Genomic DNA, 56930 nt, shown 5'->3' on the forward strand with positions numbered 1-56930 from the left:
TAGGTGTGATTGAAACTCGGGGGCTGACATCCGCCATACAAGCCGCAGATGCAGCATGTAAAGCCGCTAGTGTAGAAATTATAGGTTATCGGAAAATAGGTTCTGGGTTGGTATCAGTTTGTTTTCAAGGTGAAATTAGTGCAGTTCGCACTGCGGTTGATCATGGCATTGACGTGATAGCGAATAGCCAACTGCTTGTCGGCTCATTAGTGATTGCTCGCCCAGAAGAAAGTGTGACGGCTAAATTGTTAACGGTGAAAAGTAAAAAGGGTGAATTAGAAAAAAGCATTGAAAAGACAGAAAAAGGACAAAGTTCATCAGAAAGTGAAACGGTTGAAGCAAAACCTCAACATACTGCGCCTGAAGTAAAAGAGGATACCAGTGTAAAAGAGACCAAAAATGACCTACGCAAAGGTAAAAAATCATGATTAATGAGCAGTTGATGGGCAAAATTTTATCCCGTCTTTCAACCAATAGCTTTGCTCAAGGAATACAACCGAACATTGCAATTCCTGTCGGTATTTCAAATCGTCATGTTCACCTGTCACAGCAAGATGTTGAAGCGTTGTTTGGTCAAGGATATCAACTGACACCATTCAAAGATTTAAAGCAGCCAGGGCAATTTGCAGCCAAGGAATGTGTCATGGTGGTTGGGCCAAAAGGGTCGATAAGCAAAGTGAGAGTCTTAGGGCCTGTTCGCCCAAAAACGCAACTTGAAGTGTCCAAAGCGGATTGTTTTGCACTGGGTATTAAAGCGCCAGTGAGAGAGTCAGGAGATTTAACGGGCTCAGGTAACGCTTTATTGATCGGCCCTGCTGGGCACGTCAACCTTGAGTCGCAAGTTATTTGTGCTCAGCGTCATATTCATATGAGTGTGATGGATGCGAGGTCACTCAATGTGGTGAATGGGCAAAAGGTAAATATCCGTACTGAGGGTGAGCGTAGCTTAGTATTTGATGAGGTTATCGTGAGAGTGGATGAGCGGTTTTCTCTTGAATTTCATATTGATACAGATGAAGCGAATGCTGCGGGTTTACGTAATAACGATAGCGTATTTATTGCGGGTTAAGGAACGGTGGCAAAATGAACGAAAAACTGATCGAGCAAATTGTGCAACAAGTTTTACGTCAGTTAAAACGACAAGTTTTGGTTGTGTTATCACCGGTTGAGGGCTATCAGCAAGCTATTTACCAAAGGTTAGCGCAGCTAGATTCTGTTTGTTTTTCCTTTTATGCCACCGCATCAATGCTTCAGTCTTCGAATATGGAGAAATGGGCTGAGCTAGGACATGTTATAGACAAAAATACGTTATCAATAAATAAGTTAAGCCGCTATAGCTGCCTATTTTTACCTTTTATTGATGCAAAAGTTGTCGGTGAAATTGCCAGTGGTTTATTTGTTAGTGAGGAAAGTGAATTAACTTTACACGCACTATCACAAAATATTCCTATATTGGCATTGAAATACCATTGCTGCCCAGAAAGTGAATTAAGCCATATCTTAGGTTTAAATAAAAATGAAAATTATAATCATCTTATTAAAGAAAATATCAGTAAAGCAATTAACTTAGGTATTCAGTTTTTTCCATTAAATGAAATTGAAAAAAAGTTACTAACTCATGATATTTCTAAATATTTAAAACCTGAAATAACTAATGAAACTCCAAGTCGCTATATTACTTTAAAAGAAGTAATGAATAACCCTAGGGGGTATTGCGCGAATGAAAATAAATTAACAGATTCTGCAATTGATTATTTAAAATCATTGAAATAATAAAATAAATTTAGCGTATTAAAAATCATCTTAATTTTCTATTTATTGTAGGAGTATTATCTATGTCCCCTAAAGCAAAATCATGGCTTTGGATGTTGGCGGTTATTATTTCTGAAACCTCAGCAACATCAACGCTAAAAATGTTTGATAATAGTGAAGGAATGACAAAATCGTTATTATTGGCATTAATCGTCGTACTGTATGTTATTTGTTATTATTCACTTTCTCGCGCTGTTAAATATATTCCGGTGGGTTTAGCTTATGCAACATGGTCAGGAACAGGGATATTAATGGTTTCTACTCTTGGCATGTTATTTTATGGTCAGCATCCAGATACTGCCGCAATGATAGGCATGGCTGTAATAGCAAGTGGTATTGTAATTATGAATCTATTTTCCAAAATGGGTTCTGATGAAGAAGCCGAAGAGCCTAAAGCTGAAGCTTCATTATTATCAGCAAAAAATAAAGCAGCTCACTAATTTAAATTTAAGGGGAATATTATGTTTACTGGATTTTTATGGTTAGCGCTTTCTATTGGCTCAGAAATAACAGGCACATCCATGATTAAAAAGACCAACAGCTTTAGTAAGTTGGGGCCTTCAGTATTAGTCATTATTGCATATTGCTTATGCTATTTTGCATTGACTCGCGCAATGGGGTATATCCCTGTCGGAGTCGCTTACTCATTATGGTGTGGGTTTGGGATTGTCGGTGTAACGTTAGTTTCTATGGTGTTATATAAACAAAAGCCTGATTTTCCTGCTGTCTTTGCGATGGGGTTAATTATCTCTGGCGGGATAATTATGAATACATTCTCCACTATGTAATTAATACATTAGTTTAATTGCTACTCTCAGAACTTTATTATTATTTTGCTCATTACGTTGCCTTCATTTTAGTGTGAGGGCTTTTTTTTAAGTAACCGAAGCTATTGATGCTTCTACAACATAAAATGATTGCCTAGCGATAAAAAGCTAAATCCGTTCTATGTTACTTTACAGAAGATAAGTGAATTAATTCAGGAATAGATTTATGCAAATTATTGAGTGGGATGATTTTACTCGGGTAGAAATGCGAGTCGGTACGATTATTCGTGCCGAAGTGAATAGTAAAGCTAAAAAGCCAGCTTACGTAATGGACGTGGATTTAGGCGAGTTGGGAATTAAACGTTCCAGCGCACAAATTACCGTCAACTATACACCAGAAGATTTGATTGGTAAGCAGGTGCTATGTGTTTGTAATTTTGAGGTGAAACGGATAGCAGGGATCAAATCCGAGGTATTAATCACGGGTGCACCGGATGAAACAGGGGCGATTGTTCTTGCAGAATTTAACCTGCCTCTACCGAATGGTGCGCTTTTAGCATAATGCTCGTCATTCTTTGTATTATCGTGTTGTTGGCTTCGCTCACTCGCCCTAGTCACATACTTTTGTATGCCCCTAGGGGCTCGTTTGCTTGCGGCCTAGCGTAGTCGGCGCCATCGCTGCCATTTATCAGTAAAAAGGTTATACTACTATCATCTGTATCAGTAGGAGTGTGATCTTTTGCTATTGCCTGAACTTCATTTTCGCCAATATTCAGACGAAGTCATTTCTCATCAACATGATGGGCAGTGGCAAGTCGTTTTGTCGTTATCTGGGCAAATGGAAATCAATATGCATCGCCAACATTTTTTACTTAATGCAGGCAATGGAGTAGTGATCCCGCCAAGTGTTAATCACGCTTTTAGTGGGCAAGTCGGCAATCAAAATTATGTATTAGAAATGCCCGCCACAGCTCAGTGGGCATTGAGTGAGAAAATGACGCAGTTCACTTTGACTCCTGCCGCTGTCGGTCTTTTGAATTGGTTGCAAAGTTTCCCGCAAGCACCTGAACATAATTTTACGGTTGCCCGCTTATTATTGGCTCAACTAAAGCCTGAAAATAAATGGATTGATGAAGTTTCTCAGTGGGTTGAACTACGCTTACATCACCCTATTAGCTGTGAAGATATGGCGACAGCTTTTTGTATGTCGATAAGTACGCTCCAACGCAAAATAAAGGCTGAAACACAATTAACGGCGATGCAGTTTTTATTACATAAACGGATGGAAGCTGTGGGGAGCTTATTGCTAACAAATATTCCGATAGAACAAATCGCATTAACAGTCGGCTATGATTCACATTCCGCATTTAGTCATGCATTTCGTAAATTTTATGGTAAAACGCCGAATGAATATCGTATACAGAAATTTCACTTACGGTAGGTTACGACTCAGCGGCTTAGGTTAACTATTTAGAAATCGAATTATCACAATACGATGATAAAAATTAGCTACTTTTAAGCCGCCATTTTATTTTTCTGCCGCTATACCATGCGTATCCCTTCGAATGGGTTCCAACCATCTAGCCCTTTAGTTTCTTTAATATAGTAAGCATAGTTAGCAACCATCGCCCACATCACTGAAATACCTACCGATAACCCAGTATAAGCACCATTAGGGATAGTTCCACCTACCATAAAATCAATAATATTTAAGACAAGGCCTATCGCTATAGAAATACCAAGCATCACCAGACCTTTCTTCCAAAGCCCTAATATTAGGAAGTAAATAATACCGAAGAAAAAAGCAAAAAAATTCATGTTAATTAAAAGGCGCTCGCCAAAGGACGCTGCTTTTAATGCAGTTTTAAATTCAGGTGTACTCGGTGAGCCATACTTTTCAAAAAAGTCGAAACGTTTTTGCCATTTATTAGAGTATTGTTTTTGTTCCATTTCCCATTCCTTGTTGATATATAATATAAAATAGGGATTGATAATACTTATATGTTTATATAAAAACAGTGGGAAATAGTCTTAATATGACTATTGCAGAGCTTTCTTAATACAGTATGCAGAAGCTATAAATAGAAAAGATATTAAGAAGATAAAAGGCTAGTGGCTATTTACTAATCTATTTACGTAAAGTTACTTTGTTTCTGAATTATTGGTTATTTTCTCAGAAATAGAGTTTGAGTAATTACCATGCAAGAAGTCAGTATTTACATTGGCTTGTCTAAGTTTTAATTCAAGTAAAGCAAATTGTTTGCTAATGCTTGAATAATTGGGGTCGTCGGTTGAAAGACTTTGCAACATATTACTTAATGTCAGAGCATCTTTTCTTTGCTGTAATTCTGGGGGTAAATACCCCGAATTTTTCAAGAGCCGATACCCAGCCTTAAGCTCTGGTGGAACCAAACTATCATCTTCAAGCTGCAACGGCTGACCTTCTCCCTTTAAACTCGATAGTTCACCTTTGTTTAACGCTTCTTGAATATGGCGTTCAGCCCAAAGATCGATAACTGACATAATAGTGACCCCGAAAATTGATTTTATACCATTATAGCCTTTCATATTCGCTGAATGAAGGCTGGTATATTATGCTTCATTAGCGTTGTTATTACGAATAATCAATAAGGTTTTATCGAGTATTGATAAATGGAGGTTTAACTATTTATATAAAATAAAACTGCTAAAAATTGATATATATTTAGTGATAAATGATGAAAAATGGTTATTAATAATGTGTAAATTGTTATGTTGAGCACATTTATAGAAATTAATTTACGAGGCTTTCTTTGGTTCTATATCTCTAGTTTAATTAAATTAATAGTTTTAATGGCTGATTAAGTGATTGCACTCCTGATTTTTATGAATCTTATGTCTAATTTGTATAAATTTTGTTGATTTGCAATTATCTATTTGTAAATAGCAAAAAAGAAAAACATTGTGTAATGTCCGTTTTTCTTGTTTATAAGGAGAAAATATGGAACAAAAAAAGCAAGAGGGAAGCCGTTTTTTGCGAACGGTAGAGTGGTTAGGTAATGCTTTACCACATCCCGTTATTTTATTTATTATTTTGATTGCCATTTTATTAGTTTCTTCAGCAATTGGTCAGTACTTTGGTGTCAGTGTGGTTGATCCTCGTCCAGAAGGCGCAAAAGGGCGCGCGGAAGATGGTATTATTCACATTGTGAGTCTATTGGATGCCGAAGGGATCCGAAAAATTATTGCCAATGTTGTCACAAACTTTACAGGGTTTGCACCATTAGGGACGGTGCTTGTCGCACTATTAGGGGTTGGGATTGCAGAACGGGCAGGCTTACTATCTGCCGCTATGCGCTTAGTTGTGACCAAAGCTCCACGAAAATTAACCACTATGGCGATTGTGTTTGCCGGGATCATGTCAAACACCGCTGCAGAGTTGGGCTATGTGGTTCTTATTCCACTGGCTGCCATTATTTTCCATTCATTAGGTCGTCACCCTTTAGCGGGTCTTGCTGCTGCATTTGCTGGGGTTTCAGGCGGCTATTCAGCAAACTTATTATTGGGTACAGTTGACCCGTTACTTTCTGGTATCACTCAGCAGGCTGCACAAATCATTGACCCAACGTATATCGTGGGTGCAGAAGCAAACTGGTACTTTATGTTTGCCAGTACGTTTTTAATTACTATTTTAGGTTATTTGATCACTGAAAAAATTGTTGAGCCGCAACTCGGTCCCTATACCGGTGGTGCGGTTGATGAGGATGAAAATAGCCTCTATGCTTCGGCAAATGTCACCCCACTAGAGAAAAAAGCATTATTTTGGGCCTCTGTGACTTTTTGGGGATTGGCGGCGATTCTGGCGTTAATGGTAGTACCAGAAAACGGAATATTACGTAACCAAGATACTGGGTTAGTTAGTAACTCTCCTTTCTTGAAAGGAATTGTGGTCTTTATCTTTGTTTTTTTCGCGGTTCCAGGGATTGTGTACGGCTATATTGCCAAAACCATGCGCTCAGATAAGGATATTGTTGACGCAATGGCAGGGGCAATGAGTACACTTGGTTTATACCTTGTTATTATTTTCTTTGCAGCACAATTCGTCGCTTTCTTTGGCTGGACAAACATTGGGCAAGTTATTGCGGTTAAAGGTGCTAACTTCTTAAATAGTATCGACCTTCACGGTGGTGTTCTATTTATTGGCTTTATTCTTATCTGTGCATTTATTAACTTAATGATTGGCTCTGCATCCGCTCAATGGGCTGTTACTGCGCCTATCTTCGTACCGATGTTGATGTTGGCGGGTTATGCGCCAGAAACTATCCAAGCGGCATATCGTATTGGGGACTCAGTCACTAATATTATCACCCCAATGATGAGCTATTTTGGGTTGATTATGGCGATTGTCGTGAAATATAAAAAGGATGCAGGTATAGGGACATTGGTTTCAATGATGTTGCCATACTCTATTATCTTTTTTATCGGATGGTCAATATTCTTCATAGTCTGGGTATTTGTATTAGGTATTCCAGTCGGACCGGGCTCCCCAATTTATTTTACTCCGGGTAGTTAGTTTTTTTATTAGGTATAACCTGTCTTAAAGAGGGTTATACCTTTTTACTTTTAAGCGATAGGCTACAATACGCGTTTGGCTTAGCCAGTTCAGTCAGTTTATGGTGAGGAGGATGTGAATTTCAGCGTGTAGGTTTTTATTTAGGAATTAATCAAGCCCTTCCCATAAATAGTCTTTCAATTTTATCTTATCGTTCAAACCAAAAATAATACTTTCATCTATCAGTGCTTGTTTATGGCGCAGATAGCACTCGCCCTTAACGGATAATTTCCCCTGACCATTAATGATACGGTGGCAAGGTAAAGTACTGCCCGCCGGAATGGTTCGAATTGCTTGGCAAACTTGGCGTACATGGGCTGGGTAACCCGCCATTTTCGCCAGCGTTCCGTAAGTCACGACCCTACCTTTAGGGATGCTTCCTATGAGGCTATAAATGATGTCTCGAAAAGATGGTGCATTGTTCATGGTTATGGTCTCAATTACGATGAGTGTTTGTTAACCTAACTTATAAGATGATACTAGCCATTATTCTGTTCTAAACAGGTTTTAATGGCAAATATGACCCAAACTTAGGTAAAGCGTTGGATAAGTATTAAGGGCGGGATAGAAGCCCTAGAGAATGTGATTCTATAAAGAGACCTAATCTTAACAGGTAGTACACCCCCAATGATCACTGGGCTTTACTGTTTTCCTATGAATTTTGCTCAGCCTGGCCAAGATGTGGCGACTCGTTTATTTCGAGCTGAAGAGGTAAACCTGAAGCCAGAGCAAAGGTTCCCTAATACCAGTAACAGAGTTTATACAGGTGAAGTTAGAGCGCATGAGATTGCACGAATAGCTACCCTTAATTTATTAACATTACCCAGCCCATCAACAACTGCACTACAAAAGTTGCTTCCCAATTTTTTTGCTCAAACAGATATTCACGTTAATATGTCTGTCCGCCCTTACGGAGAGATATATAACATCCTAGACACTATCGATGAACACCCCTATTACGATTTATTGCGTGTGGATGTGGCTTGTTTCCCTTGGTTTGCAGAGCGAACACTTGTTCCTCTAAATGCCATCGGAGGTGGACTCACTGATTTGCAATCGAAATTCACTGAGCAAAAGCAGAGTCGATTTTGCTTAGTCAACAATATAGCCTATGCAATGCCATTTGATGCAAGTGTACAGCTCCTGTTTTATCGTAAAGACCTGTTTGAAGACCCTATTACAAAGCGGATGTATTTTGAATCGACAGGAAAAGAATTAAAAGTGCCTACCACTTTTGAAGACTACGATAGAATAAGCCGATTTTTTTACGCGCATAGAGAAGCCGGAAATGAACATAAACCCTATGGTTCATCTTCAACGACAGGGAGTGCTGGGATAATTTCATCAGAATACTTACTGCGGTATTATGCCGCGGGAGGCTGTTTGATTGATTCTAGTTCTACTCCTAGCCTATCTCCACCGATTGCAGAAAAAGTGTTAGCTGAGTACATCCATCAGCTTTCATTTTCTGACAGGATCAACAGTGAATGGTGGGGGAATCAATAGCGCGGTTTGAATCAGGCGATCTCGCGATGAATATTGCATACATGAATTTATTCAATGATGTAGCTCACAGCCCGATGTCCAATAGTATCGGATATGCCCAAGTGCCCGGCGGAAAGCCTCAAATAGGTGGTGGGGTTTTAGGTATGTCACGCTGTAGCGAAAAATCAGAGTTGGTGGAATGCTTCTATCGTTGGCTTTATTCTGACGTTATTCAGGATCATATTCTGATGCTCGGTGGGAATACCATTCAGCGCAATTTTATTTACATGCAGGAAATTAGGCAGCGTTATCCTTGGCTATCACTTTCGTATAATGAAATCAAAACAGGGGTCCGTGAATCCACTATGCCAGACGGTACAGCGTTTAACCTTCGTAAAGCTGAAAATATCATCGGTGGTGGGGTTATAAATGCATTAGATGGGCTGATGAGTATCCCTGAAACAATTCAGAAGATAAATCAAGGGCTAAAAGCACTATAAATAAAATAGCCCACAAACTATGTGAGCTATTTTATCGTTTTGTAGTGGTCAGCTAAAAATTAGTTTTTATAGTGAATATCGCTGACAATTCTTAGTTTTTCTGCGGCTTGTTCAGGTGTAAGGTCTCGTTGAGTTTGACGAACAGTATGTGAGGGAATTTTAAATGTTTATAAGGAAATTGCTTTTTTTGAGGGAACCACTGTAGAAGTGAAAGTGGTGCCCGGACTCGGAATCGAACCAAGGACACGGGGATTTTCAATCCCCTGCTCTACCGACTGAGCTATCCGGGCAACGGGGCGCATTAAACCGTATTAGGCCGTTTACGTCAATGAGTTTTTATAAAAAAAACATATTTTTCGACTGAGTGTTTTCTTTTTCAGCAAAAGATGTGTGTTTAATAAACGGTTGTTGGTTTTTTAACTTAAGGCGCCTTTTTTACGACATAAAGCAATGGCTAAAATGTCTTCGGATAAGTGCTGAGCAATTTCAACATCTTGAATATCTCGCTGAACTAACAAGCGGTTCAAGCAACCCTCTAGTACTAATTCCATTTGGTTGGCAACCAGCTCAGAGTCCTCTATATCAAGCTCATCTAACAAATCTTTGGTAAATTTAAAGGAATTCTCTTTTTGCAGACGGCTAAGTTGGTGAATAGGGTGCTCTGATTCAGGGTAATAATTACAAGCAGAGATGAACAAGCAGCCAGGGAAACGCCCTTCACGGACTTTCTCGGATAACTGCTGGTAACGGGCCATAAGCTTCTGCTGAGGGTTTAATGATTCATCTAGGAGTGTTTGGCGCTGCCACACTTCAATTTGCTGACCATGATAGCGTAGGCAATCATAAACAAGCGCTTCATCGTCGGGCCAAAATTGGCGTATAGTAGAGAAATCAGATTCAATTTCATGCAGTAAATTTTCTGTGGATGCAGATAAACCCTGGATTTCAAGTTGGTTTAAAGCATGACTTAGAATAGTGTCACGTTGGATAGGCATTGTTAACTCCATCACAGTAAAGTCTGATTTTCTCCCATCATAACAATGTTCAATTCTGAATTATAGCTGTTTGTTTTACCCCCAACCAATTGAGAAAAATAGATAATACAGCCTTAAGAATGTGAGTCGCCCACATGTTATGGCTAGGGCTTATGAGGGGGAATGATTTAGTCGATTAGAAGAGAGCAAATAAACTGAAAAAGTGGGCAACAGGAGGGGGAGAACCCCCCTGATATTGACTGATTGTTTTTAATTTATATTAAAACATTAGTTAATCAACTTAGCTTCTAGTGCAGCATCGATATAATAGAACTGAAAAATATTTTTCATAAAATCATCTATATCGTGTTTTCTTAGTTCAAGAGCTTGTAAAATATCCAAAAGACCTTGAATAGTAATGGAATTTTTGCCTCTTTCATAACGAGAAACTTGCTGTTGACTAATATTTAAGCGGGAAGCTAACTGCGCCCCCGTTAAGCCAACCGCTTTTCTGCGGTGCTTTAAATATGTTCCAATATAAATAGTCACATTAGTATTTTCATTTCGTTGAGCGTTTAACATTCCTCCTCCAAATAAATAGATACAAATAGTACACTATTTAATTATCAAAAATATTCTTTGTTATCGTCTATTACGATGATGGTTAATAAAAGGTAATCGTAATAAATTCCGCGGTCTATTTAACTAGGATTAATTAGTTATTACCAATATTTATGGCGAATTGGTTTTAATGATTCAATAGGTTATTTCTATATTCAATACACGGTATATGAGTGCGGGATATGGATTTATTGGTGTTTAGTTTTGTGATTTTTAATTTTCTTGGAGTTAACTTTTGATTTGTTTTTATTTTATCTTTATTTTTAGCGTTTAATTTTATAGCTAAATTAGCGTAAAAATGTCTTTTTTATTTATCATTTTATGTAATCAGTCATTGTTTGTTACACTTATATTGAGAGTATTAATATAAATGTAACGCCAGTAAAATTATTATAATTAGTTTTTATTTTAACGACTAAAATAAGAGGGTAATGCACTTTAAATATGTATATTGGTATTGTTTTTATACATATTAAATAAAAATAATAGATAACCTATAAGAGACCTATTATTTTTATAGTCACGTATGTAACTTTATTTTGATAAGAGAGAATAACATACTGTTGTGTATAGATATAAAAAACCCGCGCAAATCGCAACGGGTTTTAAGTGTATTTAATTATGATTAGTAAAACTACAGGATCATACCACCAAACAGGAAGCCGAATGAAACGGCTAATGCAACACCAATAGTGCCTGGGATGAAGAATGGGTGGTTAAAGACGAAACGGCCAATGCGTGTTGTCCCTGTGTCATCCATTTGTACCGCAGCAACCAGAGTTGGGTAAGTTGGTAGAATGAATAAACCAGATACCGCAGAGAATGACGCAATAGCGGTTAATGGGCTTACATTCAAGGCTAATGCCATTGGCATCAGTGCTTTTGCTGTTGCAGCTTGTGAATAAAGTAGTGCAGAGCAGAAGAAGAAAATTACCGCTAACATCCATGAATGTTCGTGGATTAAGTCACCTGCAGTTGCTTTGATCCAGTCAATGTTGTGCTGTACGAAAGTATCACCTAACCACGCCACACCTAAGATACAAATACATGCACTCATACCCGCTTTAAAGGTACTTGAATTCAAGATTGCATCGGTGTTTACACGGCATAGTACAGTAATTAATGTTGCCACTGTTAGCATGATAATTAAAATTGCGTTAGTGGTGTTCATTAATGGTGTTTCAACAATACCAAGGCTAGGGCTATTGATGATGGCATAACAAACAACGCCGATAACACCAAACAAGAATAACAAGACGGAAGATTTAGCACCCGCTTTGATTTCTTTTACTTGGCTTCCACGTAATTCGACTAATCCTTCTGCTAAACGTTTTTGATAAATAGGGTCATCAGACAACTTGGAATTAAATGTCCAAGAAATGATGAATGACATTAAAATGATAGCGAGGAAGGTGGCCGGTAATAAAATACTCAGCAGCGTGATATAACTTACAGTATTTCCTGCGCCAACCATTGCTGGGTTTTCCATGACTGATGCCATGTAAACCACTGCGGCTGAAATTGGTGATGCAGTGATACCAATCTGTGCCGCAACAACCGCGGTTGAAAGTGGACGACAGGGTTTAACACCTTGCTCTTTTGCGACTTCTGCAATAACAGGTAATGTCGCTAAAGAAATATTACCAGTTCCTGCAAAAAGGGTCAGAAAATAGGTGACGATTGGGGCAAGTATGGTGATGTATTTTGGGTTGCGGCGCAGTAATTTTTCTGTTTGGGCAACTAAGTAATCTAAACCCCCTGCAATTTGCATTGCTGAGATAGCGGCGATAACAGCCATGATGATTGAGATAACGTCAAATGGAATCGTACCCGGTTTCACGCCAATTGCAGCGAGTACCAGTACCCCAAGGCCACCGGCAAAGCCGATACCTATCCCACCTAAACGGGCCCCCAAAAAGATGGCCAGCAGAACAATAATAAATTCTACGGCTAACATAGTGTTTACTCCTCGACAAAATGAAAATTAAAATTATGAAACTGTTATGTTAATTTTTTGTGTGTGTATGAATCAAAAAAGGCACGCTTTCTGGTGAGAGGCGTGCCTTTATTTTTAAGTATTATTTATGATAAACATAAATTTTTAGTCATCAAAACGTTTTGCTTTATAAGCAGGGTGTTTTAAGTTCTCAACAGAGAAAATATCATCCAGCTCAGCTTCTGTTAGTAAACCACGTTCAAGAACAACTTCACGTACGCTCTTACCTGTTTCTGCGCAAATCTTACCGACGATATCACCATTATGGTGACCAATGAATGGGTTCAGGTAAGTGACGATACCGATGGAGTTAAATACAAACGCTTCACAGATCTCTTTGTTCACTGTAATGCCGCTAATGCATTTTTCTTGCAGATTACGACAGGCGTTGTTCATCAGGGAAATCGATTCGAACATAGCTTGACCGATTGCAGGTTCCATTACGTTTAATTGTAATTGACCTGCTTCTGCAGCCATAGTCACGCAAATATCATTACCGATGACTTTGAAACAAGCTTGGTTAACAACTTCAGGGATAACAGGGTTAACTTTTGCTGGCATGATAGAAGAACCAGCTTGTAACTCAGGTAAGTTGATTTCTTTAAGACCTGCACGAGGCCCAGAAGACAGTAGACGTAAGTCGTTACAAATCTTAGACAGTTTCATCGCCAGACGTTTTAGGCCTGCATGTACAGTGATATAAGCACCACAGTCTGAAGTTGCTTCGATTAAGTCTTCTGCTGGTACACAAGCTAAGCCTGTGACCTCTGCTAATTTTTTAACAGCTATTTCTGAATAGCCCGGTGCGGTATTCAGACCAGTACCGATAGCAGTTGCACCTAAGTTAACTTCGAGCAGTAATTCGATGCTACGTTTTAGATTTTTCTCTTCTTCTTTTAAAAGAGTCGCGAAAGCATGGAACTCTTGACCGACGGTCATTGGAACAGCATCCTGCAATTGGGTACGGCCCATTTTCAGAATGTCTTTATATTCTTCAGCTTTAGCTTCAAAGCCTTTTTTCAGGTATTCAACAGAATCAATTAATTTCAGTACAGAGTTATATACTGCGATACGGAACCCTGTAGGGTAAGCATCGTTAGTTGACTGGCTTTTATTAAGGTGATCATTCGGGTTTAAATAATCATATTCCCCTTTTTTATGGCCCATCAGTTCTAAACCGATATTTGCCAGAACTTCGTTGGTATTCATATTGAGTGATGTGCCCGCACCACCTTGGAATACGTCAACAGGGAACTGATCCATACATTTGCCTTCATTTAATACAACATCACAGGCTTTAATGATAGTATCCGCGATATTACGTGGGATAGTTTTCAGTTCTTTATTGGCTAAAGCTGCCGCTTTTTTGACCATAACCATGCCTCGAATAAATTCTGGGACATCGTTAATAGTGCGGTCGCTGATATAAAAGTTTTCAATCGCACGCAGAGTATGAACACCATAATAGGCATCAGCTGGAACTTCTTTTTTACCTAACAGGTCTTCTTCGATACGAGTATTGTTTGACATGAGAACCTTCTTAATTAGATTACAGTTTACTGTCCGTTTATGCGCTTGCAAAAAAAGTAATATATCGTAAAGCAAAATTCACAGGTGATTAATATTGTGAAATAAAACTTCACAAGCGATTAACACCAACTACTACGTTGTCAGCATTATGATCTACTGATTTATGGGTAGATGATAAGCTTTTAATCATGTACTGCCTTGAACCTAGATCACTATATAGTTTGATTTATGCAACAGATTTTACGTTGTGTGACATTCATCACAGATAAGTATCATTAATGAGAAAAATCTGTGAGTTGAAAAGCGTTATATCTGCCCCAATTATTATGGCTATACTAAAGAAAAAAGCGAATATTGATAGTTGTCTCTTAGATACAGTTCACAAAGGTTTTCCAAGGGGCGTAAAATAGTTGATAGCTTATTGAAATAAAGGAGAACTTGTGCGCTGGTTACCACTCATTCTGATAGGTATTCTCGTTTACATTGAATCTGTCATTTTTGTGCGAGTTGCGTCCGAAGTTGGCGTATTAATGACTTTGATTTTAGTTGTTCTAACTTCTTGTCTAGGTGTTTCACTCGTCAAGAACCAAGGCATGAAAAATGTACTGCAAATCCAACAAAAATTAGTGTCAGGTGAAAGTCCCGCAGCAGAAATGATCAAAAGTGTTGCGTTGGTTTTAGCTGGCTTTTTACTTATCGTTCCAGGCTTTTTTACTGACTTCATTGGTTTATTGTTGTTACTTCCGCCAATTCAAAAACTCATTGTAATGCGTTTAATTCCTCACATCCGTTTTTATCAACCGGGGAATGGTTTTGGCCAAACGGGGGGCGGGAAATACCAAAATGGAGACACTTTTGAGGGGGAATTCCAACGTAAACAAGATGACCCTTCTTTTACAATTGATAACTCAGATAAAACGGACTCATCTGATAAAGACGACCGCCCCAAGTCGTAAATCCATTCTTTTTGTAGGGAGATAAAAATGAAAAATTTTTTATCTCCCCCCTTGAAGTCCCTCTGTTTCGCCCCAATCTGCTCAAACATGGTACTAGTTTATTTGAGACATACTGGTATCGTCCTTTTACCTAGTGTGGACTTTATTTATAGGAGAACTATTAATGAAAATTCGTCCATTGCATGACCGTGTTATCGTTAAACGTAAAGAAGTTGAATCAAAATCTGCTGGCGGGATCGTTCTGACTGGTACTGCTGCAGCTAAATCAACTCGTGGTGAAGTACTTGCTGTAGGCAACGGTCGCATCCTAGAAAATGGTGAAATCAAAGCACTGGATGTGAAAGTTGGTGATATCGTGATTTTTAACGACGGTTATGGTGTGAAAGCTGAAAAAATCGACAATGAAGAAGTCCTGATCATGTCTGAAAGTGACATTCTGGCAATTGTTGAAGCGTAATTTTCACTTAAAACTTCTCAACTAACGAAAAGAATTTGAAGGAAAGAGATAATGGCAGCTAAAGACGTTAAATTTGGTAGTGATGCACGTACGAAAATGCTTCGTGGTGTGAATGTTCTGGCAGATGCAGTAAAAGTAACTTTAGGTCCTAAAGGCCGTAATGTAGTTTTAGATAAATCTTTCGGCTCACCAGTTATCACCAAAGATGGTGTTTCTGTAGCACGTGAAATCGAATTAGAAGATAAATTCGAAAACATGGGTGCACAGATGGTGAAAGAAGTTGCCTCTAAAGCTAACGATGCTGCGGGTGACGGTACAACTACAGCAACAGTTTTGGCTCAAGCTATCATCACTGAAGGTTTAAAAGCCGTTGCAGCGGGTATGAACCCAATGGATCTTAAACGTGGTATCGATAAAGCCGTTATTGCTGCAGTTGAAGAGCTGAAAACACTTTCTGTTCCATGTTCAGACTCTAAATCAATCGCACAGGTTGGTACTATTTCTGCAAACTCCGACGAAACCGTGGGTAAACTGATCGCAGAAGCAATGGATAAAGTCGGTAAAGAAGGCGTTATCACTGTTGAAGAAGGTACAGGCCTAGAAGATGAATTGGATGTGGTTGAAGGTATGCAGTTTGACCGCGGTTACCTGTCCCCTTATTTCATCAACAAACCAGAAACAGGTGCTGTTGAGTTAGAAAACCCATTTATTTTATTAGTTGATAAAAAAGTTTCTAACATCCGTGAATTACTGCCTGTATTAGAAGGCGTAGCTAAAGCTAGCAAACCACTGTTAATTATTGCAGAAGATGTTGAAGGCGAAGCGCTGGCAACACTAGTTGTCAACACGATGCGTGGTATTGTTAAAGTTGCGGCTGTTAAAGCTCCTGGCTTTGGTGATCGTCGTAAAGCAATGCTACAGGATATCGCTGTTCTGACTAACGGTACTGTTATCTCTGAAGAGATCGGTATGGAGCTAGAAAAAGCAACGTTAGAAGACTTAGGTCAAGCAAAACGCATTGTTATCAACAAAGATACTACAACCATTATTGATGGTGTTGGTGATGAAGCGACGATTTCAGCCCGTGTTGCTCAAATTCGTCAGCAAATCGAAGAGTCTTCTTCTGATTATGACCGTGAAAAATTACAAGAGCGTGTTGCTAAATTAGCAGGCGGTGTTGCTGTTATTAAAGTTGGTGCAGCAACTGAAGTTGAAATGAAAGAAAAACGTGCTCGCGTTGACGATGCTCTGCATGCAACTCGCGCAGCTGTTGAAGAAGGTGTTGTAGCTGGTGGTGGTACTGCACTGGTTCGTGTTGCTGCTAAACTGGAAGGTTTAAAAGGCGACAACGAAGATCAAACCGTGGGTATCCGTGTTGCTCTGCGCGCAATGGAATCACCTATGCGCCAAATCGTGACTAACGCAGGCGAAGAAGCCTCTGTTGTCGTGAATAAAGTTAAATCAGGCCAAGGCAACGAAGGTTATAACGCAGCGACTGATGCATACGGCGATATGATCGATATGGGTATCTTAGACCCAACTAAAGTAACGCGTTCTGCTCTGCAATTTGCAGCATCTATCGCAGGTTTAATGATCACGACAGAAGCGATGATCACTGAACTGCCAAAATCAGATGCACCTGACTTAGGTGCTGCTGGTATGGGCGGCATGGGTGGAATGGGCGGCATGATGTAAAAGACATCAAGCTTAGGTAACAGCTAACTTAGTTGGTTGTTACTAGCCGATATAAGACCGGCACCGTTAGTTTAACTAGCGGTGCCGGTTTTTTTATTGCTTCTTAAATGACGCTACAGTTATTAACTCAAAATGGGAGCAGCCATTAGGTGGATATAAATTAATGTTAAATGCCATTTATTTTTGCGTAAAGGTCCATCAAAAGGTTATATTTAGCGTAAGGCAAAATGGTTTGAAGAAATAAACAACAGGGCGGTTGTCTTGATTGTTTTGTGATAGACTCTATTTGGCTGGTGAACTGTGGTATTTACACGGTAATTTTGACGCAGTATGTTAATCACCTCCTAGATATTTCATGATATATTGCTATCAATATGGTATTGGGACTAAAACGATTTTCAAACCAGTTGCAAAAAAAACACAATGAAAAATGAGGGAAAACATGCGAATTAAAGTCTTGATTGGTGCTGCTGCATTACTGCTTTTAGCGGGTTGTTCTACAACAACTAATTTGACTGCGGCAGGCTCACAAGTTCGTTTTGTTGAGAATCAACCAGGAAGTGATTGCCAGCTTCTGGGGCAGGTTGCAGGGACACAAAGCAACTGGTTGAGCGGTGTGAATAATGAATCCAGCTCAATGCGCAGTGCTGCGAATGACTTGCGAAATAAAGCTGCTGCAATGGGTGGTAATGTTATTTTTGGCGCAACAAGTCCAAGTGAAACAGTATTATCTAGCTTTATTCCGCTAGATAGCAAAATGGTTGGCCAAGTATATAAATGTCCCTAATATGATTTCATAGCGCCCAAATTACAGTAATTTGGGCGTTTTGCTTTTTAAATCTGCCTTAAATTTAGGTCAAGCAATGTTTTGCTTGGCTCTCCGCCAATTTCCCGTGCCAATTTTGGTACGAGGTATCCGGATACCTGACTTAATAACTGCTGTATTAATTGTCGAGCTTCTAAATCACTGACTAAAAAGTGTGCTGCTCCTTGGACTTTATCCAATACATGTAAGTAATAAGGTAAAATCCCTGCGTCAAATAAGGCATTACTTAAATTAGCTAATGCGCTTACATTGTCATTAACTTGGCGTAATAATACGCTTTGATTCAGTAAGGTAACACCTGATGACTTTAGTTTAAACATGGCGGCAGTTAATGGTTTATCAATTTCATTTGCATGGTTAATATGTGTAACCATAATCACTTGAAGCCGCGAACGCGCAAGTCTGTTGCATAGTGTGTCGGTAATACGTTCTGGAATAACAACGGGTAAACGAGTATGAATTCTAAGGCGTTTTATATGTGGGATTGCCTCTAGTTGGCTAATTAACCAGTCGAGTTCATGGTCTTTTGCCATTAGTGGGTCACCACCTGAGAAGATGATTTCATTGAGTTCGGTGTGGTTTTTTATATAATCCACAGCCATCAACCAGTTATTTTTATTTCCTTTGTTATCTTCATAAGGAAAATGCCGGCGAAAACAGTAGCGACAGTTGACTGCGCAACCACCTTTTACCAGCAGTAATGCGCGGTTGTGGTATTTATGCAGCAAACTGGGAATTGCGTTATCTTGCTCTTCTAGCGGGTCTGTAGAAAAACCTGGATGTATATCAAACTCTGCTTTTGCCGTTAATACTTGCAATAACAGAGGGTCTAGTGGATCGCCTTTTTTCATCCGCGAGATAAACGGCATTGGCACACGCAAAGGAAATAATTTACGCGCTTCATTGCCTTCTTTCGAAAAAAGGTGGTTTTCTAAGTTAAGCATTTGCAGCAATTCATCTGGATTAGTGATTGCTTCAGCAAGTTGTTGTATCCAGACTTCTCTGGATGAGGTATTTTGAGTTACAATATCGACCATTTTTTGGCTATGCCATTTTTAGTTTATAAATTAGAGGATCACCATGGCTACTTATAGTACCAATGAATTCCGCTCAGGTCTTAAAATCATGTTAGATGGCGAGCCTTGTGTCGTTTTAGAAAGTGAATTCGTAAAACCAGGTAAAGGTCAAGCATTTGCACGTGTGCGTATCCGTAAACTGATTTCTAACAAGCTGTTGGAAAAAACATTTAAGTCTACTGACTCCGTTGAAGGTGCTGATGTCATGGATATGAACTTAACTTACCTATATACCGATGGTGAGTTCTGGCATTTCATGAACAACGAAACTTTCGAACAATTAGCAGCAGACGAAAAAACCGTTGGCGATAACGCCAAATGGTTAGTTGACCAAGCAGAGTGTATTTTAACTTTGTGGGACGGTCGTCCTATCGCGGTAACTCCACCTAACTTTGTTGAGTTAGAAATTACCGATACTGACCCAGGCTTGAAAGGTGATACTGCTGGTACAGGTGGTAAACCAGCGACACTGAGCACTGGCGCAGTTGTTAAGGTTCCGCTGTTTGTTCAGATCGGTGAAGTTATCCGTGTCGATACTCGCTCAGGCGAATACGTTTCACGCGTAAAATAATAGCGTATCCTATACGGAATCGCTAAAAATAAAAAGCCGTGGTCGATGTGAACTGACCCCGGCTTTTTTGTCTATTTTAAGTCGCTAACAGCACTTAAACCCACCTTTACCACCATAGCGTGCGTCTTGACGTTCTTTGAAAAACTCTTCATAGGTCATTGGCGTTTGATCAGGATGCGTTTTTTGCATGTGAGCAACATAGTTGTCATAGTCAGGGACGCCAACCATCATTTTTGCCGCTTGGCCGAGGTAGCGGGCTGCTTTTCCCAGTTCTCCAAACATAAATCCTCGTCATATTTTGTGTTGTAGCTTCAATTATTTTGGAGAAAGAGAGTGAATCTTGATAAATACTTAAAAACTAAATATTTAAAACAAAACTGCTCAACTCTCAATCTCCGGTGTATTAATGATGTCGTGTATTTGCCACGATTTCTTCATAGTTGGCTGGCATTGGCTCGTAGGGTACTTCATTCGCAGTTGGTTGGTCAGATTTTAAGGCCTTCAACGCAGTGCGGATGGAGAAAAGAGCTAGTAATACCACAACAATCATAAAGAAAATAGTTAAGCCAGCGTCTAAACGGTTATTGAAAATCAACTGCGTGAGTTGAGATTCGGTGTACTGAACTGGAATATTTCCACTATCAATCATTGCTTGGAATTTATTTGCAACAGCTAAGAAGCCAACACGAGCATCTTCACTAAAGGTTTTTTCCCAACCAGCTGTCATAGTACAAATCAATAACCAAGCTGTTGGTATCAATGCAACCCATGCGTATCGTTGACGCTTCATTTTGAACAGTACCACAGCACAGAGCATTAATGCCATACCTGCTAGCATTTGGTTTGCGATACCGAATAGTGGCCATAGTGTGTTAATCCCGCCCAGAGGGTCGACAACACCTTGATGCAGGAAATATCCCCATGCCAGTACGCATAGTGCGGTTGCTATTAAGTTTGCAGGCAGTGAGTCTGTTCGTTTTAGTGACGGTGACACCACCCCAAGCAAGTCTTGCAGCATAAAACGTGCGGCACGTGTTCCTGCATCAACTGCAGTTAAAATAAATAACGCCTCAAATAAAATAGCAAAGTGGTACCAGAAGGCGACATTCATCAACCCACCAAGTGCACCGTGTAAAATATAGGCCATTCCGACAGCAAGCGTCGGTGCTCCTCCTGCCCGTGAGATAATACTGCTCTCACCGACTTCATGAGCTATTGTATTTAACTGCTCAGGCGTAATTTGGAAACCCCAACTACTTACAACTTGAGCCGCAGAGGCAACAACATCTTGTGTACCGGCGGGGGCTAACATTGCCATTGGACTATTCATGGCAAAATACACACCTGGGTCAATCACACAAGCTGCGACTAGCGCCATGATGGCAACAAATGATTCCATTAACATACCGCCGTAACCGATAAAGCAGGCTTGGTTTTCATTTGCTAACATTTTCGGCGTTGTGCCTGAAGAAATCAGCGCATGGAAGCCAGAAACAGCACCACAGGCAATAGTGATAAATAAGAATGGGAACAAATCCCCTGCCCAAACGGGGCCTGTACCATCAATATATTTCGTTAGTGATGGCATTTGTAGATTAGGATTTAAAATCAAAATACCAATAGCAAGGCCAATAATAGTACCGATTTTTAAGAAGGTAGAAAGGTAGTCTCGTGGAGCAAGGAGTAACCAAACAGGAAGTACCGCAGCAACAAAGCCATACCCCACTAACATCCACGTTAATTGGACACCAGTATAATCAAAATAAGGTGCCCACGTTTCACTTTCAGCAACCCACCCTCCAGAAATGATGGCAAAGACAAGGAAAATTAACCCAATAATCGATACTTCGCCAATACGACCAGGACGGATATAACGAGTATAAATCCCCATGAAAATGGCTAATGGGATAGTGAAAGCAACAGTGTAAGTTCCCCATGGGCTATGGGTTAGCGCTTTAACGACAATCATGGCCAGTACCGCTAAGATAATCACCATGATCATAAAGCATGCAATTAATGCCAGCACACCTGCTGTATTACCCATTTCTTCCTTAACTAGCTCTCCAAGAGAGCGCCCATCTCGTCGCGTCGAAACAAATAACACCATAAAGTCTTGTACAGCCCCTGCCAGTACTACTCCTGCTAACAACCAGAGCATACCCGGTAAGTACCCCATTTGGGCAGCAAGAACCGGACCAACAAGAGGGCCTGCTCCAGCAATAGCGGCAAAATGGTGACCAAATAATACTTTTTTATCTGTTGGTACGTAGTCGAGCCCATCATTATGACGAATTGCAGGCGTCATACGTGTTGAATCGACTTGTAATACTTTTTTCGCAATAAATAGCCCGTAGTAGCGGTATGCAATGAGATAAATACATACTGCAGCAACAACAATCCACAGAGCATTGATCTGTTCACCGCGATTTAAGGCAATATAACCTAGTGAAAATGCACCAAGTAAAGCGAGTACAATCCAAATTAATTGTTTACCCATAGCCATCCCCATTTATTCAGTTAACAGCGCTTTGTTATCTATTTAAATGTTACTTAATTACTATTTATTTAAGTAGAACAAGGAAGATATAGCTAATTTAAGTTAAAGGAAAAGTAGCTAAAACGAGACACCTATTGGAAATTGTGAGAACAATTCTATAATTGCAGTGAGCTTCACTAATTTATCATTAGCGACTGGATTTTATCGGATTTTAAGCTAAAGACTTGCTATTTTTTTTAATTAAACCATAAGTTTTATTTAGTGTGGATTTTTGAACTAAATAATAGTCAGAAATAAAATGCTTTATGAGGGGGGATTTAATTACCGAAAGATAAAACTCTCGGTAATTAAATCGGCTACTTTAAGCATGCCTTAGGCTGAGAATAATTTTTTTACCAAAAAGCGTTATAATTAAGCCAAACATAATTAAAATAAGCCCGGCGATTTGTATGCCATTAATATGTTCATCAAGGAATAAAGCACTACTGCTTAAACCAAATACAGGAACGAGCAAAGAGAATGGCGCAACTCGCCACGCTTCATAGCGGCCAAGTAAGATCCCCCATAGCCCATAGCCAACAAAAGTAGATAAATAAGCAAGATATAAAATAACGCCAAATATGGACCAATTAAAACCAGTAAGTCCGTCTACGATGGCATCTTCCCCTTCTAAAACCCAAGAACTTATTAAGAATGGAATAATAGGGATTAGCGCGCTCCAACTTACTAAGGACAAGGCACTGCATTTTTCAGCCCCTTTATGTTGCATAATGATCCTATTAGTAATGTTACCGCAAGCCCAAGAAAGCCCCGCGATCAGTGTAAAGGCTAGCCCAAGTAGCGGTATATCATCTAATCCACCAGCGGTTGCCCCATTGGCTAATATGGTTAACCCTATTATGGCAATAAACATGCCGATGAAGTGAGTCGGTTGCAATGATTCTTTTAAAATTATTGCGCCAAGTAATAGGGTAAAGAAAGCTTGGGATTGCAATATGACAGAGGTTATACCCGCAGGCATACCCACTCTAATCGCGCAAAATAAGAAGGCAAATTGACCGAAGCTGATGGTAAGTCCATAGAGAAGTAATAATTTGAGCGGAATTTTGGGGCGCTTAAAAATAAAAATAGCAGGGAAGGCCACAAACATGAAGCGTAATGCACCTAATAATAACGGCGGAAGTGCGGTAACGCCGAGTTTAATGATAACGAAGTTAACACCCCAAATAACCACCACACAAAGGGCGAGTAAGATGTCTCTGAGACTCATGCTATTTTCTCGATTAACTTGCCAGATTAAACATCTACTTTACATGTGTATAATTTTGAGTGCGATGGTTATGATGCTTAATAATAAAAAACGGTATAAAAATGTTGAATTTTATGGTTGATTTGCGCTTATTTGTTATTTTTCGTGGCTTGAGTCAGCGCTAACGAAGGTTTATAATGTATTCACACATCACACGTATTCAGGACGACCTGAATAAACGTCATTCAAATATGGGGACGGCCCCGAGTAATTAACGGGAGTAACCCAAGTGGCTTGGATCATTCTTTTATTTGCAGGCTTATTAGAAGTAGTATGGGCTGTAGGGTTAAAATACACTCATGGTTTCACGCGTTTAACACCCAGTATTATTACCATTATTGCGATTATCGCCAGTATGGGGTTATTAGCTTACGCCATGCGTGACCTACCAGTAGGAACTGCCTATGCAATTTGGACGGGTATAGGTGCTGTTGGTACTGCAATTGTTGGGATTATTTTCCTGGGTGAATCAGCGAATATGTTCCGTTTATTAAGCCTAGCTTTGATTATTACGGGTTTAATTGGCTTAAAAGTGTCGAGTTAACTATTTAAAACAAGCGGGTAGTTTTCATCTTACCCGCTTTATTATTGTTATATATTGCTTGGGCATAAATAAAACTATCCCTTTTGTTTGCCGACATAACGGGATGGCCAAATTTCCTCTGCTGGTACCCCCAGAAACTCCGCAATAATTCTCTCCCCTTTAGGCCAGCGCCTTGAAAGTGCATTATTCAATGTGGATGAATTTAACCCTGCTGAACGTGATATTTGTGAAAGAGAAGACCCTTTTTTCTTTATTGCTGCAATAATATCAGCCGAGTGCCAATCTTGTTTCATATGATCTCCAATAGTTAATATATAAATATAATTTAAATTATTTTAATGAGCTTTAACTCAATAGAGATATAAAGATATAAAAATAACTCTTAATTTTAAATACCTTTAAATTTTGGTCTTTGAATATTTACTTTTATGTGTTAAAGATATTTATTCAACGTTTTTATTATCTTTATTTTTATTTAAATAACTACAAGGTGATTTTTATGGATATAGAAAACAGGAAGATAGAAAAAATAAGTGCTAGAGTAAAATTAGATCTTTACAACTATTTTGATTGGAATGATATTGATATCCATTATACGGTTATTAATGTTGATGAAAGGAATATATATACATTATCTAGTGATTATGAATGGCAATTAATTTATTGGCACCATGATATGGATTTATCATTAAAAGAACGGTTATTTTCTGGGGTTCAATATTGGTGTAATTATTCCGATGCATATCAGAAAATTTTAACCAAATTAGATAAAGGTAATAAAAAAATAGACATTTGTAATAGATACAATAACTTATTTGAGATATTTTCACTTAATGCGAATCATAAAGTCCCATATGAACATTTACTTACATTGTATCAATGGCGTTCAATAGTTTCTGAATATGCATATAAACAATGGTCTGAAAATAAAACGGTTGCATTACCATTACGCCAAAAAATTGAATTAGATGAACCTGAACCTATTATTTGTAGGGGGAAGGAAACTCCTAATTTTATACGTTTTGGTCAGTTATCATTTTCAAACAAAGAAGCATTAACCATCCGTTTGTTGCTTTCCCATCGAAATATAAAGGAAATTAGCCGTATTCAAGGCTGTTCGGAGGACGAAGAATATAGAAGGCTTAATAATATTAAGAAAAAATTAAATTGTGAAATGGTATCTCAAAAGGAATGTTTTTCGGTAATGAAAGAACACGGGATTACATTAGCAAGTTTAGAAAAATTAATGCCTATTAATTAATTTAACTATTTGTTTTATATAGGGATGTAAAATTATTTTATGAAATGGAAATTACGTTTTGGCGCTGTAGCAGGGCATACCTTAGAATTTTATGATGTTGCAATTTTTGCAGCGATTTCATCATATTTAAGTGCAGAATTAACTCGCCTAGGTTATCAGCAAGCAACGGAAATGGTGTGGGGGATTTTTGCTTTACGTTTTCTTATACGGCCATTAGGAGGGTATGTGATTGGCCGTTATGCAGATAAAGTCGGTAAAAAACCGGCAATGATTTTGGTAAGTACCCTTACAGGCAGCGCTACATTGTGTATGGCATTTCTGCCAATTGAATTCTTAGGGGCATATACGCCTTTAGTCATCTTATTTCTTCAAATGTTGTTATCTTTTAGTTATGCGGGTGAAAGCCCATCACTGTCTACCTATTTATATAAAGATTCTAAACCCCAAGAACGAGGTAGAATTTCGGCGTTGTTAACCGGAAGTGCGGTTGTTGGTGTTATTGGCTCGTTAGGGGTCGTGTTAATTCTCGAAAATATATTAGACCCTGAAACCATGCAAAGGGTGGGGTGGAGGATACCACTACTATTAGGTCTAGGTAATATACTGATCTGTTTTTGGTTTCGCTATCGTTTACCAGACCAACCCATTGAGTATGATGGGGGGAAAAAAATAGATTGGCTTAAGGCATTTAATATTTTACTGATTGTTATTCCTGGCTCGGTTATTTTTTATACCTTAAATTTTTCATCTTCATTTTTACTTAAGGAGTTAGAATTAGAAGAATTTAAAAGTATATATTCAATGATATCATCAACTTTATTATTAGTTTTAATGGCAATAATTGGTTGGTTAACCGATAAATACAGTTACTCTGAACAGGTGTTTAACTTAGGGGTAAAGCTAGCTGCCATATTATCAATTCCTATTTATTACCTAATGTCGACTAAGGTTTTATCATTAATACTTATCTCCCAATCGTCAATTATTATTGTTTCAGCGATGGTTTTATGCAATTGGAATTATGCGATGACAAAACCAGCCAATGGACAAGTTACCACTTTAAGCATGGGATATAACCTTTCATCGACGATCATAGGCGGGTTAACGCCATTAATTATCAATTACTTAGTTATCATTGATGTTTCCTTGGTTGGTGTTTTTGTTTCGTTGAGTTCATTAACTCTATTTGCTTCATTGTTATTGAGTAAAAAAAAATTGTTAGCTATTTAAATTTAAAGGGGGATGTATGAATATAGAAAATAAACACCTAGAGCTCTCTTGTTCGGGTTTTGGTGATAAGTTTTTAAAGTATTTCGATTGGAATGATTTAGATGTTACTTACAGTAGAGTGGATGTAAGAAATAACGAGGTAAAAGTTATTTCAAGTCACTATGAGTGGGTTTTAATATTTTGGGATGATGATCTAGATAAAAAAGTAAAGGAACGATTAACCCCCGGTATTCAATATTGGAATAATTACTCTTCCGCATTTCAAGAAACATTATCTAAAACTGATAAGAAAGAAATGAAAGTTGATTTTTGCACTCAATATGGTGGTATATATGAAATTACATCAATAAATTCAAGGAAAAAATTTTCATGTAATGAATTATTAGAACTCTATAAATTAAGGGCTGTTATTTCTGATTATTCCCAACATATCTGGAAAGATAATGAAAATATTATTTTACCGCTTAGGGCAGACATAAGCTTACCTCAACAAATTGAAGATAATAATAGGGATATTTTAGATGCTCACCATTATATGCGATTTGGTAATATTCGTTTTACTCGTAAAGAAATGACAACGATTCGTTTATTATTATCACATTGCCGAGTAAAGGAAATTAGTTATATTCAAGGTTGTTCAGAGGCGACAGAAAATAAACGTATTCAACGTATTAAAGAAAAATTAGGTTGCTCTTATACTTCACCTGGTGGTTTATTTCAGGCATTAAAAGAAAATGGTATTACCCTTGCGTGTTTGGAGTCTCTGGTGAGTTACCCTTAAATATATAGGATGTTTTTCTATAAGGGAATAAATTAATAGAAAAGGGATAAACAATGAAATGGAAATTCAGGTTTGGTGTGGTTGCTGGTAATGCTTTGGAATACTATGATATTGCAGTTTTTGCTGCAATATCTACTTATTTAAGTATGGAATTAACTAAACTAGGTTATTCCCAAGCGACAGAAATGGTATGGGGTATCTTTGCATTGCGTTTTATAATCCGCCCATTTGGGGGATATGTTATTGGCCGGTATGCTGATACAGTAGGGAAAAAATCCGCTTTGATATTAACAAGCCTGATAACAGGCACGGCAACATTAATGATGGCACTGTTACCCATTGAATTGTTAGGAAACTATACACCATTAGTAATATTAATTTTGCAATTAGCACTTTCTTTCAGTTTCGCTGGGGAATATCCTTCTTTAATCACTTATTTATTTAACGATTTAGATAGGAATATTCAATCCAGAGTTTCATCAATTATTGTTGGTAGTTCTTTATGTGGCGTAATAGCATCATTAGCTATCGTTTGGGTGTTAAAGAACACATTTTCTGAAGAAATGATGCAATCAATTGGCTGGAGAATCCCATTGTTAATTGGTTTAGTTAATATTTTAATTAGTTTTTGGTTTAGAGCTAAATTACCTGATTACAAAAATGAATTAAACAGAAAAATAGTGTTCAGTTGGCACCACATTTTTGGGGTTTTCTTATTTACTATCCCTGGAACTGTCACTTTTTACTCTCAAAATTTATCAACTTCATTAATTATTGAACAATTAAAGATAGATGAGATAAAAAATTTTTATGAAATATTCTCATCCGGTCTATTGTTAATTTTTATACTGATATGTGGTTGGTTAACCGATAAATATAGTTCAGCTAAATCTGTTTTTAATATGGGAGTTACTGGGATGGTATTGCTTTCAGTACCACTCTATTTTTCCTTGCAGCTAGATAATTTACTTCTAGTCTTTTTCGCTCAGGTCGTTATGTCCACATATTCAGCGATGATATTGTGTAATTTATCAGCCGTAGTGATGGATAAATCTAATGGGCAGACAACAATACTAGGCGTTGGGTATAATAGCGCTTCTGCCTCTATCGGGGGGGTAACTCCTCTAGTTGTCGGTTATTTAGGTCACTTTAACTTAGGTTATGTAGGGCTATTTATTGCGGTTTGTGGGCTTTCATATTTTATTACGGTTTGGCTTCCAAAGCCTAAGCTGATTTAGGCTTTATTATTTTTGCTAGTCCCTCTATGGGGGCTAGCAATATTAATTTACAGACTAGAGTATCCAAGCTCTTCTAGCTCCTACTGTCGTACTTTTATGGTGTTCAGTGTGACTAAGGCACAGGGCATCAATACCTGCACTAGTTCGTGAATACCATGCACCTCCACGCATTAGGGCTCGCTTACCGTAGTTGCGTAGATAAATTTGGTCATCTGTTAGTTTCGCTAGCATAGATCGTAAACTGACCGTCGGTCAATATAATTAATAATCATTTGCATTTAAATGATGAGGTGTAATGAGCCTATAAAAAAGGGAGTTAAGTAATAGTTTGATATCTAAATAAAAATAGATAATGTAAGAGAAGGAAAAATATGAGAAATGCAGCGAGGTATCACTGCATGGATGGCTAAATTATTTTAGAAGTTGGCTAAAGCGCTGGTAGAGGATTTGGCCTAAATTATGTTGATTGTATTCGGTGCTAGTCGATAAATTATCAACCGCAGCATGCATCGAATGGTAAATCATTGTCGACATCAATTCTTTAGGCAACTCTGGCCATGCTTTGTTTTGTTCGCCAAAAGCTAAAATAGTTTTAATCTGCTCAACGGCACGGGTTTCATGATCATTGCTGCGGCCGTGGTATTCGTCATGAAATAACATGTCGTGAATATTTTGTTTTTCGACATAGTATTTGACGCTATTTTCGCACCATGCTTTTAATTTTTCACAGGCGCTTGTTTGGCTATCTAAAGCCGTTTGAATATGGCCTAAATACCAGTCCATATAGCGTGTGCGCAGGGCTTCCATGATATCATTTTTAGATTGAAAATAATGATAAAAGGTCCCTTTTGCTACATCAGCTGATAAAACAATTTCGCTGACGGTGGTACTCACAAACCCTTTAGAAAGAAACAGTTTTTCCGCTGCATTCATTAGGTCATCTAGCCTTTCTTCCGCAGGTTTTGTTCTTGGTTTTTTAGGGGGTAATGTCATAGGGTTTGTCTCTTAATATCTTGTGCTAAAAGCAAATCTGATAGGGGTATCATAGCACTTAATATTGATATGCTAAAACTTAGCTCGCTGATAGCTTCGCTATTTTAACTATCTTTTTGGTGCTTCTATAAAAAGATAAAATAAATACAATCAATAAAACATACATTATCGCACCAATCATCCATATCCAGCCATCCCAACTTGCCAGTGTTTGACCAAAAATAAAGCTAAATAATAATGGGCCGATCACCCCCGTCGTATTGGTTAAGCTGACTAGAACGCCTTGTAGCTTACCTTGGTTAGTTTGATTGACTTGAGCTGACATTAACCCCTGTAAGGCTGGTAGCGCAATACTGCCGCCGGCGAGTAAGATTAATGTAGGGTAAATCATCCAACCCTTTGTCAATAATGACAAAATAATGAATGCTGCTCCATCAACAACAAAGCCCACAATAATCGTCACTTTTTCATTGAATTTCTTGGCGATTGCGCCCGCTACAAATGCTTGGAACAAGGCATGCATGATGCCTAACCCCGCTAAAGATAGGCCGACCTCCATACTGCCCCATTGAAAACGATGTTCCGTAAATAACACCCATGTCGTTGCTGGAATTTGCCCTATCATTTGAGTCATAAAAAAGATAAATAACAATAGTATGACTGGCTTGATCACTTGCAGGAAAGGTCGCGAATTTTCTGCTGTTTCTGTGGTGTTTTTTTCAGTATTTTTGATTTTATTATCTTTAAATATCAACATAATAACTAAAAAAGAGAGCGCATTTAAAATGGCAGCAATAATAAAAGGAAGATGAGCTGAGAATTGCCCTGTAAAGCCGCCAATTGCAGGGCCAGCGATTAACCCGATACCAAAAGCCGCCCCTAAGCGTCCAAACCACTTAGTACGCTCTTGTGAAGCAGTATTGTCAGCAATAACAGAAGCGGCGACCGCACCTGTTGCGCCAGTCACTCCAGAAATTAATCGCCCAACGTATAGCATCCAAAGTGAGCTAGATAATGCAAGCAAAGTGTAATCCACAGCAGCGCCTGCAAGGGATAGTAGTAATATTGGTCGGCGCCCGAATTTATCAGACCATTTGCCAAGTAGAGGAGCAAAAAAAACCTGCATGATGGCATACAGTGCCAGCAGGATACCGTAATGATTTGCTAAATTTTCAGCCGACACGTATTCACGTAACAATGTAGGCAATACAGGCATGATCAAGCCGATCCCCATAGCATCTAGGGCGGTGATTGTTAAAGCGGTGATCGCAAATTTATTCATCGTTTTTTCTCTATCATTGATAGAGTTGGAATATATCCCTATCAGTGATAGAGTGTCAATAGAAAAAAAGAGAGGGCAGTATGGCGCGATTAGATAAAGAAACCATCATCACAGTGGCATTAGAGTTGCTAAATGAAGTGGGAATGGAAGGGCTGACAACGCGAAAACTAGCTCAAAAACTGGGCGTAGAGCAGCCTACACTATATTGGCATGTGAAGAACAAGCGCACATTGTTGGATGCATTATCTGTTGAAATGCTAAAGCGCAATCATCGCCATTCATTACCCGCAGTTGGGGAAACGTGGCAACAATTTTTACGTAATAATGCATTGAGCTTTCGTGATGCATTATTAAGTTACCGTGATGGCGCAAAAGTGCATTTAGGGACTCGCCCGAGTTCAGACCAATATGACACAGTAGAAATGCAGTTGCAGTTTATGGTGGACAATGGTTTTTCATTGAAATGTGGGTTATATGCCATAAGCGCGGTTGGTCATTTTACGTTAGGTTCTGTGTTAGAGCAGCAAGAACATATCGCAGCACTTAATGATAGGCAACAAATAGCAGATGATACGATGCCTCGACTATTAAAAGATGCTTTGCAAATTATGGATCAAGATGATGGCACAGAGGCTTTTTTATTTGGTTTAGAAGCATTGATTAATGGTTTCGAAAAGCAGTGATAAGGTGTCTGTGTTTTTAGGCTCGCACAATAGGGGGGGATTTGTGCGAGTGATGGATTTATTTAGAACATTGTTTTTCAATTTGGCGTTTTTGTTCTACCAATTTTTTAGCTGTTGCCATCGCGAGTTGTTCATCGGCTTGCATTTTTGCCGTAAAAGAATTGAGGTCATTTCCTACTATATCTTTTAACAGCTTATATTCGCGTGGAGCCACACATTTACATTTTTTCTCTACGGCTGCTTTTCTTTTCGCACGTTTTTTATTTACGGAAGACTGGGGTTCACCAGGCGTTGGTAAGTAACTGTAAGTATTAGACTTTATGCAATCATTATACAACTCTGTTTCGGTTGGCATTTGGTTGGAAGATTCTTTTTTAACAGAAAAGGAATCAGCCTGTGCGGGTAATACGAATGCACTCGAAATTAATAATGCAACAAATAGAGTTTTAAATTCCATTTAAATTTCTCCTAACATAAAAATAAAGAATGTGTGAATGCTATCCTTTATTCTTAGAGGGGTATGATTAATACATTGATATTTGATAATTAATGACTTTTCTAAAAGGTATTATTGATCATAGCAAGTAAGGTTTTGATTTAACTTCAGGTTATTCTGAATGTTTTTTAGCTTGGGAATTATGCAGTTTAAGGTGGCTAAAAGGGTGTATTGGCGTAAAAATAGAAGGTTTTATTGTTTATAAGCGATGGATGAATATATTCATCGATGATTTAAAAATGCCACTATTTAAATAAAAAATACCCCATTACTCAATAGCTAATGGGGTATGTATATTTTGTTAGGTTCGCAATTACAGAGTGAAAACACCGATAACTGCGATCACACTAATGATCGCTGAGCCGCCATAGAAAACCCATTTAGTTGCAGGGACATGGATTTTAAAATCGTGCAGTGTATGGTGAATACGGTGCATACCACACCATACTGGCAGAATAATCATCAGTAATAAGAAAACGCGGCCGATAAAGCTTTGGCAAAATGCCATAATGCGTTCATAGCTAAGCATTTCTGGTGCGACACCCAGTGGAATTAAAATCCCTAACAGGATGATAATTGCGGGGCCAATTACAGCACTCCACATACCACCAGCACCAAATAACCCCCAGAAAATCGGCTCATCGGAACGTTTAGGCGTTAGATTCATCAGATTCTCCTTCGATTAAAATAACAATGCGATAGCTAAAATTGCCGCAGTGACGACAATCGTGACAGCCCAAAAGCCTTTAACGATAGGCTCATCAGACATTTTCTTATCTTTAACAATAATACTGACAGCTTTAGGTGCAAGGTTGAACCACGTTGTGGTATGTAGCAGCGTTGCAGCTAACGTAATGATGTTAATAATAAGAATAATTGGGTTACTTAAAAAACCAACAAAGCCAGCCCAAGACTCAGGACCGCTTTTAAGCGCAAACACCCCATACAGAACTAAAATACTGAACCAGACCTGAAGAACGGAGGTGCTTTCACGCATGATGTAAAAGCGGTAAAAACCGAGCTTTTGCCACCAGTCGCCCTTCATTTCTCTGACATAGGGTTTACGTTTCGTAGTCATGACTTCAATTCTCCTTATCGTGGCTTCAGCATGGCGATAACAAAGTCTTGCGCACTGGCAACTTTACCTTGCTGGATAGCGCCTGCAGGGTCGACATGCTTAGGACAGACTTCAGAGCAGTAGCCTACAAACGTACAGCTCCAGACACCGTTGTCACCATTTAACAAGGTCATGCGCTCTTTCGCACCATGGTCTCGGTTATCTAAATTGTAGCGCTCTGCCAATGTGATCGCGGCTGGTCCGATGAACTCTGGGTTCAGTCCAAATTGTGGGCAAGCTGCATAGCACAGACCACAGTTGATACAACCTGAGAACTGATGGTATTTAGCCATCTGTGCAGGCGTTTGTTTATTTGGGCCTTCAGATGGTTTGCGATCATTCCCAATAATATAGGGTTTGATTGCTTCTAAACGCTCAATAAAGTGAGTCATATCAACAACAAGGTCACGCTCGATTGGGAAGTTACCTAACGGCTCAACTTTCATACCTTGTGGGTATTCACGCAGGAAGGTTTTACAAGCCAGTTTAGGGACTTTATCTACCATCATGCCACAAGAACCACAGATAGCCATACGACAAGACCAACGATAAGACAGGTCTGGAGCAAGGTTATCTTTGATATAGCCTAACGCATCTAACAAAGAAGTTTGCTCATCGTAAGGGACATCATACGTCACCAAATGGGGTTCACTATCCGTTTCCGGATTGTAACGCATGATCTCCATTTTTAGGTGTTTCATATCATCCATTAGCTTGCTCCTTCTTCGCCTTATCTTGAGCTTCAGCTTCGGCACCGTAAACACGTTTAGCTGGCTGAGATTTCGTGATTTTCACATCACTGTATTCTAAACGAGGGGAGCCCTCAGGGTTATAGAATGCCAAAGTATGTTTAAGGAAATTCACATCATCACGCTCAGTACAGCCTTCATCTAAACGTTGGTGTGCACCACGTGATTCTTTACGGTTGATTGCAGAGTGAGCCATACATTCCGCCACATCAAGGCCAAAGCCTAATTCAATGGTGTACAGTAGGTCAGTATTAAAGACGCTGCTATGGTCGGTAATTTCGACATTTTTGAAGCGTTCTTTCAGTTCAGCAATCTTATCAACCGTTTTTTGCATTAATTCAGGAGTACGGTAGATACCGCAGCCTTCTTCCATCGAAATTCCCATTTCATCACGGATTTTCGACCAGCTCTCTTTCCCTTTTTGGTTCATGAGCTTGCTGAGGTCAGCTTCGATATCACGAGTACGGGCTTCGATAGCATTTGCATTGGCTGGCGTTGCCTCAGCAGCATGGCGGGCAGCTTGTTCACCGGCTAAGCGACCAAATACTACTAGCTCAGCGAGTGAGTTAGAGCCTAAACGGTTTGCGCCGTGTAAGCCGACAGACGAACATTCACCCACTGCAAACAGGCCTTTAATACGGGTTTCAGTATTTTGATCTGTTTCGATACCACCCATGGTGTAGTGAGCCGTTGGGCGAACAGGAATAGGGTCTGTGACTGGGTCAACACCCACGTAGGCTTTCGCCAATTCACAAATAAATGGTAAACGCTCATGCAGTTTTTCTGCACCAAGGTGGCGAAGATCCAGATACACAACATCACCACGGTGTGTGCTAATGGTGCGACCTGCACGCCATTCGTGCCAGAAGGCTTGAGAAACTTTGTCACGAGGGCCCAGTTCCATATATTTATTTTCAGGCTTGCCGAGCGGTGTTTCTGGCCCCATTCCATAATCTTGCAAGTAACGGTAGCCATCTTTATTAACAAGGATACCACCTTCACCACGGCAACCTTCGGTCATTAAGATACCTGAACCTGGCAGACCCGTTGGGTGATATTGCACGAATTCCATGTCTCGTAGTGGAACCCCATGGCGAAATGCCATCCCCATACCATCGCCTGTTACGATACCACCGTTGGTATTGTAACGATAAACACGACCAGCCCCACCTGTTGCCATAACGATAGAGTTCGCACGGATTTGAACTTTGGTGCCTTCCATCATGTTAAGTGCAACAAGGCCACGAGCTTGACCTTCATCGACAATGATATCTAGAACAAAATGCTCGTCAAAACGTTGAATTTGCGGATATTTTAATGATGTCTGGAATAACGTATGGAGCATGTGGAAGCCGGTTTTATCGGCAGCAAACCATGTACGTTCAATTTTCATCCCACCAAAGCGGCGGACGTTAACTGAACCATCTGGTTTACGGCTCCACGGGCAACCCCATAGTTCTAGTTGGGTCATTTCTGTAGGGCAATGTTCGACGAAATAATCGACGACATCTTGCTCACACAGCCAGTCCCCACCAGCAACAGTATCATTAAAATGATAGTCATAGGAGTCATGAGCCTGAGTAACTGCAGCTGATCCCCCCTCTGCGGCCACTGTGTGGCTACGCATTGGGTATACTTTTGAGACCAGAGCAATCTTGATATTGGGATTTGCTTCAGCGGCAGCAATTGCTGCACGTAAGCCTGCGCCCCCGGCCCCGATAATCGCTAAATCGGCATTGAAGGTTTGCACTGCGCTTCTCCATTGTTCAAGTGTAAATTGATAAATTCTTTTAAATACTTTTGATAATTAGCTATGTCATTTGTCATTTAACTTTGGGCTAAACGACAAAATATCTGTTTTTTAATAGTAAATAATATAATAGCTAATAATGACTTATCATGCTGTGAATTATAACGAATAGTCCCCAAGATAAATTTGATATAGAGGGGGGTTTTAGCCAAAATTAGCAATAAAGTGTGATCTTGATCTTCTTTTTATAAATTGTTTTTACATTTTATGTTTTTTTAGTTTGTTAACAGTGAATAAAAAGGAATTTCAAATAATTATCATTAAATTTACATACTATTATAGTATATAAAACCAAGTAGAATACTCGGGTTTTATCAACTTTAAGTGAATAATATTGTTATTATCGCTGAATATTTTAATTCATATTGAATATTTATTTGCGAGCGGCTTCACTATTTATTTTGCAGATAAATTTTATTTTATTGTTTAATTTCTAAAATAAGTTGAGAAAGCGAATCGTTTCGTTTTTTTATTAACAGTTGTGTCACATAACATAAGAAATAATCATGTTTTGTGTTCTTTTTATTCTTTTGTTCATTCTAGTACAAGCGGTACCATTTCTACTAAAAAGTAAAGACTTTGCCTAATCGTGTAAAGCAGGTGATAATCAGCATCTCTTTACTCACCTTTAGTGTCTAACACGGCCCGTAAGCAATCATGTTTTTTTACCCAGATAATTATGCTTTATCAGTGTAAATTCATTGTGTGTTGCAGGTGAGGTGGGTACACTGCACGACTAAGTTTATTTTGGAGTCATCTTCATGAGTGATATAGCGAACTGGCAGCCAACCGCCCCCATCGCTAACCTGCTACAGCGCGCAAAAATTATTGCGGAAATCAGGCGTTTTTTTACTGATCGCTGTGTACTTGAGGTCGAAACACCAGCAATGAGTCAGGCAACTGTAACTGACATTCATCTTGTTCCATTTGAAACGCGTTTTGTTGGCCCTGGAGCCGCACAGGGGCTGAATTTATATTTGATGACAAGCCCTGAATATCATATGAAACGCTTACTCGCTGCGGGTAGTGGGCCTATCTACCAATTAGGTCGAAGCTTTAGAAATGAAGAGGCGGGGAGGCACCATAACCCTGAATTTACCATGCTTGAATGGTATCGCCCACATTTCGATATGTACCGTTTAATCAATGAAGTTGATGACTTATTACAACAGGTTTTAGAATGCGAAAGTGCCGAGCTGCTTTCTTATCAGCAAGCATTTTTACGTTATCTGGATATTGACCCACTTTCAGCAGAGAAAAGTGAGTTACGAGAAGTCGCTGCACGCTTAGATTTAAGCAATATCGCTGATAACGAAGAAGATAAAGATACCTTATTGCAGTTGTTATTTACCATGGGGGTTGAACCTCATATTGGTAAAGAAAGGCCGGCAGTGGTTTATCATTTTCCGGCGACTCAAGCTTCGTTAGCTGTGATTAGCACAGAAGATCACCGGGTAGCAGAGCGTTTTGAGGTGTATTACAAAGGGATGGAATTAGCGAATGGCTTCCATGAATTAACCGATGCCAGTGAACAGCGCCAACGCTTTGAGCAAGATAACCGTAAGCGTGCGGCAATGGGGTTAGCTATTCAGCCTATTGATGAGCATTTATTGTCAGCGCTTGAGCACGGCTTACCTGATTGCTCAGGCGTTGCTGTTGGGGTTGATAGGTTAATCATGATGGCATTAAATGCAGAAAAGATTAGCGATGTCATCGCGTTCCCCGTTACTATTGCGTAACAGCGAAATAAACCGTTTCTAATAATGCAGCCAGATGGCTGCATTATTGTTTTACAACCAATAAAAGTTATTTTTGTTGTTCTAGAAATTTAACGCCTAAATCAGGGAAGTCGGTAAAGGCACCATCAACATTTGCTTGGTTATAGATGATGTCATAAAGCTGCTGCCCATCTTTTGCATATTTAGGTAGCTTGTCGACACGAATGGTGAATGGGTGAACTGCCATTTTGTTTTCATGGGCTTCTTTTACCATATCATTCACTTTGATATTAGTTGGGGTAGACTCTTCATCGATTAGCATATGGTAATCAGGGCCAATACCATCAGCGTATGTGGCAATTTCTTTCATTGCACCAGGTTTCATCATCCAGTCGTAATTATAGTTAACCCAAGTACCATCTGGTTTTTGTTCTTGAGTTTCATTCCAGTCCGTGTAAGCGATCAACTGAATTAACTTAAGATCCATCCCCATTTCAGGCATCAATGTGTTTTTAATCCGTTTTAGATCATTTGGGTCAAACGATTGTAGGTAAACATTAGAGTCTTTGTTGGTATAGCCATATGCTTTTAGCACCTCTAGTGTTTTTTTAGTGATATCTTTCCCTTCTTGTTGATGGAACCAAGGTGCTTTAATTTCTGGGTAAATACCAATATTTTTACCTGTGGATTTGTTCAAGCCCTGAACAAACTCAATTTCTTCTTGAAATGTATGAACACGAAAGTCTGATTTACCCATTGGGAAACGATTCGGGTAACTCTGGACTTTCTTGCCATCAACAATATCAAACCCTTCAGTGAATTTAAGAGATTTAATTTCATCCAGCGTAAAGTCTATCGCATAGTAACGGCCATCTTTGCGAGCACGGTCTGGAAAACGTTCGGCAACATCTGTAACCCGATCAAGATAGTGGTCGTGTAACACCACAAGCTCGTTATCCTTTGTCATGACTAAATCTTGTTCAAGAAAGTCTGCACCTTGTGCGTAAGCCATTGCTTTAGCGGGTAGAGTATGTTCGGGTAAATAACCACTTGCACCACGATGTGCAATGACGACTTTACCTGAAGCTTGAGCTACGGCAGACACTGACATCACTAAAACCATACTTGCCACCAATGTTTTTAATGGAAAGTTCATGATTATATCTCCTTGGCACTTTAATTGGATAAAAAAAATGGGCTACATCATTTTTTGATATAGCCCACGAGTCTAGCGATTAACAATGAACATTTGATGAATGCTTATTGTGAGTTTGCTAATTCACGTTTATGTTTGCTTTCGCTTAACATCACGATAAACAGTAGAACAACCGCTAATGCTGAACCACCAATCATGACAGCGAAGCCACCGTCCCAACCGAAGAAGTCAACGGTGTAACCGACGATAGCACTTGCCGCAACTGAACCCCCGAGGTAACCGAACAAGCCAGTAAAGCCTGCTGCTGTACCTGCCGCTTTTTTCGGAGCCAGTTCAAGTGCGTGTAAACCAATTAACATCACCGGGCCATAAATTAAGAAACCGATGACCAACATACAGGCCATATCAATATTTGGGTTACCCGCTGGGTTCATCCAGAATACGATAGTTGCGATGGTTACTAAGGTCATAAAGAACACACCTGTTGCACCACGGTTACCGCGGAAAACTTTATCCGACATCCAACCACACAGAAGTGTTCCTGGGATACCTGCGTATTCATATAAGAAGTAGGCCCATGAAGATTTATCCATAGCGAAGTGTTTTACTTCACGCAGATAAGTCGGAGACCAGTCCAAAACACCGTAACGTAATAAGTAAACAAATACGTTGGCAATCGCAATCATCCATAACAGTTTGTTAGGGAAGACATACTTCATGAAGATTTCTTTTGCGGTTAGCTCTTGTTCATCAGACTCTTTATAGTCTGTTGGATAGTCGTTTTTGTATTCTTCGATAGGTGGAAGACCACAAGATTGTGGTGTATCGCGCATTAATGCAAATGCGATAATCGCAACAAGGATAGCAGCCAATGCAGGCATATACAGAGCAGCTTTCCAGTCGTTAAACCATGCCATACCTAACATGAATAGCAATGGCGGGATACCACCACCAACGTTGTGGGCACAGTTCCAAACAGAAACGATACCACCGCGTTCTTTTTGTGACCACCAGTGAACCATTGTACGCCCACATGGAGGCCAACCCATACCTTGGAACCAACCACAAAGGAACAATAGAACGAACATGACCATGATGCTAGAAGTCGCCCATGGTACAAAGCCCATAACTAACATGACTAAAGAGGCGAGGATCAGACCTGCGGGTAAGAAATAGCGCGGGTTTGCACGGTCAGAGAATGACCCCATGATAAATTTAGAAAAGCCGTAGGCAATTGAAATACCGGATAATGCGAAACCAAGGTCACCTTTTGAAAAACCCTGTTCAACAAGATATGGCATCGCTAACGCAAAGTTCTTTCGGACTAGATAATACGCTGCGTAACCAAAGAAAATACCCATGAAGATCTGCCAGCGAAGCTTACGATAGACAGGGTCTATCTTGTCAGCTGGCAGCCTCTGTATGTGAGGTGCTGGTTTAAAAATGCTTAACATATACGCCTCCGATGGCATGCTAAATTATTTATTCACTCATTCCTTCTCTTTTTAAGAAAATCATTGAGTGTTTATTATTGGTGAAGTAACAAAAACGAAAATAATCGAGTAATTTAAGAGTTTTTATTTTCTTAATTGCTCTAAATTGTAGTCGTTAGAAAACAATTTATCTGTAATCCAACGCACAATTATTGATTTTGTTTATGAAGTTGCATAGTAAATGACATTTGTGAATAGAATGGAACCATAATTGTTAATTATTTTGTGATTTACATCACGTATTTGTTGTTTTTAACGCTAAAAATGTACCAATCACTTTCGTTTTTGTTCCTTATCAAACATTCGTCGCATTTCTGGTCTATATTTAGTAATAGATTATAAAAATAGAATCTATACTTGTACTGATTATAGAAATGTTTATTAATGTGAGGAATGCGACATGAATGGCTCATCTGTGACTGAAACGGATGTCATCATAATTGGTGGTGGCGCAACAGGTGCAGGAGTCGCTCGTGACTGCGCTCGCCGAGGTCTAAGAACGGTTTTACTTGAGCGGCATGATATTGCAACGGGGGCGACAGGACGTAACCACGGTTTACTACATAGCGGTGCACGTTATGCAGTAACGGACAGTGAATCAGCTAAAGAATGTATTGAAGAAAACAAAATATTGAAACGCATTGCGCATCATTGTATTGAGCGCACAGATGGTTTGTTCATTACGTTACCTGAGGATAGTTTAGACTATCAGCAAAAGTTTATTACAGCCTGCCAAGCAGCCGGAATCGATGCAACAGCAATTGACCCTGCTCAAGCCATCCGTCTTGAACCTTCAGTTAACCCTCAGCTTATTGGGGCAGTTCGTGTACCAGATGGAACTGTTGACCCATTTCGTTTAACCGCAGCGAATATGCTTGATGCTAGAGAGCATGGCGCTAAGGTATTAACTTATCATGAGGTTATTGGCCTCATTCGTAACGGGGATACTGTGCGCGGTGTTACCGTTTATGACCATCAAGCAAAAAAACAATACGATATTTATGCGGAAATTGTTGTTAATGCGGGGGGAATTTGGGGGCAAAAAATTGCAGAATATGGCGATCTAAAAATTAAAATGTTCCCCGCAAAAGGGGCTTTATTGATTTTAGGTCATCGATTAAACAATATGGTAATAAACCGTTGCCGCAAGCCTGCGGACGCCGATATTCTTGTGCCTGGTGATACTATTTCCTTGATTGGCACCACCTCAACTCATATTGAATATGACCAAATTGATAACATGTATGTCACGCCTGAAGAAGTGGATATTTTGATCCGCGAAGGCTCTATGTTATCCCCCGCACTGGCGAAAACGCGCATTTTGCGTGCTTATGCAGGCGTTCGCCCATTAGTTGCTAGTGATGATGACCCTTCAGGGCGTAATGTAAGCCGAGGGATCGTATTGTTAGACCATGCAAAACGTGATGGCTTGGAAGGGTTTATCACTATTACTGGCGGTAAATTAATGACTTATCGGTTGATGGCTGAATGGGCTACCGATAAGGTTTGTGAAAAGTTAGGTCATAATGAGAAGTGTACGACTGCTGAAGCGGCGCTTCCAGGCTCACAACATAGCGCGGAAGAAGCATTACGCAATGTTGTTTCAATTCCAGCTCCTATTCGCGGCTCTGCAGTTTATCGTCATGGAGATCGTGCTTCTGCGATTTTAAGCACTGATAGGTTAGATAAAAGTTTAGTTTGTGAATGTGAGGCGGTGACTGCTGGCGAAGTTCGTTATGCTGTTAATTCACTAACAGTAAATAATCTACTTGATTTACGACGCCGTACTCGTGTGGGAATGGGAACTTGCCAAGGAGAATTATGCGCCTGTCGTGCCGCAGGGCTGTTAAATCGCTTTAATGTCACAACGCCCCATGAAACTGAGCAACAGCTAGGTCATTTCTTAAATGAACGTTGGAAAGGCATTCGTCCAATTGCGTGGGGTGATGCATTACGTGAAAGCGAGTTTACCAGTTGGGTTTATCACGGTTTGTGCGGTATGAATGAGGCAACGCTGGCTAAAGCACCTCAGAAGGAGGAGGCGGATAATGAAATATGATGCTGTTGTTATGGGGGGAGGCCTTGCAGGGTTACTTTGTGGTATTCGCCTCACTCAATCAGGTTTGTCATGCGCCATTGTGAGCGCAGGGCAAAATGCCTTACATTTTTCCTCCGGTTCACTCGATTTATTAACCCATTTACCTGATGGACAAGTCGCTGAAAAACCCTTATCGATGTTAAGCGCACTGAAAGCACAAGCGCCAACACACCCTTATAGTCTGATAGGGGAGGCGCAAGTTGCTGTATTAGCGCAAATGGCAGAGTCTATCCTGCAACAAACTGGTATTCGTTTAAAAGGCTCTTGTGAAGAAAATCATTATCGCATCACACCATTGGGTCATAAGCGTATGACATGGTTAAGCCCTGAGGTTGTTCCTACAGCTTCTTTACATCAAAAAATGGATATAGGCAAAATTGCGGTTGTGGGGATTGAAGGTTTTTTGGATTTTCAACCACAGATGGTGGCTGATGAATTGCAGCGTGAAGGGCTATCAGCAAGCGCCCATTATGTGCACTTGCCACTATTGGATCGTTTAAGAGAAAACCCAAGCGAATTTCGAGCCGTCAATGTTGCTCGTTGGTTAGATAGAACCGAAAATATGACGCAAATTATTGAGGAGATTTCGCCTTTAGTTGTTGATGCGGAAGCCGTATTTTTGCCCGCTTGCATAGGTCTTGATAGTGAGGAACCAGTATTAGAGCTACAAAGAAGGTTAGGTAAGCCCCTGTATTTATTGCCAACATTGCCACCATCCTTGTTGGGGATTCGCTTGCATGAATGCTTATTACGTCAATTTCGTCGCCAAGGCGGTATCGTTATGCCTGGGGACAAGGTAACTTCAGTGAATTGTATTAATGGAAGAGTTGAATCTATTCAAACACGGAATCACGGCGATATATCTTTAAAAGCAAAACACTTTGTTTTAGCCACCGGCAGCTTTTTTAATAATGGCTTGGTAGCTGAGTTTGACCGCGTTTATGAGCCACTTATGGAATTAGATTTGTGTGATATTTCTGAACGTGCCAAATGGACAAATAAACAGTTTTTTGCCTCTCAGCCATATATGGCCTTTGGTGTAAAAACAGATGGTAAATTGCGTGCTCAAAAAGGGGGCGTAACCATTAACAACCTTTATGTTGCTGGTGCTGTATTAGGTGGTTTTGATCCACTAACCCAAGGATGTGGCGCTGGGGTTTCAATGATTAGCGCATTATTTGCTGCAAATGAAATTATTGGAGAAATAAGTAAAAATGAAGCCATGCAGGCGGAGGTGGCACAATGAGTATTCTCGATACGAGCTTTGAAAGCTGTATTAAATGCACGGTGTGTACTACTTATTGCCCTGTTGCAAAAGTTAATCCATTGTACCCAGGGCCAAAACAAGCAGGTCCAGATGGCGAGCGTTTACGCTTAAAAGACCCAATGCTTTATGATGAAGCGCTGAAATATTGTACTAACTGTAAGCGTTGTGAGGTTGCTTGCCCTTCAGATGTTAAAATTGGTGACATTATTGCACGTGCGCGCAACACTTATAGCCAGCAAAAACCGAAAATCCGGGATGCTATCCTCAGCCATACTGATTTAATGGGGTCGTTATCAACGCCATTTGCACCTGTTGTGAATACGATCACTGGCCTGAAACCTGTACGCCAAATATTAGATAAGGCATTGAAAATCGACCATCGTCGCGAGTTACCAAAATACTCTTTTGGGACTTTCCGTCGTTGGTATTCCAAACAGGCTGCGGAGCAAGCAAAATTTGAAGAACAGGTGGCATTTTTTCATGGTTGCTATGTAAATTACAACCATCCTCAATTAGGTAAAGACCTGATTAAAGTGTTTAATGGTATGAACATTGGGGTGCAGCTTCTTAAACGTGAAAAATGCTGCGGTGTCGCATTGATTGCTAATGGCTTTATGAAACAAGCGAAACGCCAAGCTAATGTGAATTTGGAATCATTGCAAGAAACTATCCTTGAAAAGCATATTCCAGTCGTTGCAACATCCTCCACCTGTACGTTTACTATTCGCGATGAATATACCCATGTTCTTGATGTTGATACTTCTAAGATGCGTGACAATATTGAGCTGGCAACACGCTATATTTATCGCCTACTGGAAGAGGGGCGTGAACTTAAGTTGAAACATACCCCATTAAAAGTAGCCTATCATACACCTTGTCATATGGAAAAAATGGGCTGGACTTCCTACACATTAGAGCTGATTAAACGAGTACCCGGTGTTGAGTTGATTGTACTGGATTCACAGTGTTGCGGTATTGCTGGGACTTATGGTTTTAAAAAAGAAAACTATGAAGTTTCTCAAGGTATTGGGGCAGGCCTGTTCCGCCAAATTGAAGACAGTGGTGTCGATATGGTGATCACTGACTGTGAAACATGTAAATGGCAGATTGAAATGTCGACAAGCAAAAAGTGTGAGCATCCTATTTCGCTCTTAGCACGCGCATTATAAAATTCTCGTCATACTTCGCGCTGTGGCGTTGTTAGCTTTATTCGCGACCCCTAGTCATATACTTGTGTATGCCCCTAGGGTTTCGCTCATTTGCCGCCTAGCCACAACACGAATTATTTGGAGAATTAAGAGGGATGAGGCTTGTGTGGTGTTGGCTTCGTTGGTGATTTAACTGTGAATTGAAATATTGAGAATATTCAATGATTAAAAATTATACGGAATATTCACGGAATTTATTGAATTGTAGGGGTGTTATTCTTTGTTTTAGCTCAGTTTAACCCTTTTGGAGATAGCATTTAGCTATCTCCTTTTTTATTTTCAATGTTGACGAATTAATTGCTTTTTATCTGCATTATTAAAGAAGTACTTTAAGATTAGGTTTAACAGAACCCCATAAGCAGGTAAGAAAAACAGCATACAAATAAGTAGTTTAAAGACATAATCAACCAAAGCAATTTCAACCCAATTTGCGGCCATAAATGGGTCGCTACTGCGGAAAAATGCAATAAAGAAGAATGCAATAGTATCAATCAGGTTACCAAAAAACATGGCACAAGCAGGCGCTACATACCAGCGTGCATTTTGCCGTAACCGGTTGAATACACCAACATCTAATATTTGCCCAAGGACATAAGCCATAAAGCTTGCTGCAGCAATACGCGCAACGAATAAGTTAAATTCAAATAAAGATGCAAAACCTTGCCATTCACCTTGGAAAAATAACGCTGAAATAACGTATGAAATCAGTAATGCAGGTAACATTACAGCAGTAATAATTCTACGGGCAAGTGGTGCGCCATAAATACGAACGGTTAGGTCTGTAGCAAGAAAAATAAATGGAAAAGTAAATGCACCCCAAGTGGTATGGAAGCCCAAAATATTAATTGGCAACTGCACTAGGTAATTACTTGAAGTGATAATTAGTACATGAAATAAAGATAGCCAGATTAAGGCGGTGGCTTTTTGCCGCACAGTAAAATCAAACATATTGTACCTTTTTAGTCGCAATGGGGTGAGGGAACCCATGAAATACATCCCTAAATCGGGAATTGCGCATCATACGCTTGTTGCGCAACAAAAGCAAAACTGTTCACTCATCGCGAGCAATTTTATTATATAATTGGCTCATTGATTACTTTGAGTAGAAGCGTTTTTATGTCTGACTTATTTGCAAATGCGAGCAAAACCCTTGACACACTTGGCTTACGTTGCCCTGAGCCTGTTATGTTAGTGCGTAAAACAGTCCGTAATATGGCTGAGGGTGAAACATTGTTAATTATTGCTGACGACCCTGCAACAACCCGCGATATCCCAGGTTTTTGCCGCTTTATGGAACATGAATTATTGGCTGTTGAAGCTGAAACGACACCTTACCGTTATTTATTGCGTAAAAAGGCGGGCGGGTTGTAATATTAAGTATGCCAATTCCTGCCATAAGGCAGGGATTGAGAATATCACTGAAATTTAACTTATGAAGTATGCTGTAAGTCCAATATTTCTTGGTAGCTTAACCCAGTAAGTTGGCTAATTAGTTCAATACTGGCCCCGAGTTCTAAGCCTTTAAGGGCAACTTCATGTTGTTTTCTATTTGTACCGATGTCAATTCCTCGGTTTACACCAATATCAATTCCTTCTTGCATTCCTTGATTTTTTAAGCGTTGTGCAATGTTCATAATTGCCTCTTGGTTATTTTCAATTTGATTGATAAGTTGACTGACAACAATTTTAAAATGAGGTGAATCCATTGTAAGAAATAAGTAATTGAAAATTGTAATAATGTCATCATTGTTATGATAATTATTGTTCATCGCTTGAGCTAATAGTGTAGTCACTTTCTCAACATTTTCTCGTAAATCTTTATGCTTCATTGCTAATTCCATCACGGCAACCTTGCGGTGATTCACCAGTTCATTGTCATCAATAACGGTAATATCAACGACAGGAAATGGTTGGCTATATAAATCATTGGCTATGTCAGGCCAAGGAAAGCAATGGGTCCATGGCTGTGAATACGGGTAGGGAGTGACTTTCCCATGGTAGAACAAGATAGGGACGACTAAGGGTAAATGACGATGCCCTTGTTGTAAGTGCTGATTCATTGCTGAAAATGCATAATACATCATCCTCCATCCCATAAATTTATCAGGTGTTGATTGATGCTCAACTAGCATATAAAGATAGCCTTCGCCCTGTAGTGTTTCCACAGTGTATAAAACATCTGATAACCGAGAGCGAAGTTGCTTATCAATAAATGAAGAATTGGTGATGGCCAAGGTATCAAAATTACATAACTGTTTAATATGCATTGGTAGGTGAATATCAAAAAAATCACGAGCGTTCTCAATTTTAGACATAAAGCCTTTAAATGCAGAGTCATGAGGTGTTGAGCTGTGACTTTTTACCATATTAACCTTCCCATAATTAGCCTTCCCAAAATGTGATGACCATGACTTATTTTCAGGGGATATTCTAGCGGGGTTTGGGATGGAATGGGGGTGAAGTTAGTCCTAAATCTTTAGTCAAGATGGCAATTAACATATTGTAATGGTTAGAGTTATTTTTTCTTCTACAAAAGAAAAACGCCCCTAAGGGCGCTTTGATTAGTTGATGAAACACTATTTTTTCACTTGAGGTAATTTTACTCGAAGTAACCGTACAGCATTTGCAGTGACCAGTGCAGTTGCACCTGAGTCGGCCAGTACTGCAACCCAAAGCCCAGTGATCCCTAATAAACTGGTTACTAAGAAAACACCTTTTAACCCAAGTGCGATAGCGATGTTTTCACGAATGATTTTTCGTGTCGCACGGGATAACGCAATGATTTCAGCTAATCCGGTTAAGCGGTTGTGGGTTAACGCCGCATCCGCGGTTTCAAGAGCCACATCAGTTCCGCTTCCCATAGCCACCCCAATGCTTGACGCTTTCATTGCTGGCGCATCATTGATGCCATCGCCGACCATCATGGTACTATGGTTACGGTTAAGCTCCATGACTGCAGTGACTTTATCTTCTGGCAATAGCCCTGCTCGGTATTCCATACCTAACTGATTTGCAATTGCACTAGCAGCGCGTGGGTTATCACCGGTTAGCATCACGGCGTTCACATTAAGCGCTTTAAGCATATGCATTGCATCAGTTGCATCATTACGCAGCGTATCTTGCAAAGCGGTTAAACCGATGACACGGCTATCTTCAAGCGTGACAACGACAGTTTTCCCTTCGGCCTCTAGGGCTTCAACTTTACCTTGCCACTCACTATTTAACGGGATATCAAGGCGATTCGGTGCGCTAACAAGAATATGCTTGTTGTTAAGGAAACCTTCAACCCCTTTCCCTGCTAATGCTTTGCGCTCTTGAGCTTCTAGAACTGTTAAAGATAATTCTTCTGCTTTATTAACTACAGCTTTGGCGAGAGGATGGTGAGAGCCAACTTCTACAGAAGCGGTAATTTGCACTAATTCACCTTCAGTCATGCCTTCTGCTGGCACTAAGTTAGTGACATGAGGCTTACCTTCTGTCAGTGTACCTGTTTTGTCCAAAGCAATTGTTGTTATAGTACCTAGTTGCTCAAGTGCTGCACCACCTTTAATTAATGCTCCACGACGAGTTGCAGTGGCGAGTGCCGAGGTTATAGCTGCTGGGGTTGAGATGACTAAAGCACATGGACAACCGATCAACAGCAATGTTAAGCCTCGATATATCCACGTTTCCCACAATGCACCAAAGAAAATAGGTGGAATGACAATCACTAACGCTGAAATCAACATAATGATTGGCGTGTATATACGACTAAAGCGGTCAATAAAACGTTCTATAGGTGCTCGGCGTTCTTCTGCTTCCTCGATCAGTTGTAAAATGCGGTCGATAGCATTTTGCCCCTGTTCTGACACCACTTCCATTTGAACAGCTCTATCAACAGACAAACAACCCGCCGCAACTTTCTCACCAACATTGCGTTCAACCGGAACGGACTCCCCTGTTAGTGCACTTTCATCGAAGCTAGCAAAACCCGAAACCAAAACAGCATCTGTTGGTAGACGACCACCTGGGGCTATTTCAATAATGTCGCCTGGTCGTAATTGCGCAACAGGGATAGTGGATTTTTCCCCATCTTTGATTAAGACCGCATCTTCTGGCACTAAAGCCATTAATGCGCTAACACCGCGTCGTGCTCTACCTGCAGAATATGATTCCAGCATTTCACCTAACATGAAGAGCAAGATAACCATCGCGGCTTCTTCAGTTGCTTGAATGAATATTGCACCGACAGCCGCAACGGTCATTAATGTTTCAATAGCAAAGGGGGAGCCTGTACGAATTAAACGTAACGATTTACGGGCAATAGGGTATAGCCCAAAAAGGGTAGTTAAAATAAAAGCAATGTTACCAATTTGCGGATTGAAAGACTCAATCCCCCAACTAATGGCCATTAAAATGGCTAAGATAATGACGGGTTTAGCTTCACTCAATAAACTCTGTTGAGGAGCAAGGGACGCAGCACTGTTATTACCAACTTCAAGTAATTCATAACCCGCAGCTTCAACAGTAGAACGTACTGCCGTGCTGATGTCAGTATTTGCATCAACAACTAATTTTTCTGTGGCAAACAACACCTTAGCTTGTTTAACTTCATTAATTTGTCTTACTGCGGTTTCAATTTTATTTGCACAACTTGGGCAATCCATACCACGGATGATCCAACTAAAGCGTTGTTTCGCTTCTAGAGTTGGTTCAACGTCGTTAATTGTTTGTGTGTTAAGCCCACAGCTGGTGCCGTGTTGGTGGCCATGACTTGTGTGTTGATGTGAAGAATGCTGATGAGATTCTTCGTCATCGTCAGGATATTCCTTCACATTATTATGTTCATGAGTATGTGAGTCATTACTAACCTTTTTGCTGTTATTCGCAATAGAGGATGAACAGCTGCTATTGCTTGAGCAGCAACTGCTCGTATGCGCATGGGTATCTTTATGTGTATGTGTGTGCATAAGTGCCCCTTATCAAACAAGATATTCTATCATTGCAGATAAGCTTACACTTTGGAGTCTACTCCAGAGTCAAACTAAAAGAGAGGTGCCAATTGATAAAATTCTCAAATAGCATTTTTTATCAATTGGCGTGAGACTTGAATGAGTTGTTGTTACAGATAAATGGCACGAACAATGAAGAATTGTCCAATAAAATAGAGCGCGGCAACAACGGCTTTTGAGGCTTTAAATGGAATACGGAAATGTGCTATTAGCCAAACACAGTTAGATAAGAACAGTAGTGATGCCCCTATCATAATGGAAAAATTATATTCACGAGCTAGCCCAAAGTACTGGTCACCTGCGACCCATGCCATAATCATACACATGATTAACGACGCAAAAACAACAGCCTGTAGATTTTCGAGCTTTCCCCAAATGAAAACAAGAGTAACGGCTGCAATAATCAGAGGGACAGCTAGCCAAGGTAAGAATAGGCCAAAATTTAATTGCATCCCAAAGCTAATGGTATAAATCAGGTAACTCAAGAACATCAATGCGACTGAAGTTAGTAAGTGTTCACTAGATAACATGCGAGAAAGATCCGCTACTAGAGAAACTAATAGGCCTGCTAAAATCAGGTAGTTTTGAATATTTAAATCCTCAGAACTCCACCCCCAGAGTAGTAAGAGTAGCAGTGTAATAGGGCGAAATAACCAACGTTGCCACCCTGGTCCTCGATAGGCTGCATCGACATACAACCAACCGGAAAAGAGTACAGCGAGGAATGGCCAACTAATCATACACATATCCTTATAAGTTCAATGAGTGAAACTACAGTGATTAGGTTACTTAGATAACGTGTCCTATTTATATAAATAAGATAAACTACAGTTACTGACTTTTTAAACAAAATTCACATTATGAATAAGCCAATATTACTGATTATCGTTCTTGCGATCATTGCTGTTTTAGCAACAAAGCGCTTTTTTGACCAACGCAAGCAAAATGAAATTAATGATAACTCTTTGCCTGTGACTTATTTAGTTAAAGTCGATAATAAAAAAGATTACCCTTACCCTAACATGCGTTCTAGAGAGCGAGATGTTGTCTCTCCAGAAACTTTTCGTTATGAAATTTATTTCAAAACGCTATCAAGTGGTGAAATAATCAAAACTATTGTAACGGAAGAACAATACCAAGACGTTGAGTTAGGCCGCGAAGGTAAACTTATTATGCAAGGTACGCGGTTTGTTCGTTTTGAGCCAGCCTAGGGCCTTATTGGCCGGACTGTTTTTTCTTTGCTTCTTCCAACGCGGCTTTGGTTTTTTTCTGCATAGCTAGCATTTCAAAAACCCCAAAAAAGAAAATTCGTAGTTGAACTAAACCTGAGATTTTCTCCCCTTTAGGGAGGGTCGCTTTAAGAAAGATAGTTTGCAGTGCATGCATGAAAACCATAAACACCATTGCAATATCCATAAAGTATTTCAGTGGCTTAGGAAACGGGTGAATAAGGTTAAATACCATAAAGCCCCAAACACAAATCATCAGCAGGCGTCCAATGTTAATAAACATGTTTTTTTCCCTAAAGTAAAGTTCGGATGAAAAGACGATAAGCAACTTGCCCAGCTATTTTTTCGCGGTGAAGTTGCCAATTCGCTGGAATGTCAGTAAGTGGTGACTCCGCTTCTGACTCAATGTATACCCAGCTTTCCTCTGCTAACCATTGGTTTTTTTCTAATAATTGAATGGTTTCATTAAGTAACCCTTTTCGAAATGGTGGGTCAATAAAAACCACATCAAAAGGGGCCCCTGATTGGTTTAGTATATTAAGGGTATTATTATTGACAACAGAGGCATTATCGGCTTGCAAGCGGGTTTTATTTTCGGCTAATAGCTGTGCGTTTTGTTTATCAAGCTCAATAAAGGTTACAGTCTGGGCAAAGCGAGAAAGAGCCTCAAAGCCTAAAGCCCCGCTTCCTGCAAAGCAATCTAAGCAGCGAGCATCACGAATAACAGGCATTAACCAGTTAAATAAGGTTTCTTTTATTCTATCTGTTGTTGGGCGTAAGCCTTCACTATCGCGAACAGGTAGTTTTCTGCCTCGCCATTTTCCACCAATAATTCGAATTTGCCCTAAAGGGGCTGATTGTGGTTTTTTTGCCATAATATTTATTGCTACTTAGCTGGTTTATGTACTTAAAATTGATTGTTACTATTGTATACCTGTCAGACGATAAGTTGCAGTGTTGTTATTCCTTATTGGTTGGATTTCAATTATAGCGTTTTATTTTCACAGTTTTAACACCCAAATTTAGATTAAATTTTCAGGATTTTTCTTTCAGATATGTGTTGCTGAGCGATGAAATGGTAGACTGGATGTAATTTTATCGCGATTTAATTATCGAGTGCCATATTTTTACCGCGAGGAGTGTAGTGGCAAATGGCTAAAGACAAGAAAAAAGGGTTCTTTTCATGGTTGGGGTTTGGTCGTAAAAATGAAGAAGATACTCAGAAAACAGACCATCAACAAACAAATACGGCTGACGAAGCTGAAAAACAGCAGCAAGAGCAAGAAGTTGCAATAGATATCGCAACCGCAGAAGCAGAACGACAACATCAAGCCGAGCAGGCTGCCATTAAAGCGGCTGAAGATGAAGCTCAGCGTCAGTATGAGGAACAGCAAGCTGCAATTGAAACAGCAACTGAGCAAGCAGAAAAAGAGCGTGAAGCACAAATAGCGGCGATTCAGGCAGCCCAAGAACAAGCAGAACTTGAACGCCAAAAGGCAGAAGAAGCACGGCTCATAGCAGAGCAGGCGGAGCGTGAGCGTTTGGAAGCTGAGGCAATGCGTGTGGCTGAAGTCGAAATGGAGCGCCAGCGCCAAGCAGAATTAGCCGCTATTCAGGCTGCAGAAGAGGCTTTAGAACAACAGCGTCAAGCTGATTTAGCGACGATTAAAGCAGCGGAAGAACAAGCAGAACGTGAACGCCAAGAAGCCGAAGCGGCACGGTTAGCGGAGGAGCAAGCAGAGCGTGAACGCCAAGAAGCCGAAGCGGCACGGTTAGCAGAAGAGCAAGCAGAACGTGAACGCCAAGAAGCCGAAGCGGCACGGTTAGCGGAAGAACAAGCAGAGCGTGAACACCAAGAAGCCGAAGCAGCACGGTTAGCGGAAGAACAAGCAGAGCGTGAACGCCAAGAAGCCGAAGCAGCACGGTTAGCGGAAGAGCAAGCAGAGCGTGAACGCCAAGAAGCCGAAGCGGCACGGTTAGCGGAAGAGCAAGCAGAGCGTGAACGCCAAGAAGCCGAAGCGGCACGGTTAGCGGAAGAGCAAGCAGAACGTGAACGCCAAGAAGCCGAAGCCGAGTGCTTACGTTTAGAAGAAGAAAAAAATAATTCGCCAACAGAACAAGAAAAACCCAAAAAAGAGGGTTTCTTTGCTAGGCTAAAGAAAGGGTTATTGAAGACCCGTCAAAATTTAGGTTCAGGCTTTTTGGGGTTATTTTCTGGTAAGAAAATTGATGATGACCTATTTGATGAACTTGAAGAACAATTATTAATTGCAGATGTTGGTGTAGATACCACTCGTAAAATTATTAATAACCTCACCGCGCATGCTAGCCGTAAAGACCTGAAAGATGCTGAGGCTTTATATGGCAAATTGCGTGAGGAAATGTCTGATATTTTAGCGAAAGTGGATAAACCACTCGTGATCGAAGATAAAAAACCCTATGTTATTCTAATGGTTGGGGTTAATGGAGTGGGTAAAACAACCACGATTGGTAAATTAGCGCGTCAATACCAGTCGGAAGGGAAAAGCGTCATGTTAGCTGCGGGGGATACTTTCCGTGCCGCAGCGGTTGAACAACTTCAAGTGTGGGGTGAACGTAATAAAATCCCTGTGGTTGCTCAACACACCGGTGCAGACCCCGCCTCAGTTATTTTTGATGCAATTCAATCAGCGCAAGCTAAAGGTGCTGATGTCTTAATTGCTGATACTGCAGGGCGTTTACAAAATAAATCACACTTAATGGAAGAACTGAAGAAAATTGTTCGCGTGATGAAAAAATTGGATGAAAACGCACCGCATGAAATTATGTTAACGCTAGATGCGAGTACTGGACAAAACGCGGTAAGTCAGGCCAAACTTTTTGATGAAGCTGTTGGTTTGACTGGTATCACATTGACTAAGCTCGATGGCACAGCAAAAGGTGGGGTAATTTTCTCTATTGCAGACCAATTTGGTATTCCAATTCGTTACATTGGTATTGGTGAAGGTATTGAAGATTTACGTCCATTTAAAGCAGATGACTTTATCGAGGCTCTATTTGCCCGAGAGGAATAATTTTCGATGATCCGCTTTGAACACGTTAGTAAAGCTTATCGCGGTGGCCGCCAAGCTCTCCAAGGGGTTGATTTTCATATTCAACCAGGGGAAATGGCATTTTTAACAGGCCACTCAGGCGCAGGTAAAAGTACGTTACTTAAACTAATATGTGGCATTGAGCGCCCAAGTGCGGGCCACATTTTGTTTAATGGTCACGATATTAGCCGCTTGAAGAATCGGGAGATCCCATTTCTGCGCAGGCAGATCGGCATGATTTTTCAGGATCACCACCTGCTATTTGATCGAACTGTTTATGATAACGTAGCGATGCCATTGATTATCTCTGGGGCGAGTACAGAAGATATTCGTAGGCGCGTTTCTGCTGCATTGGATAAAGTTGGGTTATTGGATAAAGCGAAAAATTTCCCTATCCAATTATCTGGTGGGGAACAGCAGCGAGTGGGTATTGCACGAGCCGTGGTGAACAAACCAACGATGTTACTCGCGGATGAACCAACCGGTAACCTTGATGGCGAGCTATCGGAAGGTATTATGCGTTTATTTGAAGAGTTTAACCGCGTTGGCGTGACGGTATTAATGGCAACACACGATATTGCATTGATTGAACGTCGTAACTATCGTGTTCTTACACTTAGTGAAGGCCGCATGCTTGGAGGTCAACATGGCTAAGAATGTCCGTAAAGGCAGGCCAGAACGCACCATGCAATCGAAAAGTAAAGCACTAAAGGGCGGGTGGCGTGAGCAATGGCGTTATTCGTGGCTTAATGCACTTGCCGATATGCTTAGGCAACCTTTAGCCACCTTTTTAACGGTGATGGTGATAGCGATTTCACTCGCTTTACCAAGCCTTTGTTATATTGTGTGGAAAAACGTCTCACAAGCAGCAGCACAGTGGTATCCAACACCACAACTCACAGTTTATCTGGATAAATCTCTTGATGAACAAGGGGGTCAAAATGTGGTGACTCAATTACAGGCTCTTGAAGGTGTGGAAAACGTTAATTACCTTTCAAGGGACCAAGCAATGAGCGAATTTCGTAGCTGGTCTGGTTTTAGTACCGCACTTGATATGCTTGAAGAAAACCCATTGCCTGCGGTGGCGATCATAACGCCAAAAATTGACTTTGAAGGGTCAACGGTACTGACCACACTTCGAGACCGGGTCAGTCAAGTGAATGGTATTGAAGAAGTTCGCATGGATGATAGCTGGTTTGCGCGTTTAGCATCATTAACCAATTTGGTGGGGAGCATTGCTTCCGTGATTGGTATTTTAATGATTGTGTCATTGTTCCTTGTAATTGGTAACAGTGTGCGGCTAAATATTTTTGCTCGACGAGATACGATCAATGTGATGAAGTTGATCGGCGCAACTGATGGTTTTATCATGAGGCCATTTTTAAATGGGGGGCTTTTTTTAGGGGCTTTAGGCGCCATAATCTCCTTAATTATGACCTTCTTACTGGTTTGGCAGTTATCGGCTGGTGTTGCGCAAGTCGCAAGTGTGTTTGGGACTCAATTTAATATTGAAGGGCTATTGTGGGAAGAGTCATTATTGATCCTCTTATTATCTGCAATGGTAGGTTGGGTTGCAGCATGGTTGGCGACACTTCAACATTTACGTCATTTTACACCAGAGTAATAGATTGTTTTTAGTGGCTTTTATCGAGGGCTATGGGTAATGAATGCTTATTAGCCCTTGATTTTATTAGGTCTTTATTTTAAAAGTGAACTTAGTCTGGATTGTTTTGTCTTATATTGACCTACTGTTAACAATTCCTGTATATAATTTATTTAATGCCGTTAAACTGCTAAACTCTATGTTTACTTCATGATTAACCAATACGGTTATCGACATCAAACCAATCTGTTTTCCATTTTGTTTATAGAGGATCTGAATGACCAAAGATATGCAATCCTTAGCTCTTGTTCCACAAGGAAGTATTGAAGCCTATGTTAGGGCGGCTAATGCTTACCCGATGCTTACCGCTGAGGAAGAAAAGGAACTTGCTGAACGGCTGCATTACCACGGTGATCTGGATGCTGCCAAGCAACTTATTTTGTCGCATTTGCGCTTTGTTATTCATGTTGCTCGTAGTTATGCGGGGTATGGTTTGCCGCAAGCGGATTTAATTCAGGAAGGAAATATCGGCTTGATGAAAGCGGTGCGTCGTTTTAATCCTGAGGTTGGTGTTCGCTTAGTTTCCTTTGCGGTTCACTGGATCAAAGCAGAAATTCATGAATATGTGTTACGCAATTGGCGTATCGTAAAAGTTGCAACAACTAAATCTCAGCGTAAGCTATTCTTTAATCTAAGAAAAAATAAAAAGCGTCTTGGTTGGTTTAATCAAGAAGAAGTGGATATGGTTGCTGAAGAACTTGGAGTAAGCACGAAAGATGTCCGCGAAATGGAATCTCGCATGGCCGCACAGGATATGGCATTTGATATGTCAGATGACGACGATAGCGGTGATTTCGGCGGTCCAATTGCGCCAGTCTTATTTTTGCAGGATAAATCATCGGATTTTGCAGGTTCCATTGAAGATGATAACTGGGAAAGTCACGCGACTGATCGGCTATCTGATGCATTAGATTCCTTAGATGAGCGCAGCCAAGACATTATTCGGGCACGCTGGCTTGATGATGACAACAAAACGACGTTGCAAGAACTGGCTGATAAGTACGGTGTATCAGCTGAGCGTGTTCGTCAGTTAGAAAAAAATGCCATGAAAAAACTGCGTTTAGCCATGGAAGAAGATGACGACGAGATGTAATTTGTTGTTAAATAAACTGCGGTAAATAATTATCTGCATTTGTCTTCAATAAAATGGAGTATAAATGCAGATAATCACATCTTATATTCTGTTTTT

The 56930-nt window shown here is 40.0% G+C and carries 59 protein-coding genes and 1 tRNA gene (1 of these 60 cut by a window edge); 31 read left to right on the plus strand and 29 right to left on the minus strand.

The features are described from left to right. The 7 genes from ACPEH5_RS11945 to ACPEH5_RS11975 all read left to right on the plus strand — a co-directional run. Window positions 1-428 carry the 3' portion of a BMC domain-containing protein gene (locus ACPEH5_RS11945; protein WP_042845463.1) on the plus strand. The gene continues 10 nt to the left of window position 1, outside the view, so the window shows 428 of its 438 coding nt (coding positions 11-438); its start codon lies beyond the left edge, outside the window; the stop codon is at window positions 426-428. Next, complete coding sequence (gene pduL, locus ACPEH5_RS11950) at window positions 425-1069, plus strand: phosphate propanoyltransferase (protein ID WP_048606020.1); 645 nt, start codon at window positions 425-427, stop codon at window positions 1067-1069. Before ACPEH5_RS11945 ends, pduL begins: the two co-directional genes overlap by 4 nt. Window positions 1070-1083: 14 nt before the next feature. Beyond that, window positions 1084-1773 (plus strand): hypothetical protein, encoded by a 690-nt coding sequence (locus tag ACPEH5_RS11955; RefSeq protein WP_042845458.1) that lies wholly within the window; start codon window positions 1084-1086, stop codon window positions 1771-1773. A gap of 62 nt (window positions 1774-1835) precedes the next feature. Beyond that, a complete protein-coding gene (locus tag ACPEH5_RS11960) occupies window positions 1836-2252 on the plus strand; it encodes a DMT family transporter (protein WP_042845457.1) in 417 nt (138 codons plus the stop codon). Window positions 2253-2273: 21 nt separating this feature from the next. Further along, a complete protein-coding gene (locus ACPEH5_RS11965; protein WP_042845455.1) occupies window positions 2274-2600 on the plus strand; it encodes a DMT family transporter in 327 nt (108 codons plus the stop codon). A gap of 205 nt (window positions 2601-2805) precedes the next feature. Continuing rightward, window positions 2806-3141 carry a tRNA-binding protein gene (locus ACPEH5_RS11970; RefSeq protein ID WP_042845453.1) on the plus strand — a complete coding sequence of 112 codons (336 nt, stop codon included), beginning with the start codon at window positions 2806-2808 and terminating at the stop codon, window positions 3139-3141. Between the two features lie 177 nt (window positions 3142-3318). After that, the gene (locus ACPEH5_RS11975) at window positions 3319-4020 is read left to right on the plus strand and encodes an AraC family transcriptional regulator (RefSeq protein ID WP_281110728.1); all 702 of its coding nucleotides are present in this window, start codon (window positions 3319-3321) and stop codon (window positions 4018-4020) included. Between the two features lie 101 nt (window positions 4021-4121). Here the strand turns inward: ACPEH5_RS11975 and ACPEH5_RS11980 are convergent, their stop codons facing one another. Next, window positions 4122-4529, minus strand: a complete 408-nt coding sequence (locus ACPEH5_RS11980) for a DUF2628 domain-containing protein (RefSeq protein ID WP_048606024.1) — start codon at window positions 4527-4529, stop codon at window positions 4122-4124. Between the two features lie 192 nt (window positions 4530-4721). Next, on the minus strand, window positions 4722-5102 hold the full coding sequence (locus ACPEH5_RS11985) for a DUF1992 domain-containing protein (protein WP_166686598.1): 381 nt from the start codon (window positions 5100-5102) through the stop codon (window positions 4722-4724). 457 nt (window positions 5103-5559) lie between these two features. Between ACPEH5_RS11985 and ACPEH5_RS11990 the strand changes: the two genes are divergently transcribed. Then, window positions 5560-7131: an AbgT family transporter gene (locus tag ACPEH5_RS11990; protein ID WP_042845449.1), complete on the plus strand. Its 1572-nt coding sequence runs from the start codon at window positions 5560-5562 to the stop codon at window positions 7129-7131. A gap of 147 nt (window positions 7132-7278) precedes the next feature. Here the strand turns inward: ACPEH5_RS11990 and ACPEH5_RS11995 are convergent, their stop codons facing one another. Next, entirely contained in the window at window positions 7279-7596 is a 318-nt protein-coding gene (locus tag ACPEH5_RS11995; RefSeq protein ID WP_281110729.1) for an MGMT family protein, read from the minus strand. Between the two features lie 201 nt (window positions 7597-7797). Here ACPEH5_RS11995 and ACPEH5_RS12000 point away from each other — a divergent pair, with 201 nt between their 5' ends. Next, window positions 7798-8676, plus strand: a complete 879-nt coding sequence (locus ACPEH5_RS12000; protein WP_281110730.1) for an extracellular solute-binding protein — start codon at window positions 7798-7800, stop codon at window positions 8674-8676. A 26-nt stretch (window positions 8677-8702) separates the two neighbouring features. Then, a complete protein-coding gene (locus ACPEH5_RS12005; RefSeq protein ID WP_281110731.1) occupies window positions 8703-9155 on the plus strand; it encodes a hypothetical protein in 453 nt (150 codons plus the stop codon). Between the two features lie 214 nt (window positions 9156-9369). Here ACPEH5_RS12005 and ACPEH5_RS12010 read toward each other — a convergent pair. The 5 genes from ACPEH5_RS12010 to aspA form a co-directional block, all read right to left on the minus strand. Continuing rightward, window positions 9370-9445 (minus strand) — tRNA-Phe (locus tag ACPEH5_RS12010). A 126-nt stretch (window positions 9446-9571) separates the two neighbouring features. Continuing rightward, complete coding sequence (dicD, locus tag ACPEH5_RS12015; RefSeq protein WP_409076827.1) at window positions 9572-10144, minus strand: division control transcriptional repressor DicD; 573 nt, start codon at window positions 10142-10144, stop codon at window positions 9572-9574. A gap of 273 nt (window positions 10145-10417) precedes the next feature. Beyond that, window positions 10418-10711 (minus strand): helix-turn-helix domain-containing protein, encoded by a 294-nt coding sequence (locus ACPEH5_RS12020; protein WP_042846388.1) that lies wholly within the window; start codon window positions 10709-10711, stop codon window positions 10418-10420. Window positions 10712-11384: 673 nt separating this feature from the next. After that, window positions 11385-12707, minus strand: coding sequence for an anaerobic C4-dicarboxylate transporter (locus tag ACPEH5_RS12025; RefSeq protein ID WP_048606083.1), 1323 nt, complete (start codon window positions 12705-12707; stop codon window positions 11385-11387). Window positions 12708-12851: 144 nt separating this feature from the next. Continuing rightward, window positions 12852-14276 (minus strand): aspartate ammonia-lyase, encoded by a 1425-nt coding sequence (gene aspA / locus ACPEH5_RS12030; protein ID WP_042846386.1) that lies wholly within the window; start codon window positions 14274-14276, stop codon window positions 12852-12854. A 440-nt stretch (window positions 14277-14716) separates the two neighbouring features. On the opposite strand from aspA, the gene ACPEH5_RS12035 reads away from it, so the two are divergent. The 4 genes from ACPEH5_RS12035 (at window position 14717) to ACPEH5_RS12050 (ending at window position 18171) form a co-directional block, all read left to right on the plus strand. Then, window positions 14717-15232, plus strand: a complete 516-nt coding sequence (locus ACPEH5_RS12035) for an FxsA family protein (RefSeq protein WP_048606085.1) — start codon at window positions 14717-14719, stop codon at window positions 15230-15232. 163 nt (window positions 15233-15395) lie between these two features. Then, window positions 15396-15689, plus strand: a complete 294-nt coding sequence (locus tag ACPEH5_RS12040; RefSeq protein ID WP_042846384.1) for a co-chaperone GroES — start codon at window positions 15396-15398, stop codon at window positions 15687-15689. Between the two features lie 51 nt (window positions 15690-15740). After that, on the plus strand, window positions 15741-17384 hold the full coding sequence (gene groL / locus ACPEH5_RS12045; RefSeq protein ID WP_166686600.1) for a chaperonin GroEL: 1644 nt from the start codon (window positions 15741-15743) through the stop codon (window positions 17382-17384). A gap of 442 nt (window positions 17385-17826) precedes the next feature. Then, on the plus strand, window positions 17827-18171 hold the full coding sequence (locus ACPEH5_RS12050) for a DUF4156 domain-containing protein (protein ID WP_042846381.1): 345 nt from the start codon (window positions 17827-17829) through the stop codon (window positions 18169-18171). 47 nt (window positions 18172-18218) lie between these two features. Here ACPEH5_RS12050 and epmB read toward each other — a convergent pair whose 3' ends face one another. Continuing rightward, window positions 18219-19247, minus strand: coding sequence for an EF-P beta-lysylation protein EpmB (gene epmB / locus ACPEH5_RS12055; RefSeq protein WP_042846377.1), 1029 nt, complete (start codon window positions 19245-19247; stop codon window positions 18219-18221). 43 nt (window positions 19248-19290) lie between these two features. Here epmB and efp point away from each other — a divergent pair, with 43 nt between their 5' ends. Next, the gene (gene efp, locus ACPEH5_RS12060) at window positions 19291-19857 is read left to right on the plus strand and encodes an elongation factor P (RefSeq protein ID WP_042846375.1); all 567 of its coding nucleotides are present in this window, start codon (window positions 19291-19293) and stop codon (window positions 19855-19857) included. An 84-nt stretch (window positions 19858-19941) separates the two neighbouring features. Here efp and ACPEH5_RS12065 read toward each other — a convergent pair whose 3' ends face one another. From ACPEH5_RS12065 to ACPEH5_RS12075, 3 genes are all read right to left on the minus strand, one after another. Then, on the minus strand, window positions 19942-20139 hold the full coding sequence (locus ACPEH5_RS12065; RefSeq protein ID WP_004258665.1) for a YbdD/YjiX family protein: 198 nt from the start codon (window positions 20137-20139) through the stop codon (window positions 19942-19944). Window positions 20140-20260: 121 nt separating this feature from the next. Further along, complete coding sequence (cstA, locus tag ACPEH5_RS12070; RefSeq protein WP_094301223.1) at window positions 20261-22354, minus strand: pyruvate/proton symporter CstA; 2094 nt, start codon at window positions 22352-22354, stop codon at window positions 20261-20263. Window positions 22355-22715: 361 nt separating this feature from the next. Continuing rightward, window positions 22716-23624, minus strand: coding sequence for an EamA family transporter (locus ACPEH5_RS12075; protein ID WP_042846373.1), 909 nt, complete (start codon window positions 23622-23624; stop codon window positions 22716-22718). Between the two features lie 268 nt (window positions 23625-23892). Between ACPEH5_RS12075 and sugE the strand changes: the two genes are divergently transcribed. Next, on the plus strand, window positions 23893-24207 hold the full coding sequence (sugE, locus tag ACPEH5_RS12080; RefSeq protein ID WP_125890504.1) for a quaternary ammonium compound efflux SMR transporter SugE: 315 nt from the start codon (window positions 23893-23895) through the stop codon (window positions 24205-24207). 74 nt (window positions 24208-24281) lie between these two features. Here sugE and ACPEH5_RS12085 read toward each other — a convergent pair whose 3' ends face one another. Next, window positions 24282-24500, minus strand: coding sequence for a helix-turn-helix domain-containing protein (locus ACPEH5_RS12085; RefSeq protein WP_166686601.1), 219 nt, complete (start codon window positions 24498-24500; stop codon window positions 24282-24284). A 206-nt stretch (window positions 24501-24706) separates the two neighbouring features. Between ACPEH5_RS12085 and ACPEH5_RS12090 the strand changes: the two genes are divergently transcribed. From ACPEH5_RS12090 to ACPEH5_RS12105, 4 genes are read left to right on the plus strand one after another with little or no spacing between them, the layout of a single operon-like run. After that, window positions 24707-25468 carry a helix-turn-helix transcriptional regulator gene (locus ACPEH5_RS12090; protein WP_166686602.1) on the plus strand — a complete coding sequence of 254 codons (762 nt, stop codon included), beginning with the start codon at window positions 24707-24709 and terminating at the stop codon, window positions 25466-25468. A 39-nt stretch (window positions 25469-25507) separates the two neighbouring features. After that, the gene (locus tag ACPEH5_RS12095) at window positions 25508-26698 is read left to right on the plus strand and encodes an MFS transporter (protein WP_166696488.1); all 1191 of its coding nucleotides are present in this window, start codon (window positions 25508-25510) and stop codon (window positions 26696-26698) included. 16 nt (window positions 26699-26714) lie between these two features. After that, window positions 26715-27479 carry a helix-turn-helix transcriptional regulator gene (locus tag ACPEH5_RS12100; protein WP_166686604.1) on the plus strand — a complete coding sequence of 255 codons (765 nt, stop codon included), beginning with the start codon at window positions 26715-26717 and terminating at the stop codon, window positions 27477-27479. A gap of 53 nt (window positions 27480-27532) precedes the next feature. Next, the gene (locus tag ACPEH5_RS12105; protein WP_166686605.1) at window positions 27533-28717 is read left to right on the plus strand and encodes an MFS transporter; all 1185 of its coding nucleotides are present in this window, start codon (window positions 27533-27535) and stop codon (window positions 28715-28717) included. A gap of 54 nt (window positions 28718-28771) precedes the next feature. Here ACPEH5_RS12105 and ACPEH5_RS12110 read toward each other — a convergent pair whose 3' ends face one another. The 3 genes from ACPEH5_RS12110 to tet(59) all read right to left on the minus strand — a co-directional run bounded on the left by ACPEH5_RS12110 (window position 28772) and on the right by tet(59) (window position 30992). Next, window positions 28772-28948 carry a hypothetical protein gene (locus ACPEH5_RS12110; protein ID WP_166686606.1) on the minus strand — a complete coding sequence of 59 codons (177 nt, stop codon included), beginning with the start codon at window positions 28946-28948 and terminating at the stop codon, window positions 28772-28774. Between the two features lie 180 nt (window positions 28949-29128). Further along, window positions 29129-29710 carry a TetR/AcrR family transcriptional regulator gene (locus ACPEH5_RS12115; protein WP_129466456.1) on the minus strand — a complete coding sequence of 194 codons (582 nt, stop codon included), beginning with the start codon at window positions 29708-29710 and terminating at the stop codon, window positions 29129-29131. A 79-nt stretch (window positions 29711-29789) separates the two neighbouring features. Next, a complete protein-coding gene (tet(59), locus tag ACPEH5_RS12120) occupies window positions 29790-30992 on the minus strand; it encodes a tetracycline efflux MFS transporter Tet(59) (protein ID WP_226693168.1) in 1203 nt (400 codons plus the stop codon). Window positions 30993-31072: 80 nt separating this feature from the next. On the opposite strand from tet(59), the gene tetR reads away from it, so the two are divergent. Continuing rightward, a complete protein-coding gene (gene tetR, locus ACPEH5_RS12125) occupies window positions 31073-31675 on the plus strand; it encodes a tetracycline resistance transcriptional repressor TetR (protein ID WP_000113092.1) in 603 nt (200 codons plus the stop codon). Window positions 31676-31733: 58 nt separating this feature from the next. On the opposite strand, the gene ACPEH5_RS12130 is transcribed toward tetR, so the two are convergent. The 5 genes from ACPEH5_RS12130 to frdA form a co-directional block, all read right to left on the minus strand. After that, the gene (locus tag ACPEH5_RS12130; RefSeq protein ID WP_042846363.1) at window positions 31734-32132 is read right to left on the minus strand and encodes a hypothetical protein; all 399 of its coding nucleotides are present in this window, start codon (window positions 32130-32132) and stop codon (window positions 31734-31736) included. Window positions 32133-32484: 352 nt separating this feature from the next. After that, window positions 32485-32838: a fumarate reductase subunit FrdD gene (gene frdD / locus ACPEH5_RS12135; protein ID WP_042846361.1), complete on the minus strand. Its 354-nt coding sequence runs from the start codon at window positions 32836-32838 to the stop codon at window positions 32485-32487. 15 nt (window positions 32839-32853) lie between these two features. Then, window positions 32854-33249: a fumarate reductase subunit FrdC gene (frdC, locus tag ACPEH5_RS12140; protein ID WP_042846360.1), complete on the minus strand. Its 396-nt coding sequence runs from the start codon at window positions 33247-33249 to the stop codon at window positions 32854-32856. Between the two features lie 14 nt (window positions 33250-33263). Next, entirely contained in the window at window positions 33264-33998 is a 735-nt protein-coding gene (locus tag ACPEH5_RS12145) for a succinate dehydrogenase/fumarate reductase iron-sulfur subunit (RefSeq protein WP_004258616.1), read from the minus strand. Then, window positions 33991-35787, minus strand: coding sequence for a fumarate reductase (quinol) flavoprotein subunit (gene frdA / locus ACPEH5_RS12150; protein WP_129466454.1), 1797 nt, complete (start codon window positions 35785-35787; stop codon window positions 33991-33993). The genes ACPEH5_RS12145 and frdA overlap by 8 nt, the downstream gene beginning before the upstream one ends. A gap of 821 nt (window positions 35788-36608) precedes the next feature. Here frdA and epmA point away from each other — a divergent pair. Beyond that, the gene (epmA, locus tag ACPEH5_RS12155; protein ID WP_042846358.1) at window positions 36609-37586 is read left to right on the plus strand and encodes an elongation factor P--(R)-beta-lysine ligase; all 978 of its coding nucleotides are present in this window, start codon (window positions 36609-36611) and stop codon (window positions 37584-37586) included. Window positions 37587-37653: 67 nt separating this feature from the next. Here the strand turns inward: epmA and glpQ are convergent, their stop codons facing one another. Both glpQ and glpT read right to left on the minus strand, forming a co-directional pair. Continuing rightward, window positions 37654-38721, minus strand: a complete 1068-nt coding sequence (gene glpQ, locus ACPEH5_RS12160; protein WP_042846355.1) for a glycerophosphodiester phosphodiesterase — start codon at window positions 38719-38721, stop codon at window positions 37654-37656. Window positions 38722-38825: 104 nt separating this feature from the next. Beyond that, window positions 38826-40175 carry a glycerol-3-phosphate transporter gene (gene glpT / locus ACPEH5_RS12165; RefSeq protein ID WP_042846353.1) on the minus strand — a complete coding sequence of 450 codons (1350 nt, stop codon included), beginning with the start codon at window positions 40173-40175 and terminating at the stop codon, window positions 38826-38828. Window positions 40176-40614: 439 nt separating this feature from the next. Here glpT and glpA point away from each other — a divergent pair, with 439 nt between their 5' ends. Genes glpA through glpC form a run of 3 tightly spaced genes read left to right on the plus strand, consistent with a single transcriptional unit; the run spans window position 40615 to window position 44748 of the window. Beyond that, a complete protein-coding gene (glpA, locus tag ACPEH5_RS12170) occupies window positions 40615-42273 on the plus strand; it encodes an anaerobic glycerol-3-phosphate dehydrogenase subunit A (protein WP_042846352.1) in 1659 nt (552 codons plus the stop codon). Beyond that, window positions 42263-43558 carry a glycerol-3-phosphate dehydrogenase subunit GlpB gene (gene glpB, locus ACPEH5_RS12175; protein WP_129466451.1) on the plus strand — a complete coding sequence of 432 codons (1296 nt, stop codon included), beginning with the start codon at window positions 42263-42265 and terminating at the stop codon, window positions 43556-43558. Before glpA ends, glpB begins: the two co-directional genes overlap by 11 nt. Further along, complete coding sequence (gene glpC / locus ACPEH5_RS12180) at window positions 43555-44748, plus strand: anaerobic glycerol-3-phosphate dehydrogenase subunit GlpC (protein ID WP_048606099.1); 1194 nt, start codon at window positions 43555-43557, stop codon at window positions 44746-44748. Before glpB ends, glpC begins: the two co-directional genes overlap by 4 nt. A 318-nt stretch (window positions 44749-45066) precedes the next feature. On the opposite strand, the gene ACPEH5_RS12185 is transcribed toward glpC, so the two are convergent. Next, complete coding sequence (locus tag ACPEH5_RS12185) at window positions 45067-45735, minus strand: 7-cyano-7-deazaguanine/7-aminomethyl-7-deazaguanine transporter (protein ID WP_048606101.1); 669 nt, start codon at window positions 45733-45735, stop codon at window positions 45067-45069. Between the two features lie 168 nt (window positions 45736-45903). Between ACPEH5_RS12185 and tusA the strand changes: the two genes are divergently transcribed. After that, window positions 45904-46158, plus strand: coding sequence for a sulfurtransferase TusA (tusA, locus tag ACPEH5_RS12190; RefSeq protein WP_042846344.1), 255 nt, complete (start codon window positions 45904-45906; stop codon window positions 46156-46158). A 59-nt stretch (window positions 46159-46217) separates the two neighbouring features. On the opposite strand, the gene ACPEH5_RS12195 is transcribed toward tusA, so the two are convergent. The 3 genes from ACPEH5_RS12195 to ACPEH5_RS12205 all read right to left on the minus strand — a co-directional run bounded on the left by ACPEH5_RS12195 (window position 46218) and on the right by ACPEH5_RS12205 (window position 50518). Further along, window positions 46218-47153, minus strand: coding sequence for an Rpn family recombination-promoting nuclease/putative transposase (locus ACPEH5_RS12195; RefSeq protein WP_166686607.1), 936 nt, complete (start codon window positions 47151-47153; stop codon window positions 46218-46220). 210 nt (window positions 47154-47363) lie between these two features. After that, complete coding sequence (locus tag ACPEH5_RS12200) at window positions 47364-49736, minus strand: zinc/cadmium/mercury/lead-transporting ATPase (protein WP_281110756.1); 2373 nt, start codon at window positions 49734-49736, stop codon at window positions 47364-47366. 152 nt (window positions 49737-49888) lie between these two features. After that, complete coding sequence (locus ACPEH5_RS12205; protein ID WP_264402996.1) at window positions 49889-50518, minus strand: lysoplasmalogenase; 630 nt, start codon at window positions 50516-50518, stop codon at window positions 49889-49891. A 120-nt stretch (window positions 50519-50638) separates the two neighbouring features. Between ACPEH5_RS12205 and ACPEH5_RS12210 the strand changes: the two genes are divergently transcribed. Further along, window positions 50639-50989: a DUF2500 family protein gene (locus ACPEH5_RS12210; protein WP_042846338.1), complete on the plus strand. Its 351-nt coding sequence runs from the start codon at window positions 50639-50641 to the stop codon at window positions 50987-50989. 4 nt (window positions 50990-50993) lie between these two features. Here the strand turns inward: ACPEH5_RS12210 and ACPEH5_RS12215 are convergent, their stop codons facing one another. Further along, window positions 50994-51290 (minus strand): DUF1145 family protein, encoded by a 297-nt coding sequence (locus ACPEH5_RS12215; protein WP_042846336.1) that lies wholly within the window; start codon window positions 51288-51290, stop codon window positions 50994-50996. A 10-nt stretch (window positions 51291-51300) separates the two neighbouring features. Beyond that, window positions 51301-51882, minus strand: a complete 582-nt coding sequence (gene rsmD, locus ACPEH5_RS12220; protein ID WP_048606105.1) for a 16S rRNA (guanine(966)-N(2))-methyltransferase — start codon at window positions 51880-51882, stop codon at window positions 51301-51303. A gap of 276 nt (window positions 51883-52158) precedes the next feature. Between rsmD and ftsY the strand changes: the two genes are divergently transcribed. The 4 genes from ftsY to rpoH all read left to right on the plus strand — a co-directional run bounded on the left by ftsY (window position 52159) and on the right by rpoH (window position 56834). Further along, the gene (gene ftsY / locus ACPEH5_RS12225) at window positions 52159-54060 is read left to right on the plus strand and encodes a signal recognition particle-docking protein FtsY (protein ID WP_423727038.1); all 1902 of its coding nucleotides are present in this window, start codon (window positions 52159-52161) and stop codon (window positions 54058-54060) included. 6 nt (window positions 54061-54066) lie between these two features. Next, window positions 54067-54732, plus strand: coding sequence for a cell division ATP-binding protein FtsE (ftsE, locus tag ACPEH5_RS12230; RefSeq protein WP_042846331.1), 666 nt, complete (start codon window positions 54067-54069; stop codon window positions 54730-54732). Further along, window positions 54725-55702 (plus strand): permease-like cell division protein FtsX, encoded by a 978-nt coding sequence (gene ftsX / locus ACPEH5_RS12235; protein ID WP_042846328.1) that lies wholly within the window; start codon window positions 54725-54727, stop codon window positions 55700-55702. The genes ftsE and ftsX overlap by 8 nt, the downstream gene beginning before the upstream one ends. A 256-nt stretch (window positions 55703-55958) precedes the next feature. Continuing rightward, a complete protein-coding gene (gene rpoH, locus ACPEH5_RS12240) occupies window positions 55959-56834 on the plus strand; it encodes an RNA polymerase sigma factor RpoH (protein WP_042846326.1) in 876 nt (291 codons plus the stop codon). The last annotated feature ends 96 nt before the right edge of the window (window positions 56835-56930 follow it).

It is taken from the genome of Providencia sp. NPDC089933 (assembly GCF_049545585.1).
In the GTDB taxonomy this organism is placed as follows: Bacteria; Pseudomonadota; Gammaproteobacteria; order Enterobacterales; family Enterobacteriaceae; genus Providencia; species Providencia huashanensis.

Coding starts and splice junctions, on each gene's coding strand:
- pduL (WP_048606020.1), top strand. CDS start 425: ATGATTAATGAGCAGTTGATGGGCAAAATTTTATCCCGTCTTTCAACC.
- ACPEH5_RS11955 (WP_042845458.1), top strand. CDS start 1,084: ATGAACGAAAAACTGATCGAGCAAATTGTGCAACAAGTTTTACGTCAG.
- ACPEH5_RS11960 (WP_042845457.1), top strand. CDS start 1,836: ATGTCCCCTAAAGCAAAATCATGGCTTTGGATGTTGGCGGTTATTATT.
- ACPEH5_RS11965 (WP_042845455.1), top strand. CDS start 2,274: ATGTTTACTGGATTTTTATGGTTAGCGCTTTCTATTGGCTCAGAAATA.
- ACPEH5_RS11970 (WP_042845453.1), top strand. CDS start 2,806: ATGCAAATTATTGAGTGGGATGATTTTACTCGGGTAGAAATGCGAGTC.
- ACPEH5_RS11980 (WP_048606024.1), bottom strand. CDS start 4,529: ATGGAACAAAAACAATACTCTAATAAATGGCAAAAACGTTTCGACTTT.
- ACPEH5_RS11985 (WP_166686598.1), bottom strand. CDS start 5,102: ATGTCAGTTATCGATCTTTGGGCTGAACGCCATATTCAAGAAGCGTTA.
- ACPEH5_RS11990 (WP_042845449.1), top strand. CDS start 5,560: ATGGAACAAAAAAAGCAAGAGGGAAGCCGTTTTTTGCGAACGGTAGAG.
- ACPEH5_RS11995 (WP_281110729.1), bottom strand. CDS start 7,596: ATGAACAATGCACCATCTTTTCGAGACATCATTTATAGCCTCATAGGA.
- ACPEH5_RS12000 (WP_281110730.1), top strand. CDS start 7,798: ATGATCACTGGGCTTTACTGTTTTCCTATGAATTTTGCTCAGCCTGGC.
- ACPEH5_RS12005 (WP_281110731.1), top strand. CDS start 8,703: ATGAATATTGCATACATGAATTTATTCAATGATGTAGCTCACAGCCCG.
- ACPEH5_RS12020 (WP_042846388.1), bottom strand. CDS start 10,711: ATGTTAAACGCTCAACGAAATGAAAATACTAATGTGACTATTTATATT.
- ACPEH5_RS12025 (WP_048606083.1), bottom strand. CDS start 12,707: ATGTTAGCCGTAGAATTTATTATTGTTCTGCTGGCCATCTTTTTGGGG.
- aspA (WP_042846386.1), bottom strand. CDS start 14,276: ATGTCAAACAATACTCGTATCGAAGAAGACCTGTTAGGTAAAAAAGAA.
- ACPEH5_RS12040 (WP_042846384.1), top strand. CDS start 15,396: ATGAAAATTCGTCCATTGCATGACCGTGTTATCGTTAAACGTAAAGAA.
- groL (WP_166686600.1), top strand. CDS start 15,741: ATGGCAGCTAAAGACGTTAAATTTGGTAGTGATGCACGTACGAAAATG.
- ACPEH5_RS12050 (WP_042846381.1), top strand. CDS start 17,827: ATGCGAATTAAAGTCTTGATTGGTGCTGCTGCATTACTGCTTTTAGCG.
- epmB (WP_042846377.1), bottom strand. CDS start 19,247: ATGGTCGATATTGTAACTCAAAATACCTCATCCAGAGAAGTCTGGATA.
- efp (WP_042846375.1), top strand. CDS start 19,291: ATGGCTACTTATAGTACCAATGAATTCCGCTCAGGTCTTAAAATCATG.
- ACPEH5_RS12065 (WP_004258665.1), bottom strand. CDS start 20,139: ATGTTTGGAGAACTGGGAAAAGCAGCCCGCTACCTCGGCCAAGCGGCA.
- cstA (WP_094301223.1), bottom strand. CDS start 22,354: ATGGGTAAACAATTAATTTGGATTGTACTCGCTTTACTTGGTGCATTT.
- ACPEH5_RS12075 (WP_042846373.1), bottom strand. CDS start 23,624: ATGAGTCTCAGAGACATCTTACTCGCCCTTTGTGTGGTGGTTATTTGG.
- ACPEH5_RS12085 (WP_166686601.1), bottom strand. CDS start 24,500: ATGAAACAAGATTGGCACTCGGCTGATATTATTGCAGCAATAAAGAAA.
- ACPEH5_RS12090 (WP_166686602.1), top strand. CDS start 24,707: ATGGATATAGAAAACAGGAAGATAGAAAAAATAAGTGCTAGAGTAAAA.
- ACPEH5_RS12095 (WP_166696488.1), top strand. CDS start 25,508: ATGAAATGGAAATTACGTTTTGGCGCTGTAGCAGGGCATACCTTAGAA.
- ACPEH5_RS12100 (WP_166686604.1), top strand. CDS start 26,715: ATGAATATAGAAAATAAACACCTAGAGCTCTCTTGTTCGGGTTTTGGT.
- ACPEH5_RS12105 (WP_166686605.1), top strand. CDS start 27,533: ATGAAATGGAAATTCAGGTTTGGTGTGGTTGCTGGTAATGCTTTGGAA.
- ACPEH5_RS12110 (WP_166686606.1), bottom strand. CDS start 28,948: ATGCTAGCGAAACTAACAGATGACCAAATTTATCTACGCAACTACGGT.
- ACPEH5_RS12115 (WP_129466456.1), bottom strand. CDS start 29,710: ATGACATTACCCCCTAAAAAACCAAGAACAAAACCTGCGGAAGAAAGG.
- tetR (WP_000113092.1), top strand. CDS start 31,073: ATGGCGCGATTAGATAAAGAAACCATCATCACAGTGGCATTAGAGTTG.
- ACPEH5_RS12130 (WP_042846363.1), bottom strand. CDS start 32,132: ATGGAATTTAAAACTCTATTTGTTGCATTATTAATTTCGAGTGCATTC.
- frdD (WP_042846361.1), bottom strand. CDS start 32,838: ATGAATCTAACGCCTAAACGTTCCGATGAGCCGATTTTCTGGGGGTTA.
- frdC (WP_042846360.1), bottom strand. CDS start 33,249: ATGACTACGAAACGTAAACCCTATGTCAGAGAAATGAAGGGCGACTGG.
- ACPEH5_RS12145 (WP_004258616.1), bottom strand. CDS start 33,998: ATGGATGATATGAAACACCTAAAAATGGAGATCATGCGTTACAATCCG.
- epmA (WP_042846358.1), top strand. CDS start 36,609: ATGAGTGATATAGCGAACTGGCAGCCAACCGCCCCCATCGCTAACCTG.
- glpQ (WP_042846355.1), bottom strand. CDS start 38,721: ATGAACTTTCCATTAAAAACATTGGTGGCAAGTATGGTTTTAGTGATG.
- glpT (WP_042846353.1), bottom strand. CDS start 40,175: ATGTTAAGCATTTTTAAACCAGCACCTCACATACAGAGGCTGCCAGCT.
- glpA (WP_042846352.1), top strand. CDS start 40,615: ATGAATGGCTCATCTGTGACTGAAACGGATGTCATCATAATTGGTGGT.
- glpB (WP_129466451.1), top strand. CDS start 42,263: ATGAAATATGATGCTGTTGTTATGGGGGGAGGCCTTGCAGGGTTACTT.
- glpC (WP_048606099.1), top strand. CDS start 43,555: ATGAGTATTCTCGATACGAGCTTTGAAAGCTGTATTAAATGCACGGTG.
- ACPEH5_RS12185 (WP_048606101.1), bottom strand. CDS start 45,735: ATGTTTGATTTTACTGTGCGGCAAAAAGCCACCGCCTTAATCTGGCTA.
- tusA (WP_042846344.1), top strand. CDS start 45,904: ATGTCTGACTTATTTGCAAATGCGAGCAAAACCCTTGACACACTTGGC.
- ACPEH5_RS12195 (WP_166686607.1), bottom strand. CDS start 47,153: ATGGTAAAAAGTCACAGCTCAACACCTCATGACTCTGCATTTAAAGGC.
- ACPEH5_RS12200 (WP_281110756.1), bottom strand. CDS start 49,736: ATGCACACACATACACATAAAGATACCCATGCGCATACGAGCAGTTGC.
- ACPEH5_RS12205 (WP_264402996.1), bottom strand. CDS start 50,518: ATGATTAGTTGGCCATTCCTCGCTGTACTCTTTTCCGGTTGGTTGTAT.
- ACPEH5_RS12210 (WP_042846338.1), top strand. CDS start 50,639: ATGAATAAGCCAATATTACTGATTATCGTTCTTGCGATCATTGCTGTT.
- ACPEH5_RS12215 (WP_042846336.1), bottom strand. CDS start 51,290: ATGTTTATTAACATTGGACGCCTGCTGATGATTTGTGTTTGGGGCTTT.
- rsmD (WP_048606105.1), bottom strand. CDS start 51,882: ATGGCAAAAAAACCACAATCAGCCCCTTTAGGGCAAATTCGAATTATT.
- ftsY (WP_423727038.1), top strand. CDS start 52,159: ATGGCTAAAGACAAGAAAAAAGGGTTCTTTTCATGGTTGGGGTTTGGT.
- ftsE (WP_042846331.1), top strand. CDS start 54,067: ATGATCCGCTTTGAACACGTTAGTAAAGCTTATCGCGGTGGCCGCCAA.
- ftsX (WP_042846328.1), top strand. CDS start 54,725: ATGGCTAAGAATGTCCGTAAAGGCAGGCCAGAACGCACCATGCAATCG.
- rpoH (WP_042846326.1), top strand. CDS start 55,959: ATGACCAAAGATATGCAATCCTTAGCTCTTGTTCCACAAGGAAGTATT.